This is a genomic window from Streptomyces sp. NPDC046915 (genome assembly GCF_040644935.1).
Lineage (GTDB): Bacteria > Actinomycetota > Actinomycetes > Streptomycetales > Streptomycetaceae > Streptomyces.
Genome location: NZ_JBEYXB010000040.1, coordinates 1 through 42642 on the forward strand (window position 1 = coordinate 1; position 42642 = coordinate 42642).

The window sequence follows — 42642 nt, forward strand, 5'->3', positions numbered from 1 at the left end:
CCGGCATGTTCGCCGCCGTCAAGGGCGACGTCCTCACCGACAAGGACGCCCGCCTCGCCCCCACCCGCTACACCGACTGGCTCTCCTGATCCCCGTCGTCCCCCGTCGTCCCCCGTCATCCCCCGTCGTCCCCGTCGTCCAGGAGGCCCGCGTCATAGGCCAGCAAGGCGATCTGCACGCGGTTGTTCAGGTCGAGCTTGGCCAGGATGCGGGAGACGTGGGTCTTGACGGTGGCGATGCTCATGAAGAGCCCGGCGGCGATCTGGGCGTTGGCGAGCCCGCGGCCGACCGCGACGGCGACCTCGCGCTCGCGGTCGTTGAGGGCGGCGAGCCGCGCACGCGCGCGTGAGCGCCGGGTGTCGGCGGTCGAGCCGGCCGCGTGCGCAATCAGCCGGCGGGTGACGGAGGGCGACAGCACCGGGTCGCCGGCCGCGACCCGGCGGACCGCTGCGACGATCTCGGCGGGCGGGGTGTCCTTGAGGACGAACCCGGCCGCGCCCGCGCGCAGCGCCCGCAGCACCTGTTCGTCGGCGTGGAAGGTGGTGAGGACGACGACCTGCGGGGCGTCCTCGTGGCCGCGCAGCCGCTCCGTGGCGGTCAGCCCGTCCACCGAGGGCATGCGGATGTCCATCAGGACAACGTCCGGACGGGTGCGCTCGACCAGCGCCCCGACCTCGGCGCCGTCGGCGGCCTCCCCCACGATCTCGATGTCCTCGGCACCCCCCAGCATCAGGGCCAGGCCCGCCCGCACCAGGGGGTCGTCGTCGACGAGCAGCAGTCTGATCGCAGCCATGGCGTTACGTAATCACGCCGCGGCCCACGGCAACCAGGCCCGCACCTCGAAGCCGCCGCCCCTCGTCGCCCCGTGCTCCAGCCGTCCCCCGGCCAGGGTGGCCCGCTCGGTCAGACCGATCAGGCCCTGACCCGAGCCGGGGACGGGCGGCACCTCGGCCCCGGGAGCCGGATTGCGCACCGTGACCGCCAGGCCGTCGCCCGGGGCGCCCGCGACGGTCACCGTGACCTCGGTGCCGGGAGCGTGCTTGCGGGCGTTGGTCAGGCCCTCCTGGGCTATGCGGTAGGCGGTGCGGCCGACGGAGGCGGGGACGGCGGCGGAGTCCGTGACGCGGGCGTCGAGGGTGACCCGCATGCCCGCCGCGCGTGACTCGGCGACGAGGGCGTCCAGCGCGCCGAGCGTCGGCTGGGGCCGCCCCGCGTCGTCCCGCTCGCCCGCCCGCAGCACGCCGATGATCTCCCGCAGGTCCTGAAGCGCCTCGTGCGCGCTCTCCCGGATGACACCGGCGGCCCGTGTGACCTCCTCGGCGGGCGCGCCCGGCCGGAACTCCAGGGCGCCCGCGTGCACGCTGAGCAGCGTGAGCCGGTGGGCCAGCACGTCGTGCATCTCGCGGGCGATGGCCTCCCGAGCGAGCCGCTGGGCCTGTTCGGCCCGCAGCCGCGCCTCGGTCTCCGCGCGGCGGGCGCGGTCGCGCAGGCTGAGCATCAGCTGCCGTTTGGAGCGGACGAACATGCCCCAGCCGATGACCGAGAGGGTGAGCAGCAGGGCGAACGCGACGATGCCCGCGAAGGGCATGTCGGGGTCGGGGCGCAGCCACAGGGTGACCGGGACGAGCGCGAGGTCGATGCCGCCTATCCAGGACACGTACCGGAAGGGCCGGTGCACGGTGAGGGTGAACAGGGCGACCATGGCGGCGCCGCCCGCGGTGTCCGACAGGAAGCCGGCGGGAACCATGGCGACGGCCAGCCCGACCGGCCACCGGCGGCGCAGCCAGAGCGCCGCGCAGGCGAGCGCGCCGAGCAGTTGGTCGACGACGGCGAGCGCGTGCGGCGTGTGGGGGTCGTGCCGCAGGGTGTCCGCCGCGGCCAGGCCCACGGCGACGGCGAGCAGGAAGCAGCAGAAGTCGACGAGCCAGTCGCGCGCGGTGCGCCGGGGCCGCCGCCCGGCGGTGGCGGCGTCCGGGTCCAGCTCGTGGATCAGGGCGGACGGGAACAGCCACCGGCGGCCCGCGAACACCTGCGGCACCCCGGCCGCCATCTCACCCTGCGCGATCGAGGACTTCACGGTCGGCCAATCTATGCGGCCACGGGACGCGCGAGCGCCCCGCGCGCGGGATCGGCGACGAAAGTCGGGCCGCCGTGGACTTTCGACGGCCCGCCGTGACAGCGGCGCGGCCCTTGGGCGGGCACGACTCGCCCCGCGGCCGATGCGTGGGGGGAAGCCGCGGGGCGAGGGTCGTGTCATGAAACAGGTGCTGGAGCTGATCGGATTCATCGCCCTGGTGCAGGGCGTGCTGGGCCTGGTGCACGAGTTCACCCGGTGGCACGTGGGCCTCGTGCAGCGGCTCGGCTTCCTCGACGGCTACGAGGTCTACGCGAGCATCACGCTCGTGGTGCTCGCGTTCGCGTTGTTCGCCGCCGCGGAGAGCCGGGGCTCCGGCTGAGCGCCGGCCGGGGCCCCGGCGGTTCGCGCCGTTCCCTCGGACCCGTCGTCCCGGCTCAGCAGCCGAAGTCGACCAGGTCGAACGTGGCGTAGTGGTCCGCGGTGTAGTAGTCCTCCTGGTTCTCCTCGCCGGTGACGATGCGCCGTGCACCGCGCGTGGAGGAGCCAGGGGTCTTCACCGTGTACTCGTGGTAGTAGCCGCTCGGCTGGCTGGGCAGGACGCCTTCCCGGTTCTGGAAGACGACCCCGTCCTGCGAGTACGGGAACGGACCGCCCTGGTCGATGAGCCTCAGGGTGGTGTACGCCTGCGAGGGCAGGTCGCTGTAGCAGATGCTGCCGACGGAGTCGGCGGCCGCGTCCGCCGTGCCGGCGGAGACGGTGCCGCCGACGAAGAGGGCGGACAGCAGGGCGGCCGAGGCGCCGATGCGCGTGATGCGTGGGGGGAATCTCATGGGCCTCATGATGACGCGCGTAGACAGTGGCATGTCAATGACAAAGTTGAAGATTTTCCCGTCAAGTCCCATGAGTTTTCAGGAAGTTAACCGACGGGGCGCCGAGATCCCCGGGAGTCAGGAGCTCTCGGGGAGTTCGTAGGAGCCGTACTCGGGGCGTCCGGCGAAGTCGTACGACTGGATGGAGACACCCGCCGCGGTGACCCGCCCGCCGGTGTGCCGGAACGCGGTGGGGACGGCGCCCTCCACGAAGAGGCGGCGGCCCGCGCCCAGGACGACCGGGAAGGTCAGCAGGTGGATCGTGTCGACGAGGTCGAGGCGCAGCAGGGACCGGACCAGGGCGCCGCTGCCGTGGACCTGGAACTCGCCCTCCGTGCGCTCCTTGAGGGCGGTGATCTCCTTCGCTGGGTCGCCGTCGATCACGGTGGTGCCGGCCCAGCCGGGAGAGGTCAGGGTCGAGGAGGCGACGTACTTCGGGAGCGCGTTGAGCGGCGCCGCGACCGGGTCGGCGGGGTCGGTGATCCTCGGCCAGTAGGAGGCGAAGATCTCGTACGTACGGCGGCCCAGCAGGAACGCGCCGGCGCGGCCGAAGACCTCGTTGATGAACCGGCCGAAGTCATCGTCGCCGTAGGGGAAACTCCAGCCGCCCTGGTCGAAGCCGCCGCTGGGGTCCTCCTGGGGGCCGCCCGGCGCCTGGTAGACGCCGTCGAGCGTGACGAAGACGGTCGAGACGAGCTTGCCCATGGCGGGTGCCTTCTCTCGGGTGCGGGGTCTGCTGTCATCACCTCAGACCCCGCACACCCCCGCAACTCATCGGTTCAGCCGGTGTGGGTCGAGAAGAGGCCGCCGGTCGGGCCCTGCTTGTCGCCTCCCTGGGCCTTCTTCAGGGCGTTGGCGAGGCTCTCGATGGTGAGGGACTGGAGGATGACCCGGCCGTTGCCCTCCAGGGTGGCCAGCGACAGGCCCTCGCCGCCGAAGACGGCGTTCATGACCCCCTGGCGGTTGAGGCCGCCGACACGCTGGACGCCGTACTGGATGCCCTCCTCGAAGGCGACGACGCAGCCGGTGTCGACCTCGATGCGGCCGCCGAAGTCGGCCGGGTCGAGGTCGATGAAGTTGCCCGCGCCGGCGATGATCACCGTGCCGTACCCGGTGAACTTCTCCAGGATGAAGCCCTCGCCGCCGCTCATGCCGGTGCGGCCGCCCTGGAAGGCGATGCCGAAGTCGACGGTGGACTCGGCGGCGACGAAGGCGTCCTTCTCCGCGAACCACGCGCGCGTGCCGTCCAGTTCCAGGGCGCGCATCTCGCCGGGCAGGACGCCCGCGAAGCCCACGGTGCCCTGGCCGCCCTGGGCGCTGAAGTACTGGAACGCCAGCGACTCGCCGGCCAGCATGCGCTGGCCGACCTGCATGGCGGTGCCCATGGCCTGGCGCAGCATGCCGCCCATGCCGCCGTTGCCACCACCGCCACCAGCACCGCCGTTCTGGGACCGGCCGCCGTTGTTCGACGGCCCGCTCAGGCGGGTCTCCATGGTCACATTGGTCGTTTTGAACAGGAACTTCCCCGCCTCGCAGTACACGGTCTGGCCGGGGCTGAGGTTGACGACCGCCATCTGCATGGCGCTGCCGACGATTTCTTGCTGAAGAGTCACGGCGGGAGAACGCCGGAGGTGGAGTGAAGAGTTCCGGCCGGCCCGACATCGGTGTCCGTTCACCGCCAGCAGCCACCCGCCGGGGTTGCTGGGATGGACTCATGACCACAACGAATGGATCTCTCGAAAGCCCTCTCGGAGCACCTCTCGAAGGCAAGGTCGCCCTGGTGACCGGCGGCAGCCGCGGTATCGGGGCGGCGACGGCGCTGCGGCTCGCGCGGGAGGGCGCGGACGTCGCCCTGACGTACGTGAACGGCAAGGAGGCGGCCGAGGACGTCGCACGGGCCGTCGAGGCGCTGGGACGCCGGGCGCTGGCCCTGCGCGCCGACTCGGCGGACGCGGACGAGGCGGCGGAGGCGGTGGAACGTACGGCGCGGGAGCTGGGCGGCCCGGACGTGCTGGTGAACAACGCGGGCGTGGGCGTGCTCGCCCCGCTGGACGGCTTGTCGCTCGCCGATGTCGACCGGGTACTGGCCGTCAATGTGCGCGGGGTGTTCCTGACCTCCCGGGCGGCCGCCGCGCGGATGACCGCCGGGGGCCGGATCATCACGATCGGGTCGTGCATGACGCAGCTGGTGCCGGGGCCCGGCGGGACGCTGTACGCGATGAGCAAGTCGGCCCTGATCGGGCTGACCAAGGCGCTGGCGCGGGAGCTCGGTGATCGCGGGATCACGGCCAACATCATCCATCCGGGGCCGATCGACACCGACATGAACCCGGCGGACGGGCCGTCCGCGGCGGACCAGGCGGGGATGACGGCGCTGGGGCGTTACGGGACGGCCGACGAGGTGGCGGCGATGGTCGCCTGTCTGGCGGGGGCCACCTATGTGTCGGGCGCGGAGTTCTCCGTGGACGGGGGGTTCGCGGCGTGAGGTGTGCCCCCTGAGGGGGGCACCCCCGGACCCGCCGGCATTGGCTGGGCCGACGTCAGCCGCCCAGCTCCCGGTGGCGTGCCGCCAGGTCCGCCGCGCCCGCCTCCGTCAGTGAGCCGAACAGCCGCAGACGGGAGATTCCACCGTCCGGGAATATGTCCACGCGCGCGTGCGTGCCGACGGCGGGGGCCGGGAGGACGAAGCGGTGGTTGGTGTCGGGCTGGAGGCGGGTGCGGGGCAGGACTTCCCGCCACTCGCCGCCCTCTCCGGCCTCTCCGCCCTCGCCGTCCTTCAGGGACACCGATGCCCAGCCGGCGCTGTTGCCCTTGAGGTAGGCCGTGTCGATCTCCAGGGCCCGGACCTGGGCCTGGGCGGCCAGCCGGTAGCGGATCCAGTCGTGGCCGCGGTCGCGGCGGCGGCGGGTCTCCCAGCCGTCGTCCATCTTGGCGGAGCGGCCCGGCCGGACGGTGTTGGCGGCCGGGGAGTAGAAGAGGTCGGAGGCGTCCTCGACCCGGCCGCCGTTCTCCAGCGCGGCCACGTCGAAGGTGCCGAGGACCTCCAGCCACCGCGGGTCCGGGACGACCTCGCCGTACACGCGCAGGCGCGCGATGCCGCCGTCGGGGTGCTGGTTGACCCGCAGGTGGGTGATGCGCTGCTCCAGCGACACGCAGAAACCATTCGCCGCGTGGCCGCCGACCGGTGTGCGCGGGACCAGCGTCGTCCACTTCATGTCGCCGGACAGGAGTTCCTCGGGGGACGGGGAGCCCGGCACCGAGGTGCCCTCGATCGACACCGACTGCGGGTGGTTGCCGCGGAAGTGGGCGGTGTCGACGACGATGCCCCGGATCACGCCCGGCGCGCCGAGGCGGACCAGCGCCCAGTCGTGGTCCTCGGCGGTGGGCCAGGGGTGGTCGGCACGGGCGCCGCGCCGGCGGCGGGTCTCCCAGCCGTCCATGATCTTGCCCTTGTGCCCGAAGCGCTCCGGGTCGAACTCGGCCCGTCCGGGGAGCAGCAGGTTCTCGCGCTCGGCGAAGAACTCGTCGTTGGCGGCGATGACACCGGCACCGAGCCGCCGGTCGGCGAGGTCGGCGTGGTGGGTGAAGGGGAAGTCGGCGGTGCGGTAGTCCGCGTACGGGTCACCGCCTCCGTAGGGGCTCGCGTCGCCGGTGAAGCTCGGAATCGCCGTCACGTCGATCAGGGGTTCCTTTCGGGTCTCGGCCGCTGCGGGGTGCGGAGGCGGGTGTCAGGGGGTCCGGGTGAGCAGGCGGCCCTTCGGCTCGGTGAACTCGCCGTCCGCCACGATGCGCTCGCCGCGCAGCCAGGTGGACTTGACGACTCCGGTGAGGGTGCGGCCCGCGTACGCCGTGACACGGTTGCGGTGCTGGAGCGCCGCCGGGTCCACGGTGAACGTCTCGTCCGGCGCGAGGACCGCGAAGTCGGCGTCGCGGCCGGGCGCGATGGCGCCCTTGCGGTCGAGGCCGACCAGTTCCGCCGTGCGCGCCGACATCCAGCGGACCACGTCCTCGAGGCCGTGCCCGCGCCTGCGGGCCTCGGTCCACACGGCGGCCAGGCTCAGCTGGAGCCCGGAGATGCCGCCCCAGGCGGTGGCGAAGTCGTCGGTCTTGAGGTCGGCGGTGGAGGGCGAGTGGTCGGTCACCACGCAGTCGATGGTGCCGTCGGCCAGCGCCTGCCACAGCAGGTCCTGGTTGGCGGCCTCGCGGATCGGCGGGCAGCACTTGAACTCGCTCGCGCCGTCCGGGACTTCCTCGGCGGTCAGGGTGAGGTAGTGGGGGCAGGTCTCGACCGTGACGCGGACGCCGTCCGCCTTCGCGGCGGCGATCAGCGGCAGCGCGTCGCTGGAGGACAGGTGCAGCACGTGCACGCGCGCGTGCAGGAGCCTGGCCTGGTCGATCAGGCTCGCGATGGCCGTGTCCTCGGCGTGGCGCGGCCGGGAGGCGAGGAAGTCGGCGTAGCGGGGGCCGCCCTGCCGGGGTGCCGCGTCCAGGTGGTGCGGGTCCTCGGCGTGCACGATCAGCAGGCCGCCGAAGCCGGCGATCTCGGCCAGGGACCGGGCCAGTCGCTCCCGGTCGAGGTGCGGGAACTCGTCCACGCCGGACGGGGACAGGAAGGCCTTGAAGCCGAAGACGCCGGCCTCGTGCAGCGGGCGCAGGTCCTTGACGTTGTCGGGCAGGGCGCCGCCCCAGAAGCCGACGTCGATGTGGGCGTTGCCGGCGGCGACCTCCCGTTTGGTGCGCAGGTGGTCGACCGTCGTGGTCGGCGGGAGGGAGTTGAGCGGCATGTCGACGAGGGTGGTGATGCCGCCGGCCGCCGCCGCGCGCGTGGCGGTCCAGAAGCCCTCCCACTCGGTGCGGCCCGGATCGTTGACGTGGACGTGGGTGTCGACCAGGCCGGGCAGCAGCACATGGTCGCCCAGGTCCTCCAGGCGGGCGCCCTCGGGTACGGGCTCGTCGTACGGCAGGACGGCCGTGATGGTCCCGGCGGACACCGCGACCGAGGCCGCACGGGTCCCTTCCGGGGTGATGACCCGCGTCGACCGCAACACCAGTTCAGCCTCGGACACCCCGGACCCCTCTCTCTCGCCGTTCACTTCCGGGAAACGGGATTTACATCCACGTAACGGACTTCAACTTTCTGTTGAAGGAGTCTTCTCTCCCACTTCGCCGCAGTCAAGAGGCACACTGCTTCCCGGCACCTCCGGCCCGCCCTGACTAGACTATTCCGCAGAGCGGAATTATGCTTCCGAAGAACAGAATACCGTTCGAAAGGAAGTGCCGTGCCGACGTCCCGCGCCAGCACCACCGATTCCGCCAGGTCCGCGGGCGGCGGTGGGGTCCAGTCCCTCGAGCGCACCTTCGATCTGCTCGAGCGGATGGCGGACGCGGGCGGCGAGGTCGGCCTCAGCGAGCTCTCGGTGAGCAGCGGACTGCCGCTGCCCACCATCCACCGCCTGATGCGTACCCTGGTGGCCTGCGGATACGTACGTCAGCAGCCCAACCGGCGCTACGCCCTCGGCCCGCGCCTGATCCGCCTGGGCGAGTCGGCCTCCCGGCTGCTCGGCACCTGGGCCCGCCCCCACCTGGCCCGCCTGGTCGAGGAGACCGGCGAGACGGCGAACATGGCACTGCTCGACGGGGACGAGGTCGTGTACGTGGCGCAGGTGCCGTCCAAGCACTCCATGCGCATGTTCACCGAGGTCGGCCGGCGCGTCCTGCCGCACTCCACCGGCGTGGGCAAGGCCCTGCTCGCCACCACCCCGGACGACGAGGTGCGCGCCCTGCTGGCCCGCACCGGCATGCCGGCCGCGACCGAGAAGACGATCACCACGCCGGAGGGCTTTCTGGCGGCCCTGGCGGACGTGCGCCGCCAGGGGTACGCGGTCGACGACAACGAGCAGGAGATAGGGGTCCGCTGCCTCGCGGTGTCCGTCCCCGACTCCCCCACCGCCGCCGCCATCTCGATCTCCGGCCCGGCCGGCCGGGTCACCGAGACGGCCACGGAGCGGATCGTGCCGGTCCTTCAGCAGGTGGCGGCGGAACTGTCCCAGGCACTGTCGTCCTGAGCCGGCGCCCGGTACCGGAACCGGGCGTCAGCCGCGCGGCGGCCCGCCGAACAGGTCCACGGCGTCACGGACGTCCGACAGGCCCCGCGAGAGGGCGCTGACGGAGCCGATCGCGCTCGCGATCAGTAAAAGGGAGCGGCGCAGCCGCGGTATCTCGGGGATTCCGCCGGACGTCATCGCGGCCAGCGCGGCGAGTTCCTCCTCGGCGATCCCCCGGTCGGGGAACTCCGCCGGATGCGTGGCCAGTTCCCGGCGCAGGCGGGACACCGCGGTCCGCAGTTCCGCCACCCTCGGATCCTCGTCGCTGCCGGTCACTGGTCTCTGCCCCAAGCTCCGCAACACAGCCCCTCCCCCTCACGCTCCGTCGTGCGCCCACGCTCCCCGTCTCCCCCCGGCGCACGCCCCCCATGGCACTGGCCGGGTGCCGGGGACGCGGGCCAGTAAACGCCACCCGGTGCGGGGTGCGCCAGCGTGCGGACGGAAATTCAGTCCACGGAAACCGGCCGCTCCTCCCGGCGTCGGGTATGCAGGACGCATGACGGACAACCAGCAGCGGATCGCCGGGCTGCTCCTCGCCGCGGGGGGCGGAAGACGGCTCGGCGGACGGCCCAAGGCACTGCTCGAACACCGCGGCCGGCCCCTGGTGGAGCACGCGGCCGGGGTGCTGCGCGCGGCCGGCTGCGAGCGTGTGCACGTGGTCCTCGGGGCCGGCGCGGACGTCGTACGGGAGCGGGCGCGGCTGGCCGGATGCGTGCTCGTCGACAACCCGGCGTGGGAAGCGGGCATGGGCACCTCGCTGCGGGCGGGGCTGGACTCGCTGGCCGGCACCGGCGCCCCGGCCGCGCTGGTCTCGCTCGTCGACCAGCCGGGCATCGGGCCACAGGCCATGGCGCGGGTGCTCGCCGCCTACCTGGACGAGCGGTCCCTGGTCTCGGCGTCGTACGACGGGGTGCGCGGCCATCCCGTCCTGCTCGGCGCCGCGCACTGGGCGGGTATCGCGGCGACTGCGACGGGCGACCAGGGGGCACGCGCGTATCTGAGGGAGAACCCGGGGGCGATCACGCTCGTCGAGTGCGGGGACGTGGCGCGACCGTACGACATCGACACCGAGGCCGACCTCGCGCACCTCGAATGAGAGGGGCGGCCTCAACATCAACAAACCATTGAAGTTCCACGATGAGGAAACTACTATCCATTGACACCCGGTGCCACCGCTGAAGGAAGTGACAGCTCATGTCCGCACCAGCGCCGTCCCCGCTGGCCATCGTCGACGCCGAGCCCCTGCCCCGGCAGGAGGAGGTCCTGACCGACGCGGCGCTCGCCTTCGTGGCCGAGCTGCACCGGCGGTTCACCCCGCGCCGTGACGAACTCCTCGCCCGCCGCGCCGCCCGCCGCGCCGAGATCGCCCGCACCTCCACGCTCGACTTCCTCCCCGAGACGGCCGCGATCCGCGAGGACGACTCCTGGCGGGTGGCCCCGGCCCCGGCCGCCCTGAACGACCGCCGGGTGGAGATCACCGGCCCCACCGACCGCAAGATGACCATCAACGCGCTCAACTCGGGCGCCCGCATCTGGCTCGCCGACTTCGAGGACGCCTCCGCGCCCACCTGGGAGAACGTGGTCCTCGGCCAGCTCAACCTGATCGGCGCCTACACCCGGGACATCGACTTCACCGACCCGGCGTCGGGCAAGTCGTACGCCCTGCGCCCGGACGAGGAGCTGGCGACGGTCGTCATGCGCCCCCGCGGCTGGCATCTGAACGAGCGTCACCTGGTGGACGCCGACGGCCGCCAGGTTCCCGGCGCCCTCGTCGACTTCGGCCTGTACTTCTTCCACAACGCCCAGCGCCTCCTCGACCTGGGCAAGGGCCCGTACTTCTACCTGCCGAAGACGGAGTCGCATCTCGAGGCCCGCCTGTGGAACGACGTGTTCGTCTTCGCCCAGGACCACGTCGGCCTCCCGCAGGGCACCGTCCGCGCCACCGTCCTGATCGAGACGATCACGGCCGCGTACGAGATGGAGGAGATCCTCTACGAACTCCGCGAGCACGCCTCCGGGCTGAACGCCGGCCGCTGGGACTACCTGTTCTCCATCGTCAAGAACTTCCGTGACGGCGGCGCGAAGTTCGTCCTGCCGGACCGCAACTCGGTCACGATGACCGCCCCGTTCATGCGGGCGTACACCGAACTCCTCGTCCGCACCTGCCACCGGCGCGGCGCGCACGCGATCGGCGGCATGGCGGCGTTCATCCCCTCGCGCCGGGACGCGGAGGTCAACAAGACCGCCTTCGAGAAGGTCCGCGCCGACAAGGACCGCGAGGCGGACGACGGTTTCGACGGCTCCTGGGTGGCCCACCCCGACCTGGTCCCGATCGCCATGGAGTCCTTCGACCGGGTGCTCGGCGACCGGCCGAACCAGAAGGACCGCCTGCGCGAGGACGTCCACGTGACGGCGGCCGACCTGATCGCGATCGACTCCCTGGACGCCCGGCCCACCTACGACGGGCTCGTCAACGCCGTCCAGGTGGGCATCCGTTACATCGAGGCGTGGCTGCGCGGCCTCGGCGCGGTCGCCATCTTCAACCTGATGGAGGACGCGGCCACCGCCGAGATCTCCCGCTCGCAGATCTGGCAGTGGATCAACGCGGGCGTCGAGTTCGAGCACCACGGGTCCATGGTGAAGGCCACTCCGGAGCTGGCGCGGGACGTGGCCGCCGGGGAACTGGACGGCATCCGGGGGGAGATCGGCGAGGAGGCCTTCGCGGCCGGGCACTGGCAGCAGGCCCACGACCTGCTGCTGAAGGTCGCCCTCGACGAGGACTACGCGGACTTCCTGACGCTGCCCGCGTACGAGCAGCTCAAGGGCTGACCCTCACGCGGGCGTGTCCGAGTGGCCCTGCTCCCGGCGGTCCCGGGCCACCTCGTCGACACGCCCGACACGGGTGTTCATCCCAGGTGCACCGACCAGTCCTGTTCCGCGGGCGGCTTGCCGTGCAGGTCGGGGACCCGCTTGAGCCAGTTCGGCCGGCCCTGCTGGGTCCGCGCCGCGCGCCGGGCCTCCTCGACGGCGAGTTCCGCCCGGCTGGGGAAGTCGGTGGGCAGCCAGGCCGCGGAGGCCCGCACGCGCGCGTGGAGGTAGTCCACGTACGCCGCGCGGATGTCGTCCGGCGTGGCGAAGCCCTCCTCGCCGGCCAGCCAGGCGTCCGGCACCTCGGCCACGATGGCCCGCAGCAGCTCCCGGGTGACCCTGGGGGCGAGCTCCGCGTCGGCGGCCCGTACGTCGGGGCCGTAGTGGCCGAGCGCGTGGTGACGGAAGTCGTACGCCTTCGCGGGGTCGGAGGCGTCCCAGCGGTGGTGGAAGATCAGGGCGGCGCCGTGGTCGATGAGCCACAGGCGTGGCGGGACCGTCCCGAACGTGGGCCAGATCATCAGGTTCGAGCTGTGGACCGTGCGGTCGACGTTCACGGTCAGGGCGTCGAGCCAGACGATCCTGCCGGCATCGAGCGGGTCCACCCGGAAGGTCTTGGCGATCTCCGGGGTGAAGTCCTCGGCGCCCGACAGGTAGTCCATGCCGAGATTGACGCCGGCGCTGGCGCCGTGCAGCTCCCGTACCTCCTGGTGGGGCTCGTGGGCGGCGATCTCCGGGTCGAAGTGCACCAGGACCAGTTCGGGGAAGCGCAGGCCCAGCGCACGCGCCAGTTCGCCCACGATCACCTCGGCGACCAGCGCCTTGCGGCCCTGCGCGGAGCCGGTGAACTTCACGACGTACGTGCCGAGGTCGTCGGCCTCGACGACTCCGGGCACGGAGCCGCCGGACCGCAGTGGGGTCACGTATCGAACAGCAGTCACGTCGCGCAGCACACCGGCCAGCGTAGTTCAGATCATGTACGGGCCAGCGGGTTCGGCAGCGGCAGGTAGCGGGCGTCGGCGCCGTCCGCGCCGGTCCAGCGCAGCAGCAGGTTCGTCTTGCCGGGCAGGGTGGGCGAGGCGAGCAGGGCGGGGATCTCCGGGAGGTCGTGGGCCGCGAGGACGCGGCGGGCGGCGGGCCAGGGGTCGAGGCCCGGGTGGTGCTCGGCCAGGGCGGCGGCGATCTCGGTGAGGTGGTTGACGACGAGGCAGTACACCAGCCGTTCCCAGCCGGCCGCGCGGGAGACGTCCGGCAGCAGTTTGACGCCCTCGGCGTCCCGGAACAGCGCCTGGACGGGCATACCGGACGCGTCTACGGCGACCAGGGTGTTCTGGAGGTGCGCCTCCAGCACCACGCCGTGATCGGCGAAGGCGGTCAGCGCCGGGGGGACGACCTGGCGCAGGTACGCCTCCCACCAGGCCGCCGGGTCGGCGGCGCGGGCCAGGGGGTTGCCGTCGAAGCCCTCCACGAGTCCGGCGGCGAGCAGGGGGGTGGCGCCGGGCAGCAGGTGGCCGCGCAGACCGTCGCGGACCAGGACGGCCAGTTCCTCGAAGGCGAAGGCGGTGGTGCGGTAGCCGCGGTCGCCGAGCCAGGCCGCCGGGCCGTCGCCCGCGGTGAGGGCCCCGGACGCGGCCGTGTCGTTGCGGCGCAGTTTCGCCAGGTCGTGGCGCCACAGGCGGCGGATGTCGTTGGTGATGCGCACGTCCAGGCTGAACTTCAGGTGCAGGTCGCGGCGGGGCTCGTACACGGTGCGCACCGCAGCCGTCGGCCAGGTCTCGAACGGGGTCGTGCCCAGGCGCACCAGGCGGCCGTCGGCGAAGGCGGGGGCGAGGGCGGGTCCGGCGAGGTCGAGCTGCCAGGGGTGGGCGGGCAGCAGCCGGTAGCCGGGCGGGGCGGAGCCGAGGGCGTCGAGGGCGGAGGTGTCGCCCTCCTCGGCCACCTCGTCCTCGCGCACGCCGAGCAGCACCAGCGGGAAGCGGGCGTGCGCCTCGGGGGCGTACGGCAGCCAGCCGGCCACGGGACCCCCGCCGCGTGCCTTGGGCGCGGGGTGGTGAGGATGTCCGGTGACGAGGGACTGTTCGGAGCGCAGATACGGGTCGTCGGGCGGCGTCGCCCGGGCGCGCGCGGCGAGCAGCGCGGCGACCGCGTCCCGGCTGTCGGTCATCTCGATGGGCAGGTCGTCGTTGGAGATCCCCGTGTGCCGGCGCAGTTCCTCGGCGACCAGTTTCACCAGCTCGGTGTGGCCGACGCGCTGCCAGACGCCGGCCGTGCGCACCTCGGGCTCGACGGGCCGCCGCCGGCCGCGTACCCGCAGCAGGCGGCCGGTGCCGGGCAGCCGGTACGTCCGCCGTTCCCCGGTCGCGGAGAGCGGCTCGGCCACCTCCCGCAGCAGACAGTTGAGCAGGGGGGCGACCGCGTACGCGTCGGCGTGTTCCGCGTCGCGGTCGCTCGGGGGCATGTGGTCCACGCGATCCATTGTCGTTCTTCGTCCCGGGTCCGATCGCGATCAGTATGGCTGTCGTACCTGGCAATCGTGCCCGTCACTGAACTCCGTACCCGAGGAGCCGACCGTGTACCGTCCCCCCACCGCCGAGGCCGAGGTCGCCGAGGAGCTGGCCGCCGTCCGGCCCGACCTGGTGCCCCGGTACACGGCCGCGCTGCCGGGTGCGCGGGCGGCCGTGCTGACCCGTCTGTGGCGGGCGCTCGCCCATGAGCCGCTGCCGTGGATCTCCCGCCGGGTGACCGAGGCGGGGGGCCTGGTGCTGTGGCTGGCGGACGGCCGGGGGCTGCGCGGCCCGCACGCGGATCCGTACGCGACCGACGCCTACGTCACCGCCGTCCACCTCGACGGTGCGCTCTACGACGACCCGGCCCGGCTGGTGGCGGACCTCGCGGTGCCGCACGCCGCGGTCTTCGCCGCCGAGCTCGGGCACAGTGCCGCCTCGCTGGCACTCTCGCGGGCCGGCCGGCCGGATCAGCCGGAAGAGTGGCCGCGGCTGGACTGGGAGTGGGAGCAGCGGGTGGTCGACGGGCACCCCTTCCACCCCAACTGCCGTTCCCGGCCCGGTTTCTCGGTGGCCGAACAGTTCGCCTACGGTCCGGAGCACCGGCCCGTGGTGGAGCTGGGGACGGTCCCGGTCCCGGCGCGGGAGTGCCTGGTCGCCGGGGCGTGGCCGGACGAACTGCGGGACGGGGAGCGCCTGCTGGTCCCGGTGCACCCGTGGCAGGCGGCACATGTGCTCAAACGTCCGTACGACGCCTGGTCGCCCGCCCATCCCCTGATGTCGCTGCGCACCCTCGCGCTGCCCGGCGGACCGCACGTCAAGACCGCGCTGAGCGCCCGGCTGACGTCGTCGGTACGGGACATCTCGGCATACTCTGTGGGCGCCTCGGCGACGCTGTCGGCGTTCGCGGAGGATCTGGCGGCCCGCACGGACGGCCTGCTGCACGTCACCCGCACCCTCGGCGCGGTGTCCGCCGACTCCCCTGATCTCGCGGCCGTGTTGCGGGAGTCACCGGGGCTGTACGCCTGCGGTGACGAGCAGGTCGTGCCGGTGGCCGCCCTCGCCGGCACCTCTCTGCCCCACTCCCCCGCCTGGCTGGCCGGCTTCACCTCTCTCGCCCTCCGGGTGGGCCTGCGCCTGCTGGAGCTGGGCGTCGCCCTGGAGGCCCACGGCCAGAACCTCCTCGTCGTCCTGTCCCCCGACGGCACCCCTCGCCGCCTGGTCTACCGCGATCTCGCCGACATCCGCATCAGCCCCGCCCGGCTGACCCGGCACGGCATCAATCCCCCGGGACTGACCGGCCGTCTGATCACCGACGACGAAACGACCCTGCGCCGCAAGCTGTTCGGCTCCCTGGTGGCCGGCGCCCTGGCCGCGACGGCCGGTTCCGGCCCGGCCCTCGGCACGGCTCTGGAAGCGGCCGTACGGGATCTGCCGCCCGGCCCCGAGCTGACGGCCCTGCGCGAAGGCCCTCTGCCCACCAAGGCGTTGACGCTGATGCGGCTGTCGCCGACGACGCCGGGCGACCAGTGGACCACCCTGCCCAACCCGCTCGTTTTGGAACACGGCACCCGGGATCAATAGGATCCGCCGATGATCAGAAGACAACGGCTGGCGGCGGGGGTCTGTGCCCTGCTCGCCGCGCTGACGGCAGGGTTCGCGTTCCCCGCCGGGGCGGTCGCCGACGAGACGGACGGCAAGGCCGCTCCCAAGGTGGAACTGGTGCTGGACGTCAGCGGTTCCATGCGGGCGCGGGACATAGACGGCGGGTCGCGGATGGCCGCGGCGAAGCAGGCGTTCAACGAGGTGCTCGACGCGACGCCCGAGGAGGTCCAGCTCGGCATCCGCACCCTCGGCGCCAACTACCGTGGCAGTGACCGGAAAACGGGCTGCAAGGACACCGCGCAGCTCTACCCGGTCAGCACGCTGGACCGCACCGAGGCGAAGACCGCGGTCGCCACGCTGACACCGACCGGCTGGACCCCCATCGGTCCCGCGCTGCTGAAGGCGGCCGACGATCTCAACGGCGGTGACGGCACCCGCCGGATCGTCCTGATCAGCGACGGCGAGGACACCTGCCAGCCGCTGGACCCGTGCGAGGTGGCACGCGAGATAGCCGCCAAGGGCATCGGGCTGACCATCGACACCCTCGGCCTGGTCCCGGACGCCAAGACCCGCGACCAGCTCAGCTGCATCGCGGACGCGACGGGCGGCACCTACACCGACGTACGTCACAAGGAGGAACTCAGCGACCGGGTCGGCCAGTTGGTCGACCGGGCCGCTGATCCGGTGGTGACGCCGGTGGCCACGCAGGGCGCGACGCAGTGCTCGAACGCGCCCGCGCTGAAGTCCGGCCTCTACACGGACCGCGAGGAGTTCGGGCAGCAGCGCTGGTACAAGGTGGACGTCAAGCCCGGTCAGGAAGTGCGTGCTTCGGTGAGCGTGGCGGCCGACCGGGCCGTGGGCCCGGACTACGGGGTGCTGCTGCGGGCCGTGACGGTGCACAACCGGGAGATCGTGCGCGGCGAGGCCGCGGGCGACGGCCGTACGGACGTCATCTCGACGGGTCTGCGCTATCCGAGGCCGGAGAGCGACGACAGCGACGACGCAGACGCCCCCGCCGAGACCGTGTGCCTCCAGGTCACCAACTCCTTCTCGGCGGCTTCCGGGGTGAAGACCACGCCCGGTCTGCCGCTGGAGCTGACCGTCGACGTCGTGAACGGTCCGGACAAGGCGGGCGACGTGGCCTCCTTCGGTCTCGGCCGCGGCTGGTGGCTGCTCGGCGCGCTGGTGCTGACCGGCTTCGTCGCGGGTCTGCTGTGGGGCTGGGTGTCGCGCTGGCGGTTCGCGGTCTGGAGGACCAACTGATGCGTATCACACGAGTGTTGAGTGCCGCGCTGCTGGCGTTCGGTTCCCTCGCGGTGGCCGCGGGTCCGGCCGTCGCCGACTCCTCGCCGTCCCCGAGCGCCTCGGACGACAGCAAGGCGCCCACCCAGGCGGGCACCTCGTTCCGCACGGCGACCGAGTTCGACCAGGGTGAGCAGGCCACGGCCAGCGGTTCCACCGGCGACTACATGTACTGGTCGTTCCCGGCGGACTCCGGTCAGCGCCCCACCGTCAAGGCGACGGTGAAGCTGCCCGGCACGCACGCCGCGCAGACCTGGCAGATCGACGTGTACGACGGTCTGCGCCGCCGCCAGTCCTGCCAGTACGGCGCCCAGACCCGCACCGCCGCCCAGGGCACCGCCTCCGTGGAGCTGGCCTGCGTCCTGCGCACGGTCCGCGCCTGGTCGGAGCCGTGGGCCAACGACCCGCTGCCCGGCACGTACTACATCCGGCTCACGGTCCTCGACCTGACCTCGGCCGACCTCGGCAAGCCCGTCAGCACCGAGGTCCGGGTCGACTCCAAGGACATCGGCGGTGCGGCCGCGGTGGACGGCTCGCTGGCGAAGCCGCTGGTCCCCGGGATCGCCGTCAAGTCCGCCAGCGGCGAGGACGGTACGGGCAAGTCCGCCGTGCTGTCCGCCATCGAGCCCGACGACGGCTGGTCCTCCGGCTGGTGGACCGACCGCTGGGTGTGGACCGCGGTGGGCGGTGTACTGGCCGCGCTCGCCGGTATCGGCGGGTACGCGCTGACCCGCGGCTCGGGACGCCCGCGAGGGGTGCCGCCGAACGCCTGACGTGACAGAAGGCCCGCCGGAATGTGCCACCCGGCGGGCCTTCGCCTTTTCCCGCTCCTGCTCCTGCCCCCGCTCACGCCTCCCGCAGCGCCTTGGCCACGGCCCCGTCCCCGGACACCTCGACCCGCCCCTCCCGCACCGCCTCCCGCAGCCCCAACTCGCCGCGCGCGAGGGCCGTGCTCGTCCCGGCGTCCATCACGAGCCGGGCGTCGGGCTCGGCCGGGGCCGTTCCGTCGCCGTACACGGGCCCATCCTCGGCCCCGAGGCACAGATGGAAGTCACCTTCCTCCAGCCGGACTTCGACGAGCCCTGTCTCCCCCTCCAGCTCCCGCAGCAACGGCAGCGCGAACCAGTGGGCGCGCACGGCGTCGGTTGGCCGCCGCTCCCCCAGCTCGGACCCGCCCCACTCCCCGAGCGCCTGCAACACGGGCAGCAACTCGCGCCCTTTTCCCGTGAGTTCGTACACGAAGGCGGCCCCGGGCGGAGGCAGCCGGCGCCGGGTCGCGAGCCCGTCCCGCTCCATGTCCTTCAGCCGCGAGGCGAGTACGTCCGTGCTCACGCCCGGCAGGTCCGCGTGCAGGTCCGTGTAGCGACGGGGACCGGCCAGCAACTCCCGGACGATCAGCAGGGTCCAGCGGTCCCCCACGAGGTCGAGGGCGCGGGCGGCGGAGCAGTACTGGTCGTAGCTTCGGCGAGGTGACATGCCCCGCAGTCTAGACATGTCATTGGACTTTCCAAGCTCGAACTTGGTAAAACCAAGCAACACATCGAACCGGAGGGGCGAGAGCGCATGGAGTTCCGGCAGTCGAACAAGCTCAGCGAGGTCTGTTACGAGATCCGCGGCCCGGTGATCGAGCACGCCGACGCGCTGGAGGCGGCGGGCCACAGCGTGCTGCGCCTGAACACCGGCAACCCCGCGGCCTTCGGTTTCGAGGCGCCGGAGGAGATCCTCCAGGACATGATCCGGATGCTCCCGCAGGCGCACGGCTACACCGACTCGCGCGGCATCCTCTCCGCCCGCCGGGCAGTCGCCCAGCGCTACCAGGCGCTGGGCCTGGAGGTGGGCGTCGACGACGTGTTCCTGGGCAACGGCGTCTCCGAACTCGTCTCGATGGCGGTACAGGCCCTGGTGGAGGACGGCGACGAAATCCTCATCCCCGCCCCTGACTTCCCGCTGTGGACCGCCGTCACCACCCTGGCCGGCGGCAAGGCGGTGCACTACCTCTGCGACGAACAGGCCGACTGGTACCCGGACCTGGACGACATGGCGGCGAAGATCACCGACCGCACCAAGGCCGTCGTCATCATCAACCCCAACAACCCCACCGGCGCGGTCTATCCGAAGGAGATCATCGAGGGCATCCTCGACCTCGCCCGCCGGCACGGCCTGATGGTGTTCGCCGACGAGATCTACGACCAGATCCTGTACGACGACGCCGTGCACCACTCGGCCGCGGCGCTCGCCCCCGACCTGGTCGTCCTCACCTTCTGCGGCCTGTCGAAGACCTACCGGGTGGCGGGCTTCCGCTCCGGCTGGCTGGTGGTGACCGGCCCCAAGCAGCACGCCAAGAACTACCTGGAGGGCCTGACCATGCTGGCCTCCATGCGCCTGTGCGCCAACGCACCCGCCCAGTACGCCATCCAGGCCGCGCTCGGGGGCCGCCAGTCCATCCGCGAACTGACCTTGCCGGGCGGGAGGTTGTACGAGCAGCGCAACGTGGCCTGGGAGAAGCTCAACGAGATCCCGGGCGTGTCCTGCGTGAAGCCCAAGGGCGCGCTCTACGCCTTCGCCCGCATCGACCCCAAGGTCCATCCCATCCACGACGACGAGAAGTTCGTCCTCGACCTGCTCCTGAGGGAGAAGATCCAGGTGGTCCAGGGCACCGGCTTCAACTGGCCGACCCCCGACCACTTCCGCGTCCTCACCCTCCCGTACGCGGACGACCTGGAGGCGGCGATCGGGCGGATCGGGCGGTTCCTGGGCGGGTACCGGCAGTAGCCGAACGACTCCTCTCGGCGCCGCCTGGCTGCGAGACTGACCGGATGCCAGAAGTCGTCTTCAGCAGGGTCGCGCCCGTTGTCCCCGTCAGGAACCTTGATGCCGCTCTGGATCGATACCGTCGTCTGGGCTTCAGGGCGCACGCCTACGAGGGCCAGGATCGCTACGGCTTCGTCGAGCGGGGCTCTGTCTCGGTCCACCTCACGGAGTGGCCCGAGCACGACCCTCACCGCACCGGAGCCGTCATCTACCTCTACGTGAGTGATGCTGACGCCGTCTACGCAGAGTGGAAGACCTCCGGTGTCGAGGGTCGCTTCGTCGAACCGACGGACACGCCCTACAACCTCCGCGAGTTCGCGTACGTGGACGCCGACGGCACAGCTCACCGCGTGGGGTCACCGCCGACGGCCTGAGGTGACGCAGCCCCTGCCTGTCAGCCCAGGGCGATCTCGCACCAGACCGTCTTGGTGTACGGGTCCTGGCAGGTCGTACCCCAGTGGGTGGACAACGCCTCGACGAGCAGGAGCCCCCGGCCGGACTCCCCTTCGGGAGGGGCCGGCGGGAGGTTGCCGGGGGCGGGCGGACGACGGTCGGCGCGGGCGTCGGTCACTTCGATACGGAGTGTGGGGTCCTCCGGGTAGAGGGTGAGGCGCAGCCGGAAGTCCCGGCCCGGCACCCGCCCGTACAGCACCGCGTTCGTGGCGAGTTCGGCCACCAGCAGCGTCGCCGTGCGATTGGCCTCGCAGTCGTACGGCCAGCCCCAGGCGTGCAGCCGCTCGGCCGCGAGGTGGCGGGCGAGGCGCGCGCCCTTGGGGGTGGCCGAGAGACGGATGGTGAAGTGGTCCGTGGGGGCGGGGCGTTCACCCATCACGGGGGCGATATCGGCGTTCATGTCACTCAGCGTGGTCGGCTGTCCCTACTGTGAACAGCAACGACGACAGTACGCAGCGTCACTGTACGGTCGCCGTCCGGGCCTGTCCGGAGGGCGACGCGTGACGCGGCGGACCGGTGAGGAGTTGGGCACCGGCGGCACGTGGAGGTGGGCGGATGGAGTCATACGGCGGCGAGGACGAGGAGTCGGCGGCCGTACTGCGGACGGTCGGCAAGGTCCTCAAGATGTGCCGGGAACGGAAGGCCCTCACCCAGGCCGAGTTGGGGACGGCCATCGGGTACAGCGAGGAGCAAGTGTCCTCGGTGGAGCGGGGGCGACGGGCGCCGAAGGCGCAGTTCCTTGAGGCGGCCGACCGGGTGCTGGACGCGTGCGGGATGATCGCCGGGCTGAGGAAGGACGTGGAGGAGGCCCGGTATCCCAAGAAGGTGCGGGACTTGGCGAAGTTGGAGGGGGAGGCCGTTGAGATCTGCGCCTATGACAACTCCGTCGTCAACGGACTCCTACAGACGGAGGAGTATCTGAGGGCCGTGTTCGGCTCACGGCGGCCCGCCTTCTCCGAGGAGGAGGTGGAGCAGCGTGTCGCCGCGCGACTGGCACGGCAGACGATCATCGACGGAAAGCAGATGATCCCGGCCTTCAGCTTCGTGCATGATGAGGCTGCCCTGCGGAGGCGGGTCGGGGGCAGAATGGTGCTACGCCGACAGCTCGAACGGCTGTTGGACATCGGGCAAAAGCGGAACGTGGAGATCCAGGTGCTGCCCATGGATCGCGAGGACAATGCCGGTCTCGGCGGGCCTTTCCACCTGCTGCGGCTCAGGGAGGGCGCCACGTTGGGACACAACGAGGTCCAGCGGACCAGCCGACTGATCTCGGAGCCCAAGGAGGTCCAGATCCTGGAGCTGCGCTATGGAGTCATCCGGGCCCAAGCCCTTCCGCCGCGAGAATCGCTGACCTTCATCGAGAAAGTCCTTGGAGAGACATGAGCGTGAAGCCCTCGGCCGGTCACGGCTCCGAGCTGGAATGGTTCAAGAGCAGCTACAGCACCGACGACGGCCCTGCCTGCATCGAGGTCGCGACCGCCCCCGGCACCATCCATGTACGCGACTCGAAGCACAAGCAGGGCCCCCAGCTCGCCTTCGGGGCACAAGAGTGGGCCGCCTTCGTCTCGTACGCCGCCGGTCACTGACGTACGACATGCCGGCACCCCGCGTCCGGCCCTGCACTGGACAGCCGCACTCATCAACTGCTCGACCTGGTCCCATGAGACACGCCTCGGCCGCCCATGGCCGGGACGCCGATCGCCCACGGCCCGTCCGACCCCGTGTCGGGAAAGCCGGAGCCGTCTGGCACGAAGGTGTCGGTGTGCAAGTAGCCGCCGCGGGAGGACCACGGGGCACCCGTGTAGCGCAGGTGCGCGATGGCGGGGCCGAGTCTTTACATTTTGATGCGTCGTGAAATGGAAGGCTAAATCGGCTCGCCCGCCACTCCACTAAATCCAACGAGACCGTTCTTCTTCGCCATATCAAGAATCTCGGGGAGATAATCCAGCTGCCGAACCGAGAGGGTCAGAAGGACGTATTTGCCTGCATCATCCGGCTCCTCTTCCAGATCGAACTGAGACGGCTCAAGAACATCGTCCACATCCGGCCATCTAGCCAGCAACTCTTCCCGGAACCGCAACACGTCGGGGCTCAGGGTAAGGTTGCTGGTGTCACCCTCAGCGAGGTTGTCAAAGACTTCCTCCGGGTCCCCAATACAGCGCTTCCAGAAGCCGAAGTCGCTACTCACTGGCCATCCGGTCAAGTTAGGGACTACAGATTGAGTACTCTGCACTACGACAGATAACCGAGGTTGGGAAGACCTCGATCTCAGCGCCGAAACGGCCAGTGTCCGGCGCTCGCTCCAGCGCACCCGCGCCAACGGCCTTACCCACCTGCCCGCCAAGACCCGAGCGTCCGAACGCTGCATCGCCCGCTCCCATCCGAGCGCATTCGCTGAGGAATTTCCAACCTGACCGTGAGAGTGGCTGGTTGGCGATGCGGTGTTGCACAACGATGTGAAGCTCCTGATAGACGGGACCACAACCAAGATCACCTGTACAACCGGGAGCTTCGCAGCGTCAACTACTGCTGTCTGACACCCCAGCGGCCCCGCCGGAATTAAATCCAGTGGGGCCGCTGGTGCTTTTTCAGAGCGTCATCTTCGGCAGATCACAGCCACCAGTTCAGCGGCGTGACGCCGTCATCTTTGTCGTAGACGTTCCCGTAATACCATTCCACTCCCGCATGGCGAGTCGTGAGAGAGTTCAGAACTTTCTCGACAGCTGGAAATCCAACTGAAGCAGGAACTGTAAAGACCGTCAGATTGCGCGCCCTCCCGTCAATCCTCCCCCCGATGGCCGAGATCTCCGGCTCGATCGAATTCGCTACGGAATGGGGACCGTAGACCTGGACCGCGAGATTACCGCCCCTCAAGACGGTTGAGAACTCATGATTCTCGTCCACCTTGAGCACATCGTCAGCGGCCACATCGAGCACGAGACCGGGAGACGCGAGCACTCGGACATGCCCCGGAGTAGCGAGCCGTTCAACGAGAACCTCCTCAAACACTGGCTCACCTGATGTCTTGATGCCCGCGACCAGCCGAATGGTCTGTCGAGTCGACTCGCTCATCATGCTCCAATCTTCGCTCCGCACACTCTATCTGCCATAGGGGGCACCGCAACTACCTCGCTCAGCGCATGATCTTCCAGGCTTCACATAGCCACGGTTATTAGCGCTCAGATTACAGGCGGCTCCTTCGAGACACACGTTGTCATCCGCAAGATTGCCGCCCTTCGAAGTAGGGACGTTTTTGTGCCCAAGGTGCATGTCGTCTGGATTGGTGGAGCGCATACCGCATCGCCAGCACTGAAAATCGCCATCCGCCTCGTCGAGCAGTCGCTGTCGCGCAGCGGACTGTCCAGCCCTGGATCCGCCTCCCGGCGTGCTATTGGTTATCTGCCCAGGTGTCGAGGTTTCCCCGTCCCGCAGGACAAACAATGGCAGCTGACATTTATCGTCATTGGAATTATGTACGAGGACCGGCGTGGTGCCCGCCAGCACATAATACGTGTGGAGTTCGCTGACGGTCAGGTTGTACATGTCGGCGGCACCGGCAATGACCTTGACCTCGGCGAGGACCACGTGTCCGTCGGCGGCCGTGCTGAGAGTGTGCCCCGGGGTCAGCTCGCCTGCCTTTATCCAGGCGTGTCCGGTGTCATCCCAGACAGGGTGGAGGTAAGTCGTGTGGAGAGTGTCGTTCTTGCCGTTCTTGTTACGGATTTTGAGATCGATGAGATCGTCGTCGTGGTTAACGAAGCGGGCTGTGACTCGACGAGCGCCCCGGTGCTTCCCTGTTTGCGGGTCGGCCGCTTCGACTTTGTCGCCAGGTTTGATCTTTCCGATCTTCTTGGTTTTGCCGTCTTCCAGTAGGACCTGGGTGTCGGGGCTGAAGCTGCACGGCGAGCCCATGCCCAACCGTTCTTCAGCAGCCGCCGCAGTACCTCCGCGGAAACGGAGCTCAAGCGACGCTTCGAGGGGCACCAGGAACCTGGCGGCGTCCACCATCTGCCGGGCGAATGACTTCTGACCGCTGCACACCACTCCGGGGATATTGCAAATGGTGCGGAAGATCACTGTCTGGGCAGTGTCATCCCAAGGAATCTTGGTGCAGCCCGATGACCCCATTTCGCAAGTGGGGAGGTCCCTCCACGCGTGGTAGAGGCCCTTTTCTCGCCTATCGAGGGCTTTGGCTGCCTTCCAGTAGGCCGCCGGGGTGTCGAAGAGTGCCTGGCCCGTTCCCACGGGGGCGGTGAACGGTGTTGAGCCGCCGTAGTAAGTCGGGGTGACGCCGGCGGTTCCTGTGTTCCTCTTGTTCCGGCTGATGACCTCGGGAGCTTTATCGGGGGCTGCTTCGATGCCGCCGGTGTTGTCTCCCTCGAAGTACTTCAGTCCGGTCGGGTCGGAGAAGGTGATGGGGTTGTTTCCCGCGTAGCTGTAGCCGTTGAGCGAGTCCGGCTGGTCGGGGCTGAGGAGCGGGTCGACGCTGAGGAACTGGCCGGTGCCGGGGTCGTACTCACGGGCACCCAAGTGGGTCAGGCCGGTCGACTTCGTGTCGTCGGTGCCGCCGACGAAGCCCTTGGTTCCCGGCCAGGCGGTCGGCTTGGTTCCTCGTATGTCGCCGAAGGGCAGGGTGCGGCGCTGGGTGAGCTTCTGTGTGCTTGCGTTGACGGCGAGTTGGGTCGTGCCGTGGTGATCGGCGAGGGTGAAGGTGACTGTGCCGTCATCCTGTTGGACGGCCACGTTGCCGCCGCCGAGGTCGAAGTAGCGAGTGGCCTTGGGCGTGGTGGTGCCCTTGGGCAGAGTGATCTCGGTGGCGCCGAGGTAGAGGGTGGTTTCGGTGGGGGTGCGGGCGATGAGCCGGTTGCCGTCGGTGTCGTACAGGTACTCGGTGGACTTGCCTGCCGCGGTCACCTTGGCGAGGTGCCCTTCGGGGTCCCAGGTGAGGTTCTGGGCGTCGCCGTTCAGAGTGCGGGTGGTGGTGTTTCCGGTCTCGTCGTACTTGTAGCTGTCCTGGATGGTGCTGGTGGGGCCGGTGGTTGTCACCGAGGACAGGGCGTGCGGGTGAGCCTTTCCGGGGTCGGGGTAGGCGTAGGTCCGCGTGGTGTCCTTGGAGGTGTCGCCCAATGGGTCGTGGAGGGTCTCGGTGCGGCGGTTGCCGACCAGGTCGTAGGTGTAGGACTGCCAGTAGGGGGCGGGGCCGCCCGCGATGCCGCTGCTGGGCGTGGTGGCGCAGTCGGTCGTGTTCTGGGCCCAGGCTTCGGTCAGCCGGCGCAGGTAGTCGTAGGTGAAGCACTGGTTGTCGGTGCCGTCGCGGGAGACGTCCGCTACGGACAGGACGTTGCCCGCGTCGTCGTAGTGGTAGGTGCTGTTCTGGTCGACGCCCGTGATGCTCTCGCGGTTCACGCTGGAACTGGCCAGGCGCTGGGTGCCCCACTCATAGGCGTTGTCGACCAGGGTCTTCTTACCGCCGTTGTTGGACACTTCGAAGTGCAGGGGCTTGCCGGTGAGGCTGTAGCCGGTGGTCGCCTTGATGCCCGGACTGCCGTCGAGGACCGTAGGACGCAGGGTCTCCTCGTCATAGGTGTAGGCGACGGTTGCCGCGGACAGGGCGCCGGCCTTGGGATAGCCGATGCCGGCTGTGAGCCCTGACGTCTTGTACGACATTGAGGAGTCGTAGGTGCCGGCCAGTTCCTTCTCTGCGGCCGGAATGGTGACCGATGTGTGCAGCGGCCGGTAGAGGCGGTCGTAGCCGAGGACCTTGCTGGTGTAGGCGTTGGCGCCGTCGTAGCGGGTGGACTCGGCGAGCTGGCCCTTGGCACCGCTGACGGTGTCGTACACCCATGCGGCGCGAAGGGTTCCGGTGGAGGACTTCTCTCTCACCTCGGTCTTGCGGCCGAGGTTGTCGTAGCCGTACCAGAGCAGCGGCGTGTCGGGGCGGGCGTCGTCGGTGGTGGTCAGCTGGCCGCGGTCGTCAAAGGTGCTGACGGTGGTGCCCTTGTCGGGGTCGGTCGTCTTGATCTGCCGTCCGAGCAGGTCGTAGGTGTACGTCCAGGCGTTGCCCGTCGGGTCGGTGACCTTCTTCAGTTCGCCGCGAGGTGTGTAGTTGTAGGTGGTGGTGTCGTAGGCGGCGTCGACGTTGCGCGCGTGGAGTTGGCGCAGTGCGGTGGTGCGGCCTCGGGCGTCGACAAGGGTGGTGGTGGCGGTGCCGCCCTCGGGCGGGATCACGGTGGTGCGGTCGCCGTTGTAGACGGTCCTGGTGGTGGACAGTACGGCTCCGCCATCGCTGTTGCCCGCGATCTGCCTGGCTTCGGTCTGCCGTCCGAGGCCGTCGTAGGTATAGCGGTTCTGGGTCTCGACGGTGAGCGCGTCTATCGGCTTGGACAGAACGCTCGCCGGCGGCTTCTCCGAGTAGTACGTCGCGAATTCCTCGGCCAGCAAGCCTCGTTCGTCGTAGAAAGTGTCGGCCAGCAGGCTGCCGCCCTTCGGCCCGGGGGCCTGGGTCTGGCGCGGCCGCAGAAAGCCGTCGTAGAGGGTGTAGGAGGTTCGTTGCCCACCGTTGTTGCCAAGCGTCTTCGTGCCGACCGCGACCGGCTGGTTGTCGCTCTGGGCGTAGGTGAACTCGTAGGTGGGTGTCTGGCTGGTGCGGCGGTCGGCCAGCCAGACCTTGGCGGAGCGGCCCAGCGCGTCGTAGGCGAAGGTGGTCACCTTGGTGTTGGTGTCTGTCTGGGTCTGCGGCAGGTTGCGCAGGACGTCGTACGTGACGCTCGTGGTCTGAGCGGTGGTCGAGTCACCTGCCTTGGCGGGCGGTGTGGTGACGCTGACCTTGGTCGCGAAGCCGGTGGTGGGGTCCGGTGCGGTGGTGGTGGTCCGGCCGTCGGAGCGCGTGGTGCGCGTGAGTGCTCCGGCCGCGGTCACCTTGACGTCCGCGGTCAGGTCGGTGCTGGTGCGCTGACGGCCGTAGGCGTCGTATGTGGCACCGGACTCCAGGTAGACGGCGGTGGTGCCGTCGTACTGCTTGAGTACCGCGGTGCCGGTCGGGTCTCCCTTGGTGGGGGCTGCCTCGTAGGCGCCGCCGTCGTAGGCCGTGCGCGCGTCTGAGATCACGTCGTCCGGCCGGCTGGGGGTGTCGGAGCAGGACGTCGCCACCGTCTCGACGCGGGAGGGGAGGGTGAGGATGTTGTCCTTGGTGTTGGCGGCGTAGCTGGTGCGGGTGCAGGTGTTGTCGGTCTTCGTGCTGTTGTCACCGAAGTCGTCGACCTGTGTGACGCGTCCGGCGACGGTGTCGTAGGTCGTGTCGGTGGAAGTGGTGCGCCAGGAGGTGCCGGCACCGTCGTCGAGGGAGGTCCAGGTCTTGGAGCTGGATGTGCCGGTGAAGTTGGCGGTGACGGTGCCCCAGGCTCTTTCCTTCTTCGCCGTCTCGTGGTGCCAGGGCCGGCTTACGGTCTTGGCGAGGATCTTGCCGTCGGGGCCGGAGTAGGTGACCGTCTTGTAAGTGAAGCCGGCCGCCGATGGGTCGTCGGTGATCGCGTCGCCTTCGTCCGTGCCGAGGGTGACGGTTTCGGTCTTGGTCCCGCCGCTGGTGTTCTTTCGGTCGCCGTCCATGCCGCGCAGGAAGTAGCTGTCCTGCTGGCTCTTCAGGGCGGAGGCGCCGCCCGGGCCGCCCGTGCGAACACGGACGTGTCCGTAGCCACGCCACTGAGACCAGGTCTTGGACTTCTCCTTGGTCAGTCCGTCGTCATCGTCGTAATGCCAGGCGGCGCCGTCGAGGTAGTCGTACGTGGTGACCTGGTCGGGGGCGCCACCGGTGCGGTCGGTTGCGGTGACCGAGTCAACGACGTACTTGTTGAACCATTTCAGCTCAGGGTCGTCTGTTGAGTCGCCGCCGATGTACTGAGGGAAGCAGCGGGTGGTATTCGTCTCCGGTGTGGGCAGCGCGTCCCAGTCGCAGGCCGGCTTGGAGTAGTTGACGTCGATCTGACCGCCGGACTCGTCGGCGACTGTGGACAGGCGGTCCTTGACGAAGGGCGGGTAGCCGTCGCCCGTCCGGTCCAGCCGGTTGGCCAGCTGGGTGTAGACAAACGTGGTCTTTGGCAGGGTGATCGCCGGGCTGGCGCTGCGTCCGATGTGCTGGACGGAGTCGAGGCGCAGCTGGTAGTCGGTGTCGGCCTTGCCCCAGCTGTGGGTCAGCTTCCAGGAGTCGACGTCGTGGGTGCTGCCGTCGTAGACCTGGGTGGTGACGTCGGTGAGCCGTTTACGGGTGAAGAATGCCGGCGAGTAACGGCCCTTGTCGCAGTCCTTGCCGGTGTCGCAGTTCAGGTCCCATGGCGTGTCGTACCAGTAAGCGGCGTCGGTCGAGATGTCCGAGCAGGTGGTGTGGTCATCGGGCAGGCAGCGCTCGCTGCTGGTGAAGTTCACCTTGGCCAGGGCCTTGGTGCTGTACATAGAGGTGGACTTCAGCCCGTATTCGATGCGGTCCAGGGTGCCGCCGCGCACGTACCGGGTGTTGTCCTTGGCCTCGAGGTTACGGCCGTAGGAGTTGGTCTCCTTGTCGTAGTAGTAGGCGATGGCATTGCCGTGGACGTCGACCGCGTAGTCGAGGTTCCACCGCCATCCTTGCTGGCACCAGGAGTCGGCGAACGTGGAGGCGTGGCAGAGCTCGTCGGCATCGTCGCCGAAGACGGGGACGGTCCAGGTCGAGTCCGTGGTTTCCTTGCCGTCCGTCCATCCGGGCAGGCGGTTGTAGCCGAAGTAGTACTGGGTGCCGTCCGGCGTGGTCATCACCCAGTACTCGCCGTTGTCGTCACCGTTGCCGCGGTCGCTTGACGTCAGGTGGTCGATCTTCGTGCCGTCGTCGTCCTTGAGCTTCCAGGAGTCCTTGCCGTTGGGGACGAGTTCGCCGGCCTTTCCGTTGAAGGAGATGTAGGCGTTGTCGTATCCCCAGCACAGGTCACCCGGCTTGCTGCCGTCCGCATGCTGGACACCGTCGTCGGAGCACGGCTTGTAGCGGCGCTCGATGAACCCGGACCACAGGTCGAAGCCGTCTCCCACCCAGGACGCCTGGTTGTTGGTGTTGGCTGTACGCCCGTCGATGGATCCGGAGGAGTAGGACAGGCCTACCTTGGGAGTCATCCCTCCGGGGACGTCGGGGACCGGCATGTCGTAGGACCAGTTGAAGTCACCGGTGTTGAGGTTCGTGTTCCAGGTCCCCGAAGGAGACAGAGAGGTCGCCTTGTAGTCACTCTTCGCGCTCTGCGTGTCCGACACGGCCGCGAGCACCGTGGCAGAGCTCGCGTTCAATGCCACGTTCTGCGCGGTCAGGGTCTGCTTCTCGCCGTCATTGACCGTGGTGACCGGTTTGCTGGAGCGGCACGATGCCTTGCCAGGGGTGGTGAGCGCGCAGGCGGGGAGTTCGACGAGTCTGAGACGGGAGGCGTAGCCGCCGCCGTAGGCCCCGGCGAAGCCGGAGTAGTCCAGATGGGCACGCACGTGGCCGGCGTGTCCGGGCTTCTCCTTCGCCGCGGATCGCAGGGTGAACAGCACGCCGTCGACGCCGGCCTGCTGCGCCGCTTTGCGGCTCAGCACCCGTGCCTCGACGTCCCCCTGAGCGGGACTCTTCCCCGCCTTGCCCTGAATGTCGAGCGTCAGCGGCAGGCCCTTGGCATGGACAAGAGCCTTGGGGTTCTTGGCGCCGGCCGCAGGCAGCTCGAGCACCGCTGTCGCTGCCTTGGGCCAGGCGGTAGGGGGCGCTGCCTTGGGGGTGCGGGGCCCCTTCCTCACAGGGCGTGGCTTGACCTTGGCTGTTGTGACGGAAACCGGCCGCTCGGAGCGGGACAGGGCTGGTTGGCCCTTGCCGTTGTCCGCGGCGAGCGCTGGTGCCGTTAATCCCTGCAAGAGGGTGCCGACCATGACTGCGGCCGAGGCCAGCGCAAGACGTCGCCGCTGCCTTGCGAGTCCCCTGCTCGATCTGCCGTTCATCCTGTCCTTCGTCCTTCGCTGCGTTGCTCCGCCGTGCGCGTCGGGGCGCCGGGCGGGCAGAAGTGTGAGTACCGGGCGGAGGGCCTGGCGGGTTCCTCGGGCGGGACCCGCCAGGGTGGTCAGTCGGCGCCGGGGACGGCGGTTTCCATGCCGCGCTGCCCGACGGCCAGCAGCTCGATCTGGGCGTCTGTCAACGTTCCCTGGAAGGCCCACACATCGGAGACCTGACCGGGCCAGTACTCGCCCCAGGTGCTTGCTCCGGTCTTGGACCGGCCGAGTTGCATCGGCTGCGCCGACTTGAACGCCAGGACGTCATCCGCCCACGAGAACCTGTCCGTGCAGGTCGAGTCGTCTGATGTCCCGTCGCCGTCCGTGTCCTTGCAAGCGACGATTTCCGGTTCACCGTTGACATACAGCGTCAGGTGCTTGGAGAAGCCGTCGTAGACCAGTGCCAGATGTGTCCAGTCGGTGGGGGTGTAGAACTGGCCGTTGTCGACTTGCGTGACGGTGGCGCTGCCGCTGTCTGCCGAGGCCATCACGATCTGCCATTTGCCCGGGTCCGTGTCCGGGTTGGAGCTGGGCTCGTAGCGGACCGTGAACGCGTTCTTCGCCGTTCCGGGCACACTCAGCAGGGTCACACCCTTGTCCGGTACCGCTGCCGTCTGAGCCCAGGCGGTGACGGTGAAGCTGGCGCTGGTGTCCACCGGCACGGCGGAGGTCGCCCCGTAGTCGTTCACCCCGTCCAGGACCACACCGCCGTCGACCCAGCCGGAGTCGAGGTGGGCACCGCCGTTGAGCGTCATGCTGTTGCCCGACGTGGATGCGTCAGGGGTGCTGAGTGGGGTGCCGGACGCCGTCTGGAAGGTCCAGCGTCCCTTGACCGCCGGCCGCTGCCGGAACATCTGCTGAATCTCTTGAGCAGACACCGGCCGGTCGAAGAGTCGAACGTCGTCGATCTGCCCGGCGAAGAACGAACCCGGCTGTCCGTCATAGGAGCTTGCGCCGATCTGAACGGCGCCGCCTGCGTACCAGTTGGCCTGCAGATCCGTCTCACCGGCTTTGACCCCGTTGACGTACAGGATCAACTTGTTGGCGACCGTGTCGTGTACGCCGACCAGGTGCGTCCAGGTGTCGCCGTAGGCGGTCTGACCGTCGGCCTGCATCGCGCGGATCGGAGTGGCATCCGAGGAGTCGGCCGAGTACTCGTTGACCGCCCACCGGTCGTACGTCTTGGAGTAGTACAGCTCCAGGCCCGCGCGGTGCGTGCCCGTCTGGGCGGCGACGATGGCTGCGTGGTCGGGTTTGGTCTTGGGCAGTTTGGCCCAGGCCGAGACAGCGAAGCTGCTCTGGTTGTTCAGCATCGGCCGCCCCGTGGTGGCGTAGTCGTCGACCCCGTCGAAAGTCAGCGCCTTGCCTGCGATTCCCGGCTGTCCCGCGCTGACGCCGCCGACGAAGGTGGCATCCGGGACCTCTGCGTGGCCAGTCAGCTGCCTGGTGGCGTTGCCGTCGGTGTCGGTCGCGGGATCGTCCATCGGGAACGCCGCCCGGGCGGGACGGCCTGCGGTGAGCGACTGCTTCCCGTACAACTGGGTGACCTCGGCCGCCGAGAGCGGCTTGTCGAAGATCTGCACCTCGTCGATCACGCCAGGGAAGTAGTTCGTCCTGTTCCCGTTCAGGCTTGCCGCGCCGAACTGCAGACCGCGCCGGGCGTCCCACGGGGAGCTGTAACTGGCGGTTCCTGCAAGCTCGTTGTTGATGTACAGCTTCAGCTCGTCACTGCCAGAGCTATAGGTGCCCACCAGGTGGGTCCACTCGTCGACCTTGACGCCGCCCCCCCGTGGCAGGCATGACCTTGACACTGCTCGCATCCGGCGTGTCGGAGGTGTGCTGGCTGAACACCCACCGGTCGTATCCCTTGGAGTAATAGATCTCGAATCCCGGCGAGTTGTTGCCGGGCTGTGTCACCACGACGGCCGTATGGTCGGGCAGGGTGGGCAGCTTGACCCAAGCCGAGACGGAGAAACTTCCCGAGGTGTCGATGACGGGTATGTCGGTGGCCGCGTAGTCGTCGACGCCGTCGAACGAGACAGCGTTGCCCTTCACTCCTTGCGCACCAAGGGTCGGGCCGTGCAGATCAGCAGTGCGGTCGGGCGCAGTCCCCCGTGCCGCGCCTGCGCCGGCGGCGTCGTCCATCTGCCACATCGCCCTCTCGGGCTGCCCGGCCTTGACCTTGAACGGATATCCGGTGGCCGCGGAGACATTTCCGGCCGCGTCGACAGAGGACACGTACAGAGTGTTCACACCGACGATGGGCGGTAGCACCTTCAGCGCCCGGGACGCCCCGCTCGAGGTGGTGATCACATTCTTCGGCGACGGGTCGACGTTGACGCCCCACAGGTATTTGACCGCTTGGGGGTCGTTGCCGCCGACCGTGAACGTGCCGTACTTGCCGATGCCGTCGTACCAGGGGTCGTCCGGGTTCTCGGAGTCCGAGCGGGGGTAGTCCCCGGAGGAGATTGTGGGCTCCGCTGGTGCGTGTTTGTCATAGGTGAAGTAGCAGGCGGTTGCGTCCCCGGCCCATGACCATGGCGAATACTGGGCGCCGTCGTAGGCACGGACGAACCAATGGATCTGCTTGCCCTCAGGGAGCGATGACGGCAGCCTGATCGAGAATTCGGAGCCTGATCCCTTGAACCCGGTCCGGTCCGGCTTCCACGCCCCTCCGTCCCATTCCGCCTGGAACTGGACAGCGACAGCCTCGTCGTCCGGGTCGGTGACATCATCTGCGTGAATCTGGCCCAGACTGCGCACCCTGGGCGCGGCCTCCGGCTTGTGACAGGTGCCGCCGTAGTCCATGCTCAGCTGCGACATACGGATCTGCGACGGAGGTCGGTTGTACGTCACTCGCAAGAAGGCGTCGTCCGAGAACCGCTTCCAGCCGTATGCGTCGGACTCGTCGCCGGCGCGCAGGCCGAACGTCATCGTCGACCACTTCTTGTCCGCCGCCTGCTGCACGGCCGACTTCACGTCGAACTCGGCGTCCTTGGACGCGCATCCGTCGAAACCGTAGGCGAAGGAGTCGGTCGCAAGATGGTCGATCCAGAAGCCGGAGTCGTTCTGGGAGTTCCACGTCGTGGACGTCGAGATGCCCTTGGTCCGCCACAGCTGCACGCTCCTGGCGCTGCAGGACGCGGACCACGTGTTGCGGACGACGAACTCCGCTTTCAGGATGTCCTTGCCCGCGTACTTCGAGACCGGGAACCGGTAGAAGAGCCGCTTGGTGTCATAGGGCTTGCAGTAGGACCAGGCGCAGTAGCCCAGGCCGGCGTCCGGGTCGCCGTTGAACTTCCACTGGGGCGAGGACGCCCAGTACTTCGACGCCACCGTCCACGATGTCGCCTTGGGTGTGTCGAACTTCGGGTCGATGAACACCGGATACACCGTGTCCTCGCCATGGAGGATATTGCTGTCCGGGGTCAGGACCAGCTCATCCTGGCCGGCCGGAACCTCCACTCCGACCGGCGCCAGCTTGCCCGACTCCGCCGCGCCCGGCGCTGTGCCGGCCCCGGGGCTGTTCGCCACCTTCGCGGCCGAGGACTTTCCGCTCGCCGCCTTCTGTGCCGAAGCTCCCGTGCTGGAGTCCCACATGAGCGGCTGCGGCGCCTCGAACACCGCACCGCCGGCGCCTTTGTCCACGGCTTGCAGACCGCCGCCGTCGGTCTCTTTCACGTCCATGCCGTCGGCATCGAGCTTCAGGCGCAGCTGGGCCAGTTCCTTGCTGGCAGCGGCCTGGGCCGACTTCACGACCAGCAGTTGCGTGAAGCCGTCCTGCTGCGCCCCCAGCCGGAGGTCTACACCTGGCAGGACATCGGGATAGGTCGCGGTGGCACCCTGAAGCTGCGGAGCGGGCAGCTTTCCAGGCCATGACAAGGCCAGTTCCCGCCCGGCCTTCGTCATGCGCACCATCGGTGCGTCCCCGCCCCCGGAGAACTCCAGTCCGATGACGGTGGCCTTCGGGGCCACCATCCCGTCTCCCGACTGGGCCAGGTCGGTATCGATGGCCTTCCAAACGCCATCCACACGCGCCCGCACCGGGCGCAGGTGCTCGCGCGCCTCCAGTCTGCCGTCAGGATTCGCGAAGACCTCGCTGCTCTCCCCCCGTAAGGAGGTGATCTCCACGGGATGGCCCGACCGCTTTGCCAGGGCCATCGCCTCGGCCTCGGTCCCGGCAGTCCCCGTCCCGGAATCTGACGAACCCTTGACGTCCGATGCCGCACCAGCCGAGGTCCCACTGCGAGCGGCTCCCAGCGCGTCCGTCGACGGAAGCACACTCAGAGCGATCGCGGCACACGCGGCCGCCCCAAAGAAACGCCATTGTCTGCCCACAGGCGTGACACACCCTCCCCCACAGGGTCTCCCCAGACCCCGCCCCACTGTGATCGGTCACTCACAGGTCGTACACATGACGTAAACACGAGATCAAATGGAGGTCTAGACCTGCACAAACGGACATCACGGCCCGGAAGAGCCAAACGATCTCATAACTCTAAGTGACATGCATCACACGGATTGGTGACTTTGTCCCCACACGCGGGAAAGAGGGCCACGTCCGCGAGGGCGCCCAGCAAATGCTCGCCGCCGCCTGGGAAGCCGAAGTCAGCCAGCACATAGTCGAGTTGGCTGCGGAGACGGACGAGGTCGGGCAGCGCCTGGTGGCGCGCAATGGCCGCCCCCGGCCCCGCACCGTGACCACTGCCGCAGGTCCCGTCGAGGGCACGCCCCCCGCGTGTGAATGACATCCCGCCGAGCCTGAAAACGGTCGCGACGCATGAGAGGGAGTCGGCCCATTCGTCGCCGGTGACGGCGTGGACGACGATCAGGTCGGACCGTTCCCGGCACACCACCAGCCGCGACCTGTCCGCACCAGCCGAGCCAGTGCCCCACCCGCGCCCACCTCGCGCAGACAGGCCCCGTACTCACCCGGAAAGGACGCGCCCAGGTCCCGCTCGGCCTCGGAGAGGGCCCTAGGACCGACCGAGGGCATGCTCCTTCAGGAACGCCCCCGCGTGGGCCGCGGCCTCTTCTTTCGTCGCGTACCAGGTGTCGCGGTCGGCCGCGCCGTGTGTTCCGTCGGCGCCCTTGGCGACCCACCTCCAGCCGCCTGACGAAGGCTCCTGTGTCAGTTCGGCCGTTCCGCCGCACAGTTCGAGCGCGGCGTTCGTCCGTGCTGCCGAGGTGGCCGGGCGGCTGACGGCGTCGGGCCATTTCTTGCGGGCACCTTGCCGGGTGATGCCCCAGACGGCGCCCAGTTGCTCATAGCTCGCGCCGTATGACCCCGCGGTTCCGGCTGCGATGGCCGTCAACCGCTTGACCTCCGCGTCCACCGCCTTCCAGGCGGCCAGTACGGACAGAGCCACTTCGACCGGGTCCGCCTCCCACATGCGGTCCGCGGGCAGCCCTGACGCTCGGCAGCGTATGGCTGATGCCAGCGGAGTGAGGGCGTCGAGGAGGGCCTTGTCGAGCTCCGCCTGTTCTTCAGAGGTGATACCAGATGAAGACATGCGGCAACTTTAGTTTACGACCAGGCTGATTGTAAACTTTAGTTTCCGGCGGGATGCGGGGTCCGCCGTCACGCGACCGGGACGCTGATCGACCACGGCCCGTCCGACCGCGCGTACACCAGGCATGGTCCGGAGAGCGGGACCTCCCCGGTCCAGGGGCCGACCTGGTTGGCCAGTTCGTCGAGAAAGCCGGAGCCGTCCGGCTCGAAGGTGTCGGTGAGGAAGTAGCCGCCGTCGGAGGATCGTGGGGCGCCCGTGTAGCGCAGGTGTGCGACGGCGGGGCCGCCCTCGTAACGCAGGACGTCCGAGGCATGGCGTTCGGCATGACCTTCGAGGACGACGGCGTCGTCCGGGCCGGTCACCTCGACCACCCACGGGCCGCCCGCCTGGATCCGAAGCGCGCGCGCCGGACGGTCGTCGGCGTTCGCCAGGGCCCGGCAGGCGAAGGGGCCGTCGGTGTACACGAGTTGGCTGCCCGAGCGCATCCTGTCGTCCAGGGCGTCCACCACGAAGTGGCCGGAACCGTGGTGCGTGACGCCGAGGATGACCGGTTCCGCTCCGGTGGCGAGGCGCATCACCCGGCTGCCGTCTCCGGAGAGCCGCTGGAGCACCGGCCCGCCCGCACCCACCAGCACCGGGGCCGGGGCCGAACCGTCGGCGACGGTCGCGGGCCCGTCCGTCTTGAAGACCCCGGCATTCGGGATCGGTCCCCCACCCCCGGGCACCTCACCCCCGGGCACCTCGCCGCCACCCCTGCGCAGCCACTTCATGCCATCCCCTCCGGCTTCGTGCGTGTGATGCCGCCGCGTGTGAGTATCCCGCCCCTAGCCTGTGTGCATGGGTGATCTCTTTCTCGTCCGGCACGGTGAGACCGAGTGGTCGCGGTCCGGGCGGCACACCGGCTGGACGGACGTGCCGCTGACCGAGGACGGGCGGGAGCAGGCGCGGCGGCTGGGGCCGTTGGTCCGGGAGCAGGGGATCGGGGCGGCGTTCGTCTCCCCGCTGCGGCGGGCTCGGGAGACCGCCGAGCTCATCGGGGTGCGTGATGCCTGGGTCGATGGCGATCTGCGGGAATGGGACTACGGCGGCTACGAGGGGGTGACGACCTCGGAGATCCACGAGACCCGGCCGGGCTGGTTCCTGTTCACCGACGGGGTGGCGCCCGGTCCGCCGGAACACCCCGGGGAGACCCCGGAGGAGGTCGGGGAGCGCGCCGATCGAATGCTGGTCAAAGTGGACGCCGCCGACACCAAGGGCGGCGTCCTGCTGGTGGCGCACGGTCACTTCCTGCGGGTGCTCACCGCCCGCCGGCTGGGGCTGCCGCCGCAGGACGGGGCGCTGTTCCAGTTGGCGACCGGGACACTGTGCCGGCTGGGCACCGAGCACGGGCGGCCGGTGATCGCGGGGTGGAACATCCCGGGGTAGGCGGGGCGCGGCCCGTTGTCAGTGCCCCGTCGTAGGCTGCGAAGCGTGCCGACCATCCGGGAGGAGTACGCCGTGAGCCGACCGCCGACCGCCGCGCAGCGGCGTGTGATCGATGCCGCCGAGCCCGTCACGGGACGGCTGAGGGGGACGGAGGCGCAGCTCGCGGCGCTGGTCGAGCGGGGGTTGGCGTTCCGGCATCCGCGTCCGCCGCACGATCACTTCCTGACCCCGGCCGGGCACCGGATACGGGAGGCGGTGCCGGCGGAGGACGCCGAGCCGGTGGTACCGCCCGCGGGCGGTGGGGTCTTCGCGGCGCGCGTCGGAGGGGACGACGAGGAAGCCGCCGCCGGGCCGTCCCGGGTGCGCGAGGTGCACAGCGCCTGGCAGGGGCTCGTGGAGCTGCGCCGGATGACCAACCCGGACGGTGCGACGGACCGGCCGTGCTCCTGGGAGCGGACGCATCTGGTGCGGGCCGCGGCGCTCGCGCTGGAGGCGGCCGGGCATCGTCCCGAGGGCGGGGGCGCCGACGGCTACCGGGTGCGGGCGACCCCGCAGCCGGAGGCGGTCGCCGTGTACGCGCCGGACGGGGCGGCGCTGCGATCCTGCGCGGCCACGCTGGAGCGGGCGGGCTGGCAGGCCGGGGAGTACACCGAGCCCAGGACGAGAGCGCGGTATCTGCTGGCGTCGCCACGGCGGGTGTGACGGGCGTGCCAGGATCGGTGGATCAAAGATTCGAACGCGAGAAGGGAAAGCAGTGGCCGAACCGTTTTCCGTCCGGGTGACCGTCCGCGGCTACGAGACCGACGTACAGGGTCACCTCAACCATGCGGTGTACCTCAACTACGTGGAGCACGCCCGCTGGACGCTGCTGAAGGCGGCCGGGATCAGCCAGGCCGAGCTGATCGGCCGGGGTGTGGGCCCGGTGACGCTGGAGACCACCATCCGCTACCGGCGCGAGCTGCTCGCCGGTGACGAGGTCGACGTGACGTGCGAGTTCGAGTGGGGTGACGGCAAGACCTTCCGGATACGGCAGGAGATACGCAAGGCCGACGGCACGGTGGCCGCCGAGGTCGTCGGGGTGGGAGGAATACTGGACCTCCAGGAGCGGAAGCTGGTCGCGGATCCGCGGGAGATCTTCAAGGAACTGGCCTCCGACCTCAGCCTGTTCGGGCTGTAGGACGCCCACGCCCCATCGTCGCGGAACGCCCGCGCTCCGCGGCCGCCTACGCGTCGAGCAGTTCCGGCTGGTGCTCGGCGTCGTAGGTCGCCCGTGACTCGGCGATGTAGACGCGGTTGTGCTCGGCCCAGTCGGTCAGCCGTTGCAGGGTCTCGTGCAACTCGTGTGCGACCGGCGTGAGTTCGTATTCCACCTTCGGCGGCACCGTCGGATGCACCGTGCGCGTCACCAGGCCGTCCCGCTCCAGGTTGCGCAGGGTGAGCGTGAGCATGCGGCGGCTGATGCCCTCGATGCTGCGCTCCAACTCGGTGAAGCGGATCGGCCCGTGCGCGGTCGCGACGAGGATCTGCACGCTCCACTTCCCGGAGACCCTGTCAAGAACTTCCCGGACCGGGCACGCGTGCGCGTTCACGACCTGGGCGGTAACACCGGTGTTCCCCTGGGACATCGGACTGCCTCCTTACGCCTCCGCCCATGGTTACTCACGATGGACCCCGTTACAAGTCGTGCACCAAGTGCACCAAGGGGAGGCCTGAAGACCATGTCGACCATGTCGACCGCCGTCGAGTCACCGGCACGGATGACACCGTCCCGAACCTACTCCCGCTGGGCGTCCCTCGTCGTCCTGTGCGCGGGCACGCTGATGACGATCCTGGACGGCAACATCGTCACAGTGGCGATGCCCGCCATCCAGAACGACCTCGGCTTCAGCGGACCGGGGCTCGCCTGGGTCGTCAACGCGTATCTGATCCCCTTCGGCGGGCTGCTCCTGCTGATCGGCCGGCTCGGGGACCTGGTGGGCCGCAAGAGGATGTTCACCGCGGGGCTCGCCGTGTTCACGGCCGCCTCCGTGCTGGCCGGGCTGGCCACGAGCCAGGGAGTGCTGATCGCGGCGCGTGCGCTTCAGGGCGTGGGCGGCGCGATGGCGTCGGCCGTGGTGCTGGGCATGCTGGTCGCGCTCTTTCCCGAACCCCGTGAACAGGCCCGTGCCATCGCGGTGTTCAGCGCGGTCGGGGCGGCGGGCGGGGCGCTCGGCACGTTTCTCGGCGGGGCGCTGACGCAGGCCCTCAGCTGGCACTGGATATTCCTGATCAACCTGCCGATCGGCATCGCCGCCTGGCTGGCGGCCGTCCGGTTCCTCGTCCCGGAGAGCGGGGCCGGGCTCGGCAGGGGCGCCGACTACCCCGGTGCCGCGCTGGTGACCAGCGCGCTGATGCTGACGGTGTACGTCATCGTGGGCGCCGGCGACCGGGACCTCGCCGTCACCCTCCTGCTCGCCGCCGCTGCCCTCGCCCTGTTCACGGCGTTCACCGTCCGCCAGGCGCGGACCGCACGGCCGTTGCTGCGGCTGCGGCTGTTCCGCTCCCGTGTGCTGGCCGGCGCCAACGCCGTGCAGGTGCTGATGATCGGGACGATGTACGGCTTCCAGTTCATCGGCGCCCTGTATCTGCAACGCGTCCTCGGCTTCAGCGAGTTGGCGACGGGTACGGCGTTCCTGCCGGCGCCGATCGCGATCGGGCTGCTGATGATGGGCCTGTCCGCGCGGACCATCGGCCGGTTCGGCCCGTACCGGGTGCTGCTGGCCGGGCTGGTGCTGATCGGCGGAGGCATGGCGCTGCTGAGCCGCGCTCCGGCCGACGGTTCGTACGCCGCCGACGTCCTGCCCCCGCTGCTCCTGCTGTCCGCCGGTTTCGCCGCCGCGATGCCGGCGCTGACCGGGATGGCCATGTCGGCGGCGCGGGAGGAAGATGCAGGCCTTGCCTCCGGGCTGTTCAACACCACGCAGGTCGTGGGCGGTTCGCTGGGGCTGGCGGTGCTGTCGACACTCGCGGCGGGCCGTACGGAGGGCCTGCTCGGCCGAGGCGCGGAACTGATACCGGCCACGGCCGAGGGCTACCGGCTGGCGTTCCTGGTGGCGACGGGGATCGCGCTGGGCGCGCTGGCGCTGGCGGCGGTCGTGCTGCGGACGCGGGGTCAGGACTGATCGTGGGAGGCGCGGTTGGGGCGGTGGGCCACGGTGTCCGCCGCCCCAACCGGGCGTCAGGCCGGTGCGAACGCCGCCTTGTGGTCCTCCGCCCACTCCCGGTACGTCCGCGCCGGGCGCCCCAGCGCCTCCCGCAGATCCTCGTACACGACGGCGTTGCCGCCCTCCTGGATGAACCTGGCGGAGGCGGCGAGGCTGTCCGCGTAGGCCTCACCCAGCCCCGACGCGAGCAACTGTTCGCGCCGCTGCTGCGGTGTCAGCTCATGCAGGCGCACCGGACGGCCGAGCACCTCACCGAGGATCGCGGCCTGCCGGTTCGCGCTGAGCGTCTCGGGGCCCGTCAGGGTGTACGTGCGCCCCGCGTGCCTCCCGCCGAGCAGGGCGGCCACCGCGAGGTCGGACACGTCCCGGGGGTCGACGACGCCCTGCTCGCCATCGCTCATCACGTTCGGCGCGGAAGTGCCCTCCCGGACGGCCTCGGCCCAGCTCAGCGTGTTGGAGGCGAAGGACGAGGGGCGCAGGATCGTCCATTCCAGGCCGCTCGCCCGGACAGCATCCTCGCCGGCGCGGTGCCAGGTGCCGAACACGCCGTACCGGGGGTCCGCGGTGCCGATCGCGGAGAGCTTCACGATCCGGCGTACGCCCGCCGCCTTCGCCGCCTCGACGAGGCCACGGTCGTGCTCGGCGTCGTCCGGGCCGAACACGCCGACCAGGAAGGCGGCCTCCGCGCCCGCCATCGCCGCCTCGACCGAGGCCCGGTCGCGGTGGTGACCGGGCGCGGCCTCCACGCCCGAGGGAACGCCGGCCGCCGCCGGGTCGCGGGTCAGGGCGCGCACCTTCTCGCCGCGCGCGGCGAGCTGTCGTACCACTTCACTGCCGATGGTGCCCGTGGCACCGGTCACGAGGATCATGTCCACCACGGTGCGTCGCGCAGGGCCCCCAACTCTTGGAAATTCCGGCACGGTTGGCGAGCCCTCGTGGGCCCGCGCCCCGCGTACGGTGGAGCGGTGACGAACACCGTGTCCCGACAGGTCCTGCCGACGCCGGAGGTGCTGCGCCCGTGGGTCGCCGGCATCGGGTCCGTCTCGGTGGCCGGCGAGCAGACGGAGCCGTACATCCACCTCCCGGACGCCGCCACGAAGGTGGTCGTACGCATCGGGGAGAACGGCCTGCGCAGCACCCTGGTCGTCGGCCCGCGTGCTCGTGCCTCGTACCACCTGGGCAAGCGGTTCATCTCGTGCGTCGAGGTGCGGCTGGCGCCCGGCACCGCCCGTCCCCTGCTCGGTGTCCCGGCTGTCGACCTCGTGGGCCGTGCGGTGCCGCTGGACGATCTGCCCGGTCCCGCCGCCCGCCGACTGGCCCATGAGCTGCGCCGACTGGAGCCCGCCGATGCGATGGACCGGCTCACGGAGGTGCTTCCCGAGCGGCTCGCCACCGCCGCCGATCCCTCGCGCACCGAACTGGTCCGCGCCGGTGTCGACGCGCTGTCGGTCCGCTTCGGCCGCCTTCCCGGCCAGGTGGGTGAGGTGGCCCGTGAACTCGCCGTCAGCGAGCGGCAGTTGCGCAACCTGTTCGCCGAGGGCGTCGGACTGTCCCCCAAGCACTACGCCCGCATCGACCGGGTACGGACGGTGCTGAGCCGGGCCCCGAGCGTCGCCTGGGCCGAACTCGCCGCCGCCACCGGCTACTACGACCAGGCGCACATGACGTCCGACTTCCGCACCCTGATGGGCGTCCCGCCCCGTTCCTACTTCACCGGCCGGCTGCCCGAGGCCACGCCTTGCGCGATGGCCCGCCGCGGACGCTGACCTGCCCGGGGCGGGGGGGGCCCCGCCGGGCCGCGCGGGGGGGGGGGCCCAGGGGCGCCGGGGGGGCGCCGGCCCCCGCCCGCGGGGCGCGCGCCCCGCCCGCGCGCCAGCACGGG

At 70.0% G+C, this 42642-nt stretch carries 38 protein-coding genes and 3 pseudogenes; 20 read left to right on the forward strand and 21 right to left on the reverse strand.

Translation table 11 applies throughout. The features are described from left to right. Positions 1-89 (forward strand): annotated as a pseudogene (locus ABZ915_RS46855) (LysR family transcriptional regulator); the annotation flags it as partial. Between the two features lie 26 nt (positions 90-115). Here ABZ915_RS46855 and ABZ915_RS46860 read toward each other — a convergent pair. Both ABZ915_RS46860 and ABZ915_RS46865 read right to left on the reverse strand, forming a co-directional pair. Further along, positions 116-793, reverse strand: a complete 678-nt coding sequence (locus ABZ915_RS46860) for a response regulator transcription factor (RefSeq protein ID WP_361817027.1) — start codon at positions 791-793, stop codon at positions 116-118. 12 nt (positions 794-805) lie between these two features. Further along, complete coding sequence (locus tag ABZ915_RS46865) at positions 806-2050, reverse strand: histidine kinase (RefSeq protein ID WP_361817130.1); 1245 nt, start codon at positions 2048-2050, stop codon at positions 806-808. Positions 2051-2255: 205 nt separating this feature from the next. Between ABZ915_RS46865 and ABZ915_RS46870 the strand changes: the two genes are divergently transcribed. Next, positions 2256-2456 carry a hypothetical protein gene (locus ABZ915_RS46870; RefSeq protein ID WP_361817030.1) on the forward strand — a complete coding sequence of 67 codons (201 nt, stop codon included), beginning with the start codon at positions 2256-2258 and terminating at the stop codon, positions 2454-2456. A 55-nt stretch (positions 2457-2511) separates the two neighbouring features. Here ABZ915_RS46870 and ABZ915_RS46875 read toward each other — a convergent pair whose 3' ends face one another. From ABZ915_RS46875 to ABZ915_RS46885, 3 genes are all read right to left on the reverse strand, one after another. Then, a complete protein-coding gene (locus tag ABZ915_RS46875; RefSeq protein WP_361817033.1) occupies positions 2512-2907 on the reverse strand; it encodes a ribonuclease in 396 nt (131 codons plus the stop codon). A 117-nt stretch (positions 2908-3024) separates the two neighbouring features. Then, positions 3025-3651 carry a dihydrofolate reductase family protein gene (locus tag ABZ915_RS46880; RefSeq protein WP_361817035.1) on the reverse strand — a complete coding sequence of 209 codons (627 nt, stop codon included), beginning with the start codon at positions 3649-3651 and terminating at the stop codon, positions 3025-3027. A 74-nt stretch (positions 3652-3725) separates the two neighbouring features. Beyond that, complete coding sequence (locus tag ABZ915_RS46885) at positions 3726-4559, reverse strand: AIM24 family protein (protein WP_361817038.1); 834 nt, start codon at positions 4557-4559, stop codon at positions 3726-3728. A gap of 101 nt (positions 4560-4660) precedes the next feature. On the opposite strand from ABZ915_RS46885, the gene ABZ915_RS46890 reads away from it, so the two are divergent. Further along, on the forward strand, positions 4661-5431 hold the full coding sequence (locus ABZ915_RS46890) for an SDR family oxidoreductase (RefSeq protein ID WP_361817041.1): 771 nt from the start codon (positions 4661-4663) through the stop codon (positions 5429-5431). A gap of 55 nt (positions 5432-5486) precedes the next feature. Here ABZ915_RS46890 and alc read toward each other — a convergent pair whose 3' ends face one another. Both alc and allB read right to left on the reverse strand, forming a co-directional pair. After that, entirely contained in the window at positions 5487-6620 is a 1134-nt protein-coding gene (gene alc, locus ABZ915_RS46895) for an allantoicase (RefSeq protein WP_361817044.1), read from the reverse strand. A gap of 54 nt (positions 6621-6674) precedes the next feature. After that, positions 6675-8012, reverse strand: coding sequence for an allantoinase AllB (gene allB / locus ABZ915_RS46900; protein ID WP_361817047.1), 1338 nt, complete (start codon positions 8010-8012; stop codon positions 6675-6677). Between the two features lie 213 nt (positions 8013-8225). Here allB and ABZ915_RS46905 point away from each other — a divergent pair, with 213 nt between their 5' ends. Beyond that, complete coding sequence (locus ABZ915_RS46905) at positions 8226-9011, forward strand: IclR family transcriptional regulator (RefSeq protein WP_361817050.1); 786 nt, start codon at positions 8226-8228, stop codon at positions 9009-9011. Positions 9012-9038: 27 nt separating this feature from the next. Here the strand turns inward: ABZ915_RS46905 and ABZ915_RS46910 are convergent, their stop codons facing one another. Beyond that, a complete protein-coding gene (locus ABZ915_RS46910) occupies positions 9039-9353 on the reverse strand; it encodes a DUF5955 family protein (protein WP_361817053.1) in 315 nt (104 codons plus the stop codon). A 193-nt stretch (positions 9354-9546) separates the two neighbouring features. Between ABZ915_RS46910 and ABZ915_RS46915 the strand changes: the two genes are divergently transcribed. Together ABZ915_RS46915 and aceB are read left to right on the forward strand one after the other, a co-directional pair. Continuing rightward, on the forward strand, positions 9547-10146 hold the full coding sequence (locus ABZ915_RS46915; RefSeq protein WP_361817056.1) for a nucleotidyltransferase family protein: 600 nt from the start codon (positions 9547-9549) through the stop codon (positions 10144-10146). 98 nt (positions 10147-10244) lie between these two features. Further along, on the forward strand, positions 10245-11879 hold the full coding sequence (gene aceB, locus ABZ915_RS46920; protein WP_361817059.1) for a malate synthase A: 1635 nt from the start codon (positions 10245-10247) through the stop codon (positions 11877-11879). A gap of 77 nt (positions 11880-11956) precedes the next feature. On the opposite strand, the gene ABZ915_RS46925 is transcribed toward aceB, so the two are convergent. Both ABZ915_RS46925 and ABZ915_RS46930 read right to left on the reverse strand, forming a co-directional pair. Continuing rightward, positions 11957-12871 carry a HipA family kinase gene (locus tag ABZ915_RS46925; RefSeq protein WP_361817062.1) on the reverse strand — a complete coding sequence of 305 codons (915 nt, stop codon included), beginning with the start codon at positions 12869-12871 and terminating at the stop codon, positions 11957-11959. A gap of 20 nt (positions 12872-12891) precedes the next feature. Further along, the gene (locus tag ABZ915_RS46930; RefSeq protein ID WP_361817064.1) at positions 12892-14394 is read right to left on the reverse strand and encodes an IucA/IucC family protein; all 1503 of its coding nucleotides are present in this window, start codon (positions 14392-14394) and stop codon (positions 12892-12894) included. A 94-nt stretch (positions 14395-14488) separates the two neighbouring features. On the opposite strand from ABZ915_RS46930, the gene ABZ915_RS46935 reads away from it, so the two are divergent. Genes ABZ915_RS46935 through ABZ915_RS46945 form a run of 3 tightly spaced genes read left to right on the forward strand, consistent with a single transcriptional unit; the run spans position 14489 to position 18102 of the window. Further along, positions 14489-16006 (forward strand): IucA/IucC family siderophore biosynthesis protein, encoded by a 1518-nt coding sequence (locus ABZ915_RS46935; RefSeq protein ID WP_361817067.1) that lies wholly within the window; start codon positions 14489-14491, stop codon positions 16004-16006. A 9-nt stretch (positions 16007-16015) separates the two neighbouring features. After that, a complete protein-coding gene (locus ABZ915_RS46940; protein WP_361817070.1) occupies positions 16016-17290 on the forward strand; it encodes a VWA domain-containing protein in 1275 nt (424 codons plus the stop codon). After that, complete coding sequence (locus ABZ915_RS46945) at positions 17290-18102, forward strand: hypothetical protein (RefSeq protein ID WP_361817073.1); 813 nt, start codon at positions 17290-17292, stop codon at positions 18100-18102. The genes ABZ915_RS46940 and ABZ915_RS46945 overlap by 1 nt, the downstream gene beginning before the upstream one ends. 73 nt (positions 18103-18175) lie before the next feature. On the opposite strand, the gene ABZ915_RS46950 is transcribed toward ABZ915_RS46945, so the two are convergent. Next, positions 18176-18805, reverse strand: coding sequence for a winged helix-turn-helix transcriptional regulator (locus ABZ915_RS46950; protein WP_361817076.1), 630 nt, complete (start codon positions 18803-18805; stop codon positions 18176-18178). Positions 18806-18892: 87 nt separating this feature from the next. Between ABZ915_RS46950 and ABZ915_RS46955 the strand changes: the two genes are divergently transcribed. Both ABZ915_RS46955 and ABZ915_RS46960 read left to right on the forward strand, forming a co-directional pair. Next, entirely contained in the window at positions 18893-20101 is a 1209-nt protein-coding gene (locus tag ABZ915_RS46955; RefSeq protein WP_361817079.1) for a pyridoxal phosphate-dependent aminotransferase, read from the forward strand. Between the two features lie 44 nt (positions 20102-20145). Continuing rightward, positions 20146-20514, forward strand: a complete 369-nt coding sequence (locus ABZ915_RS46960) for a VOC family protein (RefSeq protein WP_361817082.1) — start codon at positions 20146-20148, stop codon at positions 20512-20514. Positions 20515-20534: 20 nt separating this feature from the next. On the opposite strand, the gene ABZ915_RS46965 is transcribed toward ABZ915_RS46960, so the two are convergent. Next, the gene (locus ABZ915_RS46965; protein WP_361817085.1) at positions 20535-20993 is read right to left on the reverse strand and encodes an ATP-binding protein; all 459 of its coding nucleotides are present in this window, start codon (positions 20991-20993) and stop codon (positions 20535-20537) included. Positions 20994-21148: 155 nt separating this feature from the next. Here ABZ915_RS46965 and ABZ915_RS46970 point away from each other — a divergent pair, with 155 nt between their 5' ends. Both ABZ915_RS46970 and ABZ915_RS46975 read left to right on the forward strand, forming a co-directional pair. Then, a complete protein-coding gene (locus ABZ915_RS46970) occupies positions 21149-21976 on the forward strand; it encodes a helix-turn-helix transcriptional regulator (RefSeq protein WP_361817088.1) in 828 nt (275 codons plus the stop codon). Then, on the forward strand, positions 21973-22179 hold the full coding sequence (locus tag ABZ915_RS46975; RefSeq protein WP_361817091.1) for a DUF397 domain-containing protein: 207 nt from the start codon (positions 21973-21975) through the stop codon (positions 22177-22179). The genes ABZ915_RS46970 and ABZ915_RS46975 overlap by 4 nt, the downstream gene beginning before the upstream one ends. 278 nt (positions 22180-22457) lie before the next feature. Here the strand turns inward: ABZ915_RS46975 and ABZ915_RS46980 are convergent, their stop codons facing one another. Then, positions 22458-22781 carry a hypothetical protein gene (locus ABZ915_RS46980; protein ID WP_361817094.1) on the reverse strand — a complete coding sequence of 108 codons (324 nt, stop codon included), beginning with the start codon at positions 22779-22781 and terminating at the stop codon, positions 22458-22460. A 64-nt stretch (positions 22782-22845) separates the two neighbouring features. Here ABZ915_RS46980 and ABZ915_RS46985 point away from each other — a divergent pair. Then, a pseudogene (locus ABZ915_RS46985) lies at positions 22846-22965 on the forward strand (site-specific integrase); the annotation flags it as partial. 238 nt (positions 22966-23203) lie between these two features. Here the strand turns inward: ABZ915_RS46985 and ABZ915_RS46990 are convergent. The 4 genes from ABZ915_RS46990 to ABZ915_RS47005 all read right to left on the reverse strand — a co-directional run bounded on the left by ABZ915_RS46990 (position 23204) and on the right by ABZ915_RS47005 (position 34750). Continuing rightward, a complete protein-coding gene (locus ABZ915_RS46990; RefSeq protein WP_361817097.1) occupies positions 23204-23668 on the reverse strand; it encodes a DUF4265 domain-containing protein in 465 nt (154 codons plus the stop codon). A gap of 24 nt (positions 23669-23692) precedes the next feature. After that, entirely contained in the window at positions 23693-30571 is a 6879-nt protein-coding gene (locus ABZ915_RS46995; RefSeq protein ID WP_361817100.1) for a polymorphic toxin-type HINT domain-containing protein, read from the reverse strand. Between the two features lie 119 nt (positions 30572-30690). Beyond that, positions 30691-32370, reverse strand: a complete 1680-nt coding sequence (locus ABZ915_RS47000) for a LamG-like jellyroll fold domain-containing protein (RefSeq protein ID WP_361817102.1) — start codon at positions 32368-32370, stop codon at positions 30691-30693. Beyond that, the gene (locus tag ABZ915_RS47005; protein ID WP_361817105.1) at positions 32357-34750 is read right to left on the reverse strand and encodes a DNRLRE domain-containing protein; all 2394 of its coding nucleotides are present in this window, start codon (positions 34748-34750) and stop codon (positions 32357-32359) included. Before ABZ915_RS47005 ends, ABZ915_RS47000 begins: the two co-directional genes overlap by 14 nt. 371 nt (positions 34751-35121) lie before the next feature. On the opposite strand from ABZ915_RS47005, the pseudogene ABZ915_RS47010 reads away from it, so the two are divergent. Next, positions 35122-35368 (forward strand): annotated as a pseudogene (locus ABZ915_RS47010) (IS256 family transposase); the annotation flags it as partial. Between the two features lie 227 nt (positions 35369-35595). Here ABZ915_RS47010 and ABZ915_RS47015 read toward each other — a convergent pair. Both ABZ915_RS47015 and ABZ915_RS47020 read right to left on the reverse strand, forming a co-directional pair. Then, a complete protein-coding gene (locus ABZ915_RS47015; protein ID WP_361817108.1) occupies positions 35596-36132 on the reverse strand; it encodes a hypothetical protein in 537 nt (178 codons plus the stop codon). A gap of 68 nt (positions 36133-36200) precedes the next feature. Beyond that, entirely contained in the window at positions 36201-36902 is a 702-nt protein-coding gene (locus ABZ915_RS47020; protein WP_361817111.1) for a hypothetical protein, read from the reverse strand. Between the two features lie 67 nt (positions 36903-36969). Between ABZ915_RS47020 and ABZ915_RS47025 the strand changes: the two genes are divergently transcribed. From ABZ915_RS47025 to ABZ915_RS47035, 3 genes are all read left to right on the forward strand, one after another. Next, complete coding sequence (locus tag ABZ915_RS47025) at positions 36970-37557, forward strand: histidine phosphatase family protein (RefSeq protein ID WP_361817113.1); 588 nt, start codon at positions 36970-36972, stop codon at positions 37555-37557. 72 nt (positions 37558-37629) lie between these two features. After that, positions 37630-38259, forward strand: a complete 630-nt coding sequence (locus ABZ915_RS47030) for a hypothetical protein (protein WP_361817133.1) — start codon at positions 37630-37632, stop codon at positions 38257-38259. Between the two features lie 52 nt (positions 38260-38311). Next, positions 38312-38734, forward strand: coding sequence for an acyl-CoA thioesterase (locus ABZ915_RS47035; protein WP_361817116.1), 423 nt, complete (start codon positions 38312-38314; stop codon positions 38732-38734). A 46-nt stretch (positions 38735-38780) separates the two neighbouring features. Here the strand turns inward: ABZ915_RS47035 and ABZ915_RS47040 are convergent, their stop codons facing one another. Further along, entirely contained in the window at positions 38781-39182 is a 402-nt protein-coding gene (locus ABZ915_RS47040; RefSeq protein WP_361817119.1) for a helix-turn-helix domain-containing protein, read from the reverse strand. Between the two features lie 93 nt (positions 39183-39275). Here ABZ915_RS47040 and ABZ915_RS47045 point away from each other — a divergent pair, with 93 nt between their 5' ends. Next, the gene (locus ABZ915_RS47045) at positions 39276-40718 is read left to right on the forward strand and encodes an MFS transporter (protein WP_361817122.1); all 1443 of its coding nucleotides are present in this window, start codon (positions 39276-39278) and stop codon (positions 40716-40718) included. Between the two features lie 56 nt (positions 40719-40774). On the opposite strand, the gene ABZ915_RS47050 is transcribed toward ABZ915_RS47045, so the two are convergent. Further along, complete coding sequence (locus ABZ915_RS47050; protein WP_361817125.1) at positions 40775-41629, reverse strand: NAD(P)H-binding protein; 855 nt, start codon at positions 41627-41629, stop codon at positions 40775-40777. Positions 41630-41725: 96 nt separating this feature from the next. On the opposite strand from ABZ915_RS47050, the gene ABZ915_RS47055 reads away from it, so the two are divergent. Further along, the gene (locus ABZ915_RS47055) at positions 41726-42526 is read left to right on the forward strand and encodes a helix-turn-helix domain-containing protein (RefSeq protein WP_361817127.1); all 801 of its coding nucleotides are present in this window, start codon (positions 41726-41728) and stop codon (positions 42524-42526) included. Positions 42527-42642 lie beyond the last annotated feature (116 nt).

Coding starts and splice junctions, on each gene's coding strand:
- ABZ915_RS47025 (WP_361817113.1), top strand. CDS start 36,970: ATGGGTGATCTCTTTCTCGTCCGGCACGGTGAGACCGAGTGGTCGCGG.
- ABZ915_RS46965 (WP_361817085.1), bottom strand. CDS start 20,993: ATGAACGCCGATATCGCCCCCGTGATGGGTGAACGCCCCGCCCCCACG.
- ABZ915_RS46975 (WP_361817091.1), top strand. CDS start 21,973: ATGAGCGTGAAGCCCTCGGCCGGTCACGGCTCCGAGCTGGAATGGTTC.
- ABZ915_RS46995 (WP_361817100.1), bottom strand. CDS start 30,571: ATGAACGGCAGATCGAGCAGGGGACTCGCAAGGCAGCGGCGACGTCTT.
- ABZ915_RS46860 (WP_361817027.1), bottom strand. CDS start 793: ATGGCTGCGATCAGACTGCTGCTCGTCGACGACGACCCCCTGGTGCGG.
- ABZ915_RS46940 (WP_361817070.1), top strand. CDS start 16,016: ATGATCAGAAGACAACGGCTGGCGGCGGGGGTCTGTGCCCTGCTCGCC.
- ABZ915_RS46970 (WP_361817088.1), top strand. CDS start 21,149: ATGGAGTCATACGGCGGCGAGGACGAGGAGTCGGCGGCCGTACTGCGG.
- ABZ915_RS46990 (WP_361817097.1), bottom strand. CDS start 23,668: ATGATGAGCGAGTCGACTCGACAGACCATTCGGCTGGTCGCGGGCATC.
- ABZ915_RS47020 (WP_361817111.1), bottom strand. CDS start 36,902: ATGAAGTGGCTGCGCAGGGGTGGCGGCGAGGTGCCCGGGGGTGAGGTG.
- ABZ915_RS46875 (WP_361817033.1), bottom strand. CDS start 2,907: ATGAGATTCCCCCCACGCATCACGCGCATCGGCGCCTCGGCCGCCCTG.
- ABZ915_RS47050 (WP_361817125.1), bottom strand. CDS start 41,629: ATGATCCTCGTGACCGGTGCCACGGGCACCATCGGCAGTGAAGTGGTA.
- ABZ915_RS46870 (WP_361817030.1), top strand. CDS start 2,256: ATGAAACAGGTGCTGGAGCTGATCGGATTCATCGCCCTGGTGCAGGGC.
- ABZ915_RS46915 (WP_361817056.1), top strand. CDS start 9,547: ATGACGGACAACCAGCAGCGGATCGCCGGGCTGCTCCTCGCCGCGGGG.
- ABZ915_RS46945 (WP_361817073.1), top strand. CDS start 17,290: ATGCGTATCACACGAGTGTTGAGTGCCGCGCTGCTGGCGTTCGGTTCC.
- ABZ915_RS46960 (WP_361817082.1), top strand. CDS start 20,146: ATGCCAGAAGTCGTCTTCAGCAGGGTCGCGCCCGTTGTCCCCGTCAGG.
- ABZ915_RS46890 (WP_361817041.1), top strand. CDS start 4,661: ATGACCACAACGAATGGATCTCTCGAAAGCCCTCTCGGAGCACCTCTC.
- ABZ915_RS46955 (WP_361817079.1), top strand. CDS start 18,893: ATGGAGTTCCGGCAGTCGAACAAGCTCAGCGAGGTCTGTTACGAGATC.
- ABZ915_RS46865 (WP_361817130.1), bottom strand. CDS start 2,050: ATGGCGGCCGGGGTGCCGCAGGTGTTCGCGGGCCGCCGGTGGCTGTTC.
- ABZ915_RS47015 (WP_361817108.1), bottom strand. CDS start 36,132: ATGTCTTCATCTGGTATCACCTCTGAAGAACAGGCGGAGCTCGACAAG.
- ABZ915_RS47045 (WP_361817122.1), top strand. CDS start 39,276: ATGTCGACCATGTCGACCGCCGTCGAGTCACCGGCACGGATGACACCG.
- ABZ915_RS46930 (WP_361817064.1), bottom strand. CDS start 14,394: ATGGATCGCGTGGACCACATGCCCCCGAGCGACCGCGACGCGGAACAC.
- ABZ915_RS47040 (WP_361817119.1), bottom strand. CDS start 39,182: ATGTCCCAGGGGAACACCGGTGTTACCGCCCAGGTCGTGAACGCGCAC.
- ABZ915_RS46880 (WP_361817035.1), bottom strand. CDS start 3,651: ATGGGCAAGCTCGTCTCGACCGTCTTCGTCACGCTCGACGGCGTCTAC.
- ABZ915_RS46950 (WP_361817076.1), bottom strand. CDS start 18,805: ATGTCACCTCGCCGAAGCTACGACCAGTACTGCTCCGCCGCCCGCGCC.
- aceB (WP_361817059.1), top strand. CDS start 10,245: ATGTCCGCACCAGCGCCGTCCCCGCTGGCCATCGTCGACGCCGAGCCC.